Below are 57,106 nucleotides of genomic sequence, written 5' to 3'. Positions count from 1 at the left end.
CGAGATCGGCGGTGACGATGTCATGCCCCGCTTCACGCAGCGCCGCGATCAGGCTGCCGACGCGGCCGAACGCGGCTTCCAGCGGGGCGAGGTCGGTCAACTGGCTGCCGATATGGACGGCGACGCCGCGCACCTGCAGCCCCGGCATCGCCCGCGCGCGATCATAGGCGGCGAGCGCGGTGTCATAGGGGATGCCGAACTTGTTCTCGGACTTGCCGGTGGAGATCTTGGCGTGGGTGCCGGCGTCGACATCCGGGTTGATCCGGTAGGCGACATGCGCGGTCTGCCCGCGCGCCGCGGCGACCGCGGACAGCATCTCGGCTTCCTGCTCGGATTCGAGGTTGAACTGGCCGATCCCCGCGTCAAGCGCGCGCGCCATCTCCACCGCGGTCTTGCCGACGCCCGAGAACACGATCTTCTCCGGCGCCACGCCGGCATGGAGCGCGCGCAGCAGCTCACCCTCGGACACGACGTCCGCACCCAGCCCGGCCTTCGCCAGGGTCGCGAGCACCGCGCCATTGGGATTGGCCTTCACCGCGAAGGCAACCAGCGGCGTGCCGTTGCCGCACCCGGCCACCGCCTCGCAGAACACGCGGGCATGCCGTTCGATCGTCGCGGTCGAATAGACATAGACCGGCGTCTGCACCGCCTCGGCGATGGCGGGGAGCGGAACCTGTTCGGCGTGCATCACGCCATCGATGAGGGTGAAATGATCCATGACGTTCGCGCCTTAGCGGATTGCTGCGGAATCGGGAGGAAAAACGCGTTGTCGTCGGGCAATGTCAGGTTGTGGTACCGTCGCGACTGGCGCGTGCTGCCATGCTGATGGCGAGCCAGTTACGGGAGGGTGGAAGGTGGTAAAGTCCTTCGACGCAAACGGTGAGCGTTTAGGTCACGCTACAACGGCAGCTGCGCGGCGTGTGAGGGTTGATAGCGCGGAACTGCGCTCTTTGACCAATTCCGTGCCGCTGCAAAGCCAGAGCGCTGCAGATTTTGTGCGGTCGATGCGGGACAGTGATCGCTACTGACGCGGTGATCGCCCCCGCCGTCACGCCTCAGCCTGGCGGGGGCAGGTCGAAGCGGTCGTCCTTGCGCTGTTCGGAACGGCGTAGGAGTTCGTCGCTGCGGGCGGGGCGGGACTGGGTGTCGGGGGTGACCAGTTCCTCGGCGGTCGCCGGGGTCGGGTCACCCGCGGCGGCCGGTGGCATCGATGCGCCGGGCGGCGGGGTCAGCGCTTCGCGGCTGCCGCAGGCGGCCAGCGCCAGCAGCACCACCGCTCCAAGGATCGCACGCTTCACCCGCTTACTCCCTCAATCCAGCGCGGCCTTCGCCTCGGCGATGCGCGCACGCACCTGATCCGGCGCGGTGCCGCCGAAGCTCGCCCGGCTGGCGACCGACGCATCCACCGTCAGTAGCGCATAGAGCCGCTCGTCGATACGCTCGTCGACCGCCTTCAGTTCGTCGAGCGAGAGGTCGGCGAGGCCGACGCCCTTCTCCTCAGCAAGCTTGACGATACGGCCGGTCACATGATGCGCCTCGCGGAAGGGCAGACCGGCATCGCGCACCAGCCAGTCGGCAAGGTCGGTCGCGGTCGAGAAGCCGGCCATTGCCGCGGTACGCATGCGATCGGTGTCGAAGTGCAACGTCTCGACCATGCCGGTCATCGCCGCGATCGAGAGACCGAGCAGGTCATGTGCCTCGAACACCGGCGGCTTGTCGTCCTGCATGTCCTTCGAATAGGCGAGCGGCAGGCCCTTCATCGTCACCGACAGCGCGGTCATGCAGCCCATGATCCGCCCGGCATGGCCGCGGACCAGCTCCGCCGCGTCGGGGTTGCGCTTCTGCGGCATGATCGAGGAACCGGTCGACCAGGCGTCGGACAGCTTGACGAAGCCGAAGGGCTGGCTCGCCCAGATGATCACTTCCTCGGCCAGCCGCGAGAGGTGGAGCGCGCACTGCGTCGCCGCCATCAGATAGTCGAGCGCGAAATCGCGGTCGCTGACCGAATCGAGCGAGTTGCGCGTCGGCCCGTCGAAGCCCAGCGCCGCCGCGGTCGCGTGACGGTCGATCGGATAGCCGGTGCCGGCGAGCGCGGCGCTGCCGAGCGGGCACAGGTTCATCCGCGCGCGGGCATCGGCGAAGCGGCTCCGATCGCGCGCGATCATCTCGAAATAGGCCATCAGATGATGGCCCAACGTCACCGGCTGCGCGACCTGAAGGTGGGTGAAGCCTGGCATCACGCTGGCGGCATGTTCCTCGGCGCGTGCGAGCAGCGCGGCCTGGAGGCCCTTCAGCCCGGCATCGACCATGTCGACGGCGTCGCGCACCCACAGGCGGAAATCGGTGGCGACCTGGTCGTTGCGGCTGCGCGCGGTGTGCAGGCGGCCGGCGGTCGGCCCGATCAGGTCGGCAAGGCGCGCTTCGGTCGCCATGTGGATGTCCTCGAGCGCGAGATCCACCGGCACGCCATTGGCGGCATAATCCTCGGCGATGCGGTCGAGACCGGCGCTGATCGCCTGCGCGTCCTCGGCGGCGACGATGGCCTGCGCACCCAGCATCGCGACATGCGCCTTCGATCCGGCGATGTCCTGCTGCCACATCCGCTTGTCGAAGGGGATAGAGGCGTTTATCTCGCGCATGACCGATGCCGGGCCTTCGGCAAAGCGCCCGCCCCACATGCTGTTGGAGCTTTCCTTGCGGCCGCTGATCGCCTTTCTCCCTCTGATGCTGCTGCCCGTGATCGCCGCGTGCGATAGGCAATCGAACGATGCGCCGCAAGCAGCGGCGAACAGTTCCAACGCCAGCGCTGAAGCGCCGGCGGGCGGCGGCCGCGAACTGGCGGGCACGCTCGACATCTCCAAGCGCGGGACGCCCGCCCCCACCGACGCCTTCACCGCGCCCGACGGCAAGACGGTGACGCTCGCCGACTTCAAGGGCAAGCCGGTGCTGGTCAACCTGTGGGCGACATGGTGCGGCCCCTGCGTCGCCGAGATGCCGACGCTCGACACGCTGGCGGAGCGCGCCGGGGACCGGATGACGGTGCTGACCGTCAGCCAGGACAGCAAGGGGCCCGAACTGATCGCGGACTTCTTCGCGCAGCGGAAGTTCAAGCACCTCCAGCCTTATCTCGATCAGAAAAGCGGGCTGGGCTTTGCCTTCGCCACGGGCATGCTGCCGACCACGGTGCTGTTCGATGCCGAGGGCAAGGAAGTGTGGCGCGTCGTCGGCGGGATGAACTGGGACGGTCCGCGCGCCAACACCCTGCTGGTCGACGTGCTGGACAAAAAGGCCGGCTAGGCGGCGTCCCCGCAGTGGGCGAGTGCGCGCATCATTGTTGAAATTCGCTATTGCTCCAAGGCTGTCACAAAAACGTAAATTGCGCTGCCTAGGTCGCCATCCCGACGGCGCCCGACCGTGGACGTCGCGACGAAGCCTGCTGCCCGGCGAACCTGCAGGAACTCGAAGACAATCAGGCGGGGTTGGGCGTGCACCTCATGCGGGCGCGCGGTGCTTCGCTATCCCCGACAAGGAGACAATGCATGAAGACGTTCGGGAACGGGAAAAAGCGATCGATCCTCGTCCACCTGATGATCGGTGTGCTTCTCGTCGGTGGCAGCGCATCCGCCGAGGCGAAGCCTGCAAAGGAAGCGAAACCCGCGCAACCGCCTTCGCCAGCCAAGAAGGCGCGCAACATCATCCTCTTCCTCGGCGACGCCGGCGGCCTGCCGACGATCAACGCCGCGGGCATTCTCACCAACAACCGCCCGCAGTCGCTGTTCCTCCACACCATGCCCTATATCGGCCTTTCCGACACCTCGTCGCTCAACCGCTGGGTAACGGACTCGGGCGCCGGGATGACCGCGATCATGACCGGCAGGAAGACCAACAATTCGATGGTTTCCGCCGTGCCGACGGGCACTGGCGACGAGGTGGCTCCGGTCAAGACCCTGCTCGAATATGCGGAGCAGCGCGGGCTTTCGACGGGCGTCGTCACCAACATGCCGATCTGGGACGCGACGCCGGCCGCCTGCTATGCGCATGTCGGTGCGCGCAAGGCCAAGGATGAGATCTTCCGCCAAATGCTCGCGCCGCGCTTCGGCAACGGTGTCGACATCCTGATCGGCAAGGGCCGCGCGGACGCGACGGCCGCCTTCGCCGGCCAGCAGACCACCGCCGAAAAGGCGTTCGCGGCTGCCGGCTATCGCTATGGCGAGGATCCCGCGCTGGTGCGCAAAGCCGGCCGCGCGGCGGTGCTGCGTGACGGCGATTATGAGCCGATCCCCGCGGTAGAGGCGACGATCGCCCAGCTCGCGCGCAATCCAAAAGGCTATTTCCTGATGGTCGAGTGGGACATGCACACCGACAATCCGGACGCGGGCCTGCGCCACGTCAAGGAAATGGACGACATGATCCGCCGCGTCCACGAGGTCGCCGGCGAGGATACGTTGATCCTGTTCACCGCCGATCACAGCTTCGGGCTGCGCATGGGCGGTGGCAAACGCGATACGCCGCTGGCGGATCAGTTCGCGGCCGAGGCGGCCAAGCCCGGCGTGACCGCGGCGGCCAACGCGGTGATCAGCGTCCAGGATGGCCATACCGGCGAGGAAGTGATCGTGGCGGCATCCGGCCCGGGCGCCGAGCAGGTGCACGGCTTCTTCGCCAATACGCATCTCTTCGACATCATGCTCCAGGCCTTCGGCTGGAAGCGCGAGGACTAACAGGGGGATGGGGTGGCAGGACCATCGCCTGCCATCCCATTTTTGTCGATATTGCCAGTACGGTTTGACGAAATCGTACTGAACTGTCTCTGTCATCGGAGCGGCAATGGCGCCATCCGACGGCTCGGTTGATGGAGGCAATGATGATCGACAGGCGCTACGGACTGCTGGACGTGTTCCATGACGGCCCTCTTTCGGGCAATCCGCTGGCTGTGGTCCACGCCGCCGAAGGCCTCGATACCCAGACGATGCAGCGCATGGCGCGCTGGTTCAACCTGTCCGAAACGACCTTCCTGCTGCCGCCGACCGAGGCAGGCGCCGATTATCGCGTGCGGATCTTCACGCTGGAACGGGAACTGCCCTTCGCGGGCCACCCGACGCTGGGCACCTGCCATGCTTGGCTGGAAGCGGGCGGGGTGCCGCGCGAGGCGGGGCGGATCGTCCAGCAGTGCGACGCCGGGCTGATCCCGATCCGGCAGGATGACGACCGCCTCGCCTTCGCCGCGCCGCCACTGCTGCGTGCGGGCGCGGTCGATGCCGCGGCGTTCGCCCAGGTGGTCGAGGTGCTGCGCATCGATCCGGCCGAGATCGTGGAGTGCCGCTGGGCGGACAACGGGCCGGGCTGGATCGGCGTGATGCTGAAATCGGCCGAGGCGGTGCTCGCGGTCGAGCCGTTGCGCTATCATGACGACCATATCGATATCGGATTGGTCGGTCCGCACGCCACCGGATCGGACATCGCCTGGGAGATCCGCACGATCTTCAGCGATGCGAACCACACGCTCATCGAGGATCCGGTAACCGGCAGCTTCAATGCCGCCGTCGCGATGTGGCTGCGCGAAACCGGGCGGACGGATGGCGCCTATGTTGCCGCGCAGGGTACGCGGCTCGGGCGCCGTGGCCGCGTGTTCGTCGACTATGAGGGCGATACCGCGTGGATCGGCGGCCGTGTGCGGACGATGGTGGCGGGCACGATCGACGCCGGCTGACCTCTGGCATTCCGTGCCCGCCTCCCCATCTCGGTTCCGAACGCTAGGAGTCGATCATGGTGAAGGCAGTGTGGAACGGCGCGACGATCGCCGAGTCGAACGAAACCATCGTCGTCGAGGGCAATCATTATTTCCCGCGAGAGGCGGTGAACGCTGCGCTGCTGGTGCCCAGCGGCACGACCAGCGTCTGTCCGTGGAAGGGCACGGCGAGCTATTACAGCCTGGTCGTCGACGGCGCCGAGAACCGCGATGCGGCCTGGTATTATCCGGAAACCAAGCCGGCCGCCGACGAGATTCGGGACCGGATCGCGTTCTGGAAGGGCGTCGAGGTAGGCTGAGGCCGGAATTCCCTTCCCCGAGCGTTGCTCGGGGAAGGGAATTTATCGTCAATCCCGCAGCAGCTCGTTGATGCCGGTCTTCGCGCGGGTCTGCGCGTCGACGCGCTTCACGATCACCGCGCAGGACAGCGCCGGGCCTGGCGTCCCGTCCGGCAGCGGCTTGCCGGGCAAGGTGCCGGGGACGACCACCGAATAGGCCGGCACCCGGCCGACGAAGATCTCGCCGGTGGTGCGGTCGATGATCTTGCTGGTGGACGAGATAAAAACGCCCATCGACAGCACAGCACCACGCTCGACGATCACGCCCTCGACCACTTCGGAACGGGCGCCGATGAAGCAGTCATCCTCGATCACCACCGGATTGGCCTGCAGCGGCTCGAGCACGCCGCCGATGCCGACGCCACCCGAAAGATGGACGTTGCGGCCGATCTGCGCGCAGCTTCCCACGGTCGCCCAGGTGTCGACCATCGATCCCTCGCCGACATAGGCGCCGATGTTGACGAAGCTCGGCATCAGCACGACGCCCTTCGCGATGTGCGCGCCGCGGCGGACGAAGCTGCCGGGCACCGCGCGGAAGCCGGCGTCGCGGAACCGGTTCTCGTCCCAGCCGTCGAACTTCAGCGGCACCTTGTCCCACCAGTTCGCGCCACCCGGGCCGGGCATTACCGCATTGTCGTTGAGGCGGAAGCTCAGCAGCACCGCCTTCTTCAGCCACTGGTTGACCACCCAGCCATCGGCACCGGGCTCGGCCACTCGCTTCTCACCCGAATCGAGCAGCGCCAGCGCGTCCTCGACCGCCTCGCGCACCGCGCCGGTGGTGGTGAAGCCCAGCGTATCGCGGGCTTCCCACGCGGCTTCGATCGTCGATTGCAGGTCGGTCGTCATCGTCATTCGTCCCCCAGGATCTCATCCAGCCAGGCGCCGATATCGGCGGTTTCGAAATCGATAAAATCATGCGCATGGTCGACGTCCCCCATTTCGGAGCCGTTGTTGACCCATACGGTGGTCATCCCCAGCGCCTTGGCGGGGCGCAGGTTGCGCGCCATGTCTTCCGCGAACAGAGCGGTCGTCGGATCGACGTTCAGCGCCGCCACCATCGTCCGGTAGCTCTCCGGATTGGGCTTCGGCTGGTAGGCGCAGGCGTGGATGTCGTGGATCGCTTCGAACGATTCGCCCAGACCCAGGCGTTGCAGCACGCGCTGGGCATAGGACACGTCGCCATTGGTGAAGACGAGCTTGCGGCCGGGCAGCCGCGCCACCGCGCGCACCAGCCTGCGATCTTCGGCCAGCGCGTCCATCTCGATGTCATGGACATAGTCGAGGAATTCGTACGGATCGACATGATGCGCGGACATCAGCCCGGATAATGTGGTGCCGTGGTTGCGGAAATACTCCTTCTGCACCCGCCGCGCCTCGACCGGATCGAGATCGAGCAGCCGCGCGACGAATGCGGTCATGCGCAGGTCGATCAACCCGAACAGGTCCGCGGACGCCGGATAGAGCGTGTTGTCCAGATCGAAGATCCAGGTGCGGATATGGGCAAGTTCGGGCGGCATGATGGGGGTGCGCTTAGCGCCGGAGGGCCGCTACGTCCATTGTGGCGCAAAGCGCTTTCGCCGCCGGTGCGGCAGGTCTAGGCTTCGTCGGGGCCAAATGGTGGAGCGTACGGCCTCGTACCCGGGGGGTATCGTCATGTCCGGTCCAGCCTTGCGTCGCCTCGTCCTTCTTTCGCTTGCGGCCGTGCTGGTCGATGGCTGCGGTGGCGGAGGTGGTGGCGTGGGCAGCACGCCGGCCCCGGTGCCGACGCCTACACCGACCCCGACACCCACGCCGACCCCCGCTCCCACCCCCACGCCGACCCCGGCCAACCCCTTCAACACCGCGGAATATCGCGCCTCGCGCGGGCTGGTCCTCGCCAACGCAATTCCCGCCTACCAGGCGGGCGCGACCGGGCGCGGTGTCCTCGCCGGCGTGATCGACAGCGGCATCGACATCGACAGCCCCGAATTCGCCGGCCGGATCAGCCCGCTGTCGCGCGACACCGCGGGCAACGCCTCGATCCAGGATGTCGGCGGCCATGGCACGGCGGTGTCGACGGTGCTGGCAGCCGCGAAGAATGACAGCCAGGTCCATGGCGTGGCGTTCGATGCGACCCTGCTCGTGCTGCGCACCGATGAGCCGGGAAGCTGCGCCGCCGACGATCCCAGCAATCCCGACGATGGCTGCATGCACCCCGACCCCGCCATCGCGCGCGCGCTCGACGTGGCGACAGGCGCAGGCGCGCGTGTCGTCAACATCTCCTTGGGCGGGGGCGCTGCCGCGCCGGTGCTGCAACAGGCGATCGCGCGGGCGACCGCGGCGGGGGTGGTCATCGTGTTTTCGGCGGGGAATGACAGCGCCGACCAGGTCGATCCGCTGGCGCGCGTCGCGCTCGATCCGGCGCTGGCGCGCGGGCTGATCATCGTCGCGGGGTCGACCAACGCGGCCGGCACCATCTCCGACTTCAGCAACCGCGCTGGCAGCGCGCAGAACGTCTACGTCACCGCCCTGGGCGAGCGCGTGCAGGCGAATGACGAAAGCGGCCAGACCTTCCTTTGGAACGGCACCTCCTTCTCCGCACCGCACGTCGCCGGGGCGATCGCGCTGCTCGCCCAGGCCTTCCCCACGATGACGGGCCAGCAACTCGTCGAACTGCTGCTCAGCACCGCACGCGATGCCGGCGCGGCGGGAGTCGATCCTGTTTATGGCCGCGGCCTGCTCGACATTGGCCGTGCCTTCCAGCCGCAGGGCCAGACCGCGCTCGCCGGTAGCGCGGTGCCGGTGTCGCTCGATCCGAGCGTGACCTTGTCCAGCGCGATGGGCGATGCCGGGCAGGGCGGCGAGAGCCTGCAGGCGGTCGTCCTCGACAAATATGCGCGCGCGTTCGGGATGCGATTTTCGCCGACGATCCGCGGTGCAACCCCACGCACTGCGCTCGTCTCCGCACTGCAGGCGACGGGGCGCAGTGCAGCCATAGGCGCCGGCGGCACCACGCTGGCGCTGACCATCGCGCCGGGGCGCGACGGCGTGGCGGTCGAGCGGCTGCTGCTGAGCGGGGACGAGGCACGGCAGGCGCGCGCCATGGCCGGCAGCGTCGCGACCCGGCTCGGAGCCTCCACCGAAATGCGCTTCGCGATCGCGCAGGGTGCCAATGCGCTGGTCGTGGCGATGGCCGGGCGCGGCAGCCCGCCCTTCCTCGTCGCCCGCGACGCAACGGGCGATGCCGGGTTCGAGCAGCGCAGCGACAGCGCCTTCGCGCTCCGCCACCGGATCGGCCGCTTCGGCCTGACCGTCGCGGCCGAACGCGGCGATGCGCTGGTCTACAGCCGCGAAGGGATCGACGCACTGCGCAACCGTTTTCGCCGCTATGGCTATAGCTCGACCTCGGTCACGCTCGACCGGCGGCTGGGGGGGCTTGCGCTCAGCCTCGGCGCGACGCGGATGATCGAGGCGGAGACGGTGATCGGCGCGCGCTTCGATGCGCTGTTCGGTGCGCGGGCAGGGCGGAGCTGGTTCGTCGATGGCGGCGCCCGCTGGCAGGGCGGTGACGGCTGGAGCTTGGGCGCCTCCTATCGGCGCGGCTGGACGCAGGTGCCGCGCGCCGGCGCGCTGGTGGATGGCGCGGTGCTCCGAACCACCGCCTTTTCCGTCGATGCAGCCAAGCGCGGGCTGTTCGGCGGCGGCGACGCGATCGCCTTCCGCTTCGCGCAGCCGCTGCGGGTCTCCGATGGCGGACTGATGCTCAGCCTGCCGTCGGGTTATGATTATGCGACGGGCGTCACCGGCTATGCCGTGCAGCGCGTCAACCTGGCGCCAAACGGCCGCGAGTTCGACTATGAGCTGCGATACGATCGGCCGCTGGGGCGGGGCCGGATCGGCGCCAACCTGTTCCTGCGCAGCGATCCCGGCAATTATGCGGTGCTGGCCGACGACATCGGCGCAGCGTTGCGCTTCACATTAGGCTTCTGACAGGGTCGGCGCGATCGTATTGAGCGCCATCACGACCGGCGCGGGGGTGACGAGCGCCGGCTGCGGATCGGTCGTCGGCACGGGGTCAGGCATCGGCAGCTGCGGCGGGCCACCATAGCTGGCGATCAGCAGCAAGGCTTCGGGATTCACGCTTCCCTGTTCGGCAGGTGCCGCTTTGACGGGCGTTTCGACCGACGACGCGGGCTCCGTCAGCACCGCGGGAACGATCGTGGCAGGCGCCACCGGTTCCGCCATCGCGAGTTGTACCGCCGGCTTCGGCTCGGCAACGACTGCCGGCACCTTGGGCGGGTCGAGCGCGACCAATTCGGTCGCGCCGCGCCGCGCGGGATCGACCACGCCTTCTTCCCACATTAGCGCGGTGGCGCGCGCGCCCGTCCACAGCGCCATCACGGCGACGAGGAAGCGGACGGGCGGGGCGGCGAAGGCGCTCATAGCGGCGCGCTGATATCCGGAAAGGCGTGCGCCGTCTTGTCCCATCGTGGCGATGTGCCGCGTTTGATCGCGAGATAGCGGCCGAGCGCGCGCCACGCCGAGAGAATGGCGATCAGATTGGCGACCGCGGCGCGCGGGATCGAGATCAGCCCCTCTCGCCAGCCATGCGCATGGCCCACGAACAGCCCGCGCATCAGCATCCGCCAGATCAGCAGCGCGGCGTTGATGTTGATCAACAGCGCCAGCCCCGGGCCGATCTCGCCATAAGGCTTTCCGGCGGCGGTTCCGGCGAGCACGGTGCCGGTCGCGAGGAAGGCGGCGGCATAGCCGACCGCGATGGTGATGGCGGCAAGCAGCGCGCGCCGGTCCCGCATGCGCATCCAGCTTTCGGCGAGACTGTCCGTCCAGCCCAGCCGCTCCCACCCGAGCAGCGCGATCCCCGTCACCCAGCGTGCTTTCTGGCGTACCGCGGCCTCCAGCGTCGCTGGGAAATAGGCGCGGGTGGCGATGAGGCTGCCGTCGGCGCCGCGCAGCCGTGCGAAAGTGCCGCGACCGCCCAGTGCGCTGATGCGCAGGCCAAGCTCATAATCCTCGGTCAGGCTGTCGGCATCGAAAGGCCCTTCATGACGGCCATCGGCGATCCGCTCCAGCATGCCGCGTTCGAACGCGCAGCCGACACCGGCGGCTGGCACCGCCGCGCCTAGCTGTTCGCGCACGACAAGCTGCTTGCCATGCGCTTCGGCAAACTCGTCGAGATAATGGCCGGAGACCCAGCGCGATCCCGGCACCGCTAGCGGCAGCACCGGGATCTGCACCATCGCATGGGTCTCGATCAGCCGGTCGAACAGCCGCAACTCCTGGGGATGGACGACGTCCTCGGCGTCATGGAGGATGATCGCTTTGGCCCGCTCGCCCCGGGCGGCCTCGTCGGCGAGGAGCGCCGCCCATACGCCGTTGAGGCAGTCCGCCTTGGTCGTTGGCCCCTCGCGGCGGTGGACGACGGGGCAGACCCGCGGGTCGCGCGCGGCGACGGCCTCAACCGCCTCCAGCGTTTCGGGGTCGTTGGGATAGCAGCCGACATAGATACGATAATCGGGATGCTCGAAGCGGGCGAGTGCCGCGCGCAGCATCTGGCCGATCACCGCCGCCTCGTCCCACGCGGGGACGAACACCGCAAGCCAGCCGGTCCGGTCCGGGGCGGTGAGTGTCGGTACGGCGGGAGCACCGCCCAGACGCCGCCAGCCGGCGCGGCCGAGCCACAGCAGGTCCACGGCGAGGTCGTCGAGGCCGCCGATCAGGAAGGCGATGGCCGCGAACAGCGCCAATTCGTGCGCAATTACGCCCGCCAGTTCCAGCGCCGCATCCAATCGACGATTCCCCCCGTACCTCTCTGCAGTTTTCATCCAAAATGGATCAACCGCAAGTCACATTAGCCTGGGTTAATTCGGACTGGACTTAAGTGGCGGGGAAGGTTCAGTTACCGTCCCAGAGGCGGCGAGGGGAGTTGCATGCGCAAGGGGTTTGTTGCGCTGGCTGCGGCGGTGTTGTTCGGCGCAGTTTTGGGGCCAATCGTTGCGGTAGGCGACAGTGCGCCGCAGGTGGTGCTCGCCACCCCCGGCATGGGCGGCGGCGCCGTCGAACGCTACACCGTCCGCTTCTCCGAACCGATGGTGCCGCTGGGCGATCCGCGCGCGCAAACCCCCTGGAAGGTCGATTGCCCCGTCGGCGGCACCGGCCGCTGGGTCGATACGACCACGTATGTCCATGAATTCGAAAAGCCGCTGCCCGGCGGGCTGACCTGCAAGTTCGAACTGCGCCAGGGTTTGATGAGCGCCAAGGGCATCGAAGTTGCCGGCGCGCGCAGCTTCTCCGTCGACACCGGCGGCCCCTCCGCGCGCGCGATCCTGCCTGGCCGCTATGACGGGCGGATCGAAGAGGATGGCCAGATCTTCCTCGTCGCAGCAAATGTGCCGGCCGATCGCGCCTCGGTAGCCGGCGATGCCTATTGCTCGGTCGACGGCATCGGCGAGAAGATCGCGGTGGATGTGCTCGACCCGTCCGCGGCGGACAAGATCCTGACCGGCCTCGGCAAGAACAATTACACGCTCGACAATTTCCTGAGCACCGCCGGTCTCCCCCAGCCGGTGCCAACCGATGCGAAGGTGCGTGCCGACGCGTTGAAGACCATCACCGCGCTCAAATGCCGCCGGCCGTTGCCGCCGGGGCGTGACATGGCTTTGGTCTGGGGCGCCGGCATCAGCAGCGCCGACGGCCGTACCGCAGGCGCCGACCAGCGCTTCGATTTTACCGTCCGCAAGGCGTTCGAGGCGAGCTTCAGTTGCTCGCGGGTCAACCCGCAGGCGGGCTGCAACCCCGTGCTCAAGGCCAGTGTGCAATTTACTGCACCGATCCCGATCGCGCAGGCGAAGGCGATCCGCATCGAGGCGGGCGGCAAGACATTGGCCGCCAGGATCGACGATGACGACAAGAATCGCGCGCACATCACCAGCGTCAGCTTCGCGGCGCCGCTGCCGGCCGGCACCACCGGCAAGCTGATCCTGCCCGACGGCGTGAAGGACGAAAGCGGCCGCCCGCTCTCCAACGCGCAGCGCTTCCCGCTCGACGTGCGCTTCGATGTCGCGCCGCCGCTGGTGAAGTTCGCGGCGCCCTTCGGCATCATCGAGGCGAAGGAAGGCGGCACGCTGCCCGTCACCGTCCGCAACGTCGAGCCCGAGCTGCAGGGCCGCAGCCAGCCGATCGCCGGCAAGATGCTGGAGGCGGATTCGACCTCCGATGCGGCGATCGCCAAATGGTTGCGCGAGATCGAGACTGCCGGCGCCAATGATTTCCGCGAGGAGAAGCGCGGCGGCGAGGATGTGACGGTCAATTATACCGGCACCCGCTCGATCCTCAGCGGAACCGCCGCTGGCAAGCCGATGTCGGTGCCGCTGCCCGGCAAGGGCAAGGATTTCGAGGTCGTCGGCATCCCGCTGAAAGCTCCCGGCTTCTACGTGGTCGAACTCGCCAGCCCGACGCTCGGCGAATCGCTGCTGGGTCGCAAGGCGACGCGCTATGTGGCGGCGGGCGCGCTCGTCACCAACATGAGCGTCCATTTCAAATGGGGCCGCGGTGCCTCGCTCGCCTGGGTGACCGCGCTCGATAGCGGCAAGCCGGTGGCGGGCGCCGATGTGCGCGTGTCCGACAGCTGCACCGGCCGGCTGATCGCGCGCGGCGCCAGCGATGCGCTGGGGCGCGTGCTGATCAAGGGCGGCCTGCCCGAGCCCGAAACCTATGGCGATTGCAAATCGACGTCGCCCGACGCTCCCCACCCGCTGATGGTCTCTGCCCGCAAGGCGGGCGACTTCAGCTTCACATTGACCGAATGGGGCGAGGGCATCCGGCCCTATGATTTCGACCTGCCCTATGGCTGGTCCAAGCCCGACGACATCGTCCACACCATCTTCGACCGCACCTTGCTGCGCGCCGGCGAGACGGTGAACATGAAGCATATCCTGCGTCGGCCGATCGCGACCGGCTTCGGCTATGCCGAGCCGATCGATGGCACCTTGCGGCTGGTCCATCGCGGCTCGGACACCCAGTTCGAAATGCCGCTGAAGATCGCCGCGGACGGCATCGGCGAATCGCGCTGGTCCGCGCCCGAGGGCGCGCCGATGGGCGATTACGACCTGCAGATCATCGTCGGCGAACGCACGATCTACACCGACCAGTCGATCAAGCTGGACGAGTTCCGCCTGCCGACGATGCGCGCGACCGTCACCGGCCCCAAGGATCCGCAGGTCCGCCCCAAGCGCGTGCCGCTGGACCTGTTCGTCGGCTATCTGTCGGGCGGCGGGGCCGCATCCCTGCCGGTGCGCATCCGCACGGCCTTCACCGCTGACGATCTGGCACCCTCCGGCTATGAGGGCTGGAGTTTCGGTGGCCGGCTGCTGGAGGAAGGCACCAAGCCGCTCGACGGCGAGGGCGAGGAGATTGCCCCGCCGCTGCCGCCCGCGCAGACATTGCCGGTCACACTCGACGCGCAGGGCACCGCGCGCACCGCGATCGACATCCCCACCACGATCACCGGCGGCGCCCGGATGGTGGTCGAGATGGATTATGAGGATGCCAATGGCGAGGTGCTGACCGCATCGCGAAGCGTGCCGATCCATGCCAGCGGCGTGCAACTCGGCATGAAGGGCGATGGCTGGCTGATGAAGCAGGACGATATGCGCCTGCGCTTCGTCGCCCTCGGGCTGGACGGCAAGCCGATCCGCGGCCAACGCATCCGCGTCGACCTCTACAGCCGCGAGATATTGACCGCGCGGCGCCGGCTGATCGGCGGCTTCTACGCTTATGACAATCAGGCGAAGGTCACCAAGCTCGGCGTCGAATGCACCGCGATCACCGACAGCCAGGGGCTTGCGACCTGCGCGGTCGACCCCGGCGTGTCGGGCGAGGTCTATGCCGTAGCCACCACCGAGGATGCGGACGGCAATGTCGCTCATGCCACCCGCTCGCTGTGGCTGGCCGGTGACGATGACTGGTGGTTCGGCGGCGACAATGGCGACCGCATGGATCTCGTCGCCGAACAGCCCGAATACAAGGCGGGCGAGACCGCGAAATTCCAGGTCCGCATGCCCTTCCGTGAGGCGACCGCGCTGGTGACGGTGGAGCGGGAGGGCGTGCTTTCCAGCTTCGTCACCCGCCTGTCCGGCAAGGATCCGGTGGTCGAGGTGGAGATGCCGGGCGCCTATGCGCCTGAGGTCTATGTCTCGGTGATGGCGGTGCGCGGCCGGGTCGGCGGGTTTCGCCTGTGGCTGTCCGATCTCGCGCGGCGCTGGGGGCTGCCCTTCGTCTCGCGCGACGTCGCCAACCCGACTGCGCTCGTCGACCTTGCCAAGCCGAGCTACCGGCTGGGCATGGCCAAGGTGAAGGTGGGCTGGGAAGGCCATCGCCTCGCCGTGGCGGTAAAGGCCGACAAGAAGAGCTATGCGGTGCGCGAGACCGCGCATGTCGCGGTCGAGGTGAAGGGGCCCGACGGCAAGGCGCCTAAATCCGCCGAGATCGCCTTCGCCGCGGTCGACGAGGCGCTGCTCCAGCTTCAGCCTAACGAAAGCTGGAAGCTGATCGAGGCGATGATGGTCCAGCGGCCGGTGGCCGTGCTGACCTCGACCGGACAGACGCAGGTCGTCGGCAAACGGCATTATGGCAAGAAAGCGGTCGAGGCCGGCGGCGGCGGTGGCGGTGATCTTTCCGCGCTCAATCGCGAGGATTTCCGCCCGGTTCTGCTATGGCGCGGGCGCGTACCGCTGGATGCGGCGGGCCGCGCCCAGGTCGATGTGCCGCTGTCCGACGCGCTGAGTTCGTTCAAGCTGGTGGCTATCGCCAATAGCGGCGCCGGGCTGTTCGGCACCGGCGAACTGGCGGTGCGGACGACACAGGATCTCCAGATCCTCTCGGGCATCCCGCCGCTGGTGCGCACCGGCGACCAGTTCGGTGCCACCTTCACGCTGCGCAACACCACCGACAAGCCGATGACGGTGACCGCGACGGTCGGGGTCAATCCGTCGGTCGCCAAGGGACGTCCGCTGACGGTGACGATCCCTGCCGGCAAGGCCGAACCGGTGACCTGGCACCTGACTGCGCCCGCAAATATCGATCGCCTTAACTGGACGGTCGAGGCGAAGGCGGAGAGCGGCGCAGCGGACCGGATCACCGTGGCGCAGGATGTGATCCCGGCGGTGCCGGTGGAAACCTGGGCGGGCACATTGGTGCGCGTCGGCGCTGCGAACTTCCCGGTGGCGCCACCGGCCGGTGCTTTGCCGGGCACCGGCGTGGTCGACATCAAGCTCAGCGCCACATTGGCGCCGCCGCTTGAAGGCGTGCGCGCCTATATGGCCGCCTATCCCTACGGCTGCTTCGAACAGCAATTGTCGCGCGCGGTGGCGCTCGACGATCCGGGGGCATGGACGCGGCTGTCGGGCGAGATCCCGGCCTATCTCGATGAGGAAGGGCTGCTGCGCTACTGGCCGTCGCCGAGCATCCAGGGATCGGAGGCGCTGACCGCCTATGTCCTGTCGATCACCGCCGAATCGGGCTGGTCCATCCCGGACGGCGCCCGCGGCAAGATGATCGAGGCGATGAAGGCGGTGGTCGAGGGTCGGCTGCGGCGCGACACCGCCTATGCCGGTGACCAGCGCCTGCTGCGCGTCGCGGCGCTCGCCGCACTCGCGCGCAACGGTGCGGCCGATCCGGCAATGTTCGGCCAGCTCGGCCTTGCGGCCGCCGACATGCCGACCGCGTTGCTCGCCGACTGGATGGTCGCGATCGACAAGACGCCGGGCCTCGCCAATGCGCAGGCGCTGCGCCTGCAGGCCGAGAAGGTGCTGCGCACGCGGCTGGTCTACGAAGGATCGCGGGTCGATCTGGTCGATGCTGGCAACGCGCCGTGGTGGATGATGGTCACCGGCGACGAATCGGTGCTGCGCGCGCTGCTCGCGGTGCTCGGCCGGCCGGGCTGGGAGGATGATGTGCCCAAGCTGATGGTCGGCGCGGCACTGCGCCAGAGCCGCGGCCATTGGGATACCACGCCGGCCAACGCCTGGGGTTCGGTCACCGCGCGCCGCTTCGGCAGCATCTACCCGGCGAGCGCGATCACCGGCGTGACGATGGCGCGCTTCGGCAGCGAGACGCGCCAGCGCGAATGGCCGCAGGCCGCGGATGCCGCTCCGCTGCGCTTCCCGCTGCCGGCGGCGAAGGTGCCGCTGGTGCTGACCCAGCAGGGTGGTGCCGGGCCTTGGGCGATGGTGCAGGTGAAGGCGGCGGTGCCGCTGCTCCAGCCGCTCTATGCGGGCTATCGGATGACCAAGCAGGTCAGCGTGCTCGAACAGAAGGTGCCGGGCAGGCTGACCCGCGGCGACGTGCTCAAGGTGCGCATCACCGTCGAATCGACCGCCGACCGGCAATGGGTCGTGGTCAATGATCCGATCCCAGGCGGCGCCACCATCGTTGGTACGCTCGGTGGCCAGTCGCAATTGCTGGCCGAGGCGGCATCGGGCGGGGAGGGCGTGCAGCCCAGCTATGTCGAGCGCGGGCGCGATTCGTGGCGCGGCTATTTCGAATGGGTGCCGCGCGGCACGTTCACCGTCGAATATACCGTGCGGCTGAACGGCGTCGGCCGCTTCAACCTGCCGCCGACGCGGGTGGAGGCGATGTATTCGCCCGACATCCGCGCGCAGGTGCCCAACGGCCAGATCGCGGTGGCGCTGCGGTGAGTGAAAACAAATCTCCTCCCCGAGCTCCGCTCGGGGAGGAGAACCGTCGAACGCAGGTTGATGGTGGAGGGGCCGGCGCTGAGTCGGTCGATCCCAATGCGGTAGGCGCGAATGTTTCGGCACCGCCCCCTCCACCACCGGCTTTGCCGGTGGTTCCCCTCCCCGAGCGGAGCGCGGGGAGGAAAATCAGGCTCCGCACCCACCTCCTCTGGGCGTTGACGATCACCGTCGCGCTCTCAGCCGCGATCCTCCACTGGTTCACCATGCCACCGCCCTTGCCGGCCTACCGTGACGTCAAAGCGGCGTGGCGCCCCAGTGAATCTTGGCTCTATGACCGCAACGGCCGGCTGATCGACGCCGAGCGCGTGGACTTCGCTGCGCGGCGCCTTGCGTGGACGCCGCTCGACAAGATCGCGCCCGTCGTCTCCGACACCCTGATCGCTTCGGAGGATCGCCGCTTCCGCAGCCATGGTGGCGTCGACTGGCTGGCCTTTGCGGGCTCGGTCCGTGATCGGCTCCGCGGCCAGCGCGCCCGCGGCGCCTCGACCCTCTCGATGCAGCTTGCCGCCTGGCTCTCGCCCGATATCGGCGCGCCGGGCGCACGCGACTGGCGGGACAAGCTGCGCCAGATGCGCACGGCGCAGGCGCTGGAAGATCGGTGGAGCAAGGATGAGATCCTCGAAGCCTATCTCAACCTCGCCGGGTTTCGCGGCGAGGCGCAGGGCATCGGCGCCGCTGCGCTGACCTTGTTCGGCAAGACCCCCGACGCGCTCAGCCGCTCGGATGCGGCGCTGCTGACGGCGCTGCTGCCCGATCCACGCGCTGACCAGGCGACGGTCACCCGCCGCGCCTGCGCGATTGCGCCAGAGCTGGGTTGCGAGGGGCTGCGCATCGCCGCAGGTTCGATGCTGTCTCCAGCGCGGCGGCTGGCGCTCGACCCGGGACTGGCGCCGCATCTCGCCGTGCGCCTGCTCGACAAGCCGGGCCTCAAGGTCACGACCACGCTCGACGCCGCGGTCCAGCGAGTCGCAGCCACGGCGCTGCGCCGGCAGCTGCAGGGGCTCGGCAGCGCGCGGGTGCGGGACGGCGCGGTGGTGGTGGTCGACAATGCAACCGGCGACGTGCTGGCCTATGTCGGCGGGGTGGGGGGCGAATCGACCGCCGCGTCGGTGGACGGTGCCAATGCCTATCGCCAGGCCGGCTCGACATTGAAGCCGTTCCTCTACGCGCAGGCGATCGAGAAGGGCTATCTCACGCCCGCATCGATTCTCGACGATTCGCCGGTCCAGCTCGACACCGCCTCGGGCCTCTACGTGCCGCAGAACTATGATCGTGCCTTCAAGGGCCCAGTCTCGGTGCGCAGCGCGCTTGCGGGGTCGCTCAACGTGCCCGCGGTGCGGACATTGGTGCTGACCGGGGTCGAATCGTTCCGCGACCGGTTGTGGGATTCGGGCTATCGCGGGCTCACCGAGGACGGCAAATATTATGGCTTTTCGCTGGCGCTGGGCTCGGCGGAGGTCACATTGCTCGAACAGGCGGCGGCCTATCGCATGCTGGCGCTGGGCGGCCGCTATGCGCCGCTGCGCATTCGCAGCGAGGATCCCGAGGGCAGCGCGCGGCCGGTGACGACCCCGCAGGCGGCATGGATCGTCGCGGACATGCTCGCCGATCCAAATGCGCGTGCGCAGACCTTCGGGCTGGACAGCGCGCTGCGCCTGCCCTTCTGGGCGGCGGTGAAGACGGGCACGTCGAAGGCGATGCGTGACAATTGGTGCGTGGGCTTCTCGGATCGCTACACCGTCGCGGTCTGGATCGGCAATCTGGAGGGCGATCCGATGCGCGCGGTCTCGGGCACGAGCGGCGCCGCGCCGGTGTGGCGCGATGTGATGCGCGCGCTCCACGCCGACCGTCCCTCGCGTGCACCGACGATGCCCGATGGCGTCGAGATGCGCGCGGTGCGCTTCGCCGATGGCATCGAGCCGCCGCGCCGCGACTATTTTCTCGCCGGCACTGGGCAGAGCCTGCAGGCGGTGGCGCCTCCGGAGGCGCGGCGCCCGCGCATCGCCAACCCCGCCGCCGGCGCGGTCTATGCCCTCGATCCCGATATCCCCGTCGGCCGCCAGCGCATCGCGATCCGTGTCACCGGGATGGCGACGGGCCATCGGCTGATGCTCGACAATCAAGATGTCGGCCCCGCCAGCGCAGCACCGCAGATCCTGGCAGGGCCCGGGGTGCATCGGGTGAGGCTGGTCGATCTCGACGGCAAGGTCGTGGATCAGGTGCTCTTCACGATGCGGTGATCGCGGGCTTCGCGCCGCGACGGCCGAACCATGTCGGCCACCGCCGCCGCGGTGGCGCTTCCGCCGAAGCCTCCGCCGCGGCTTCCGCATCCGCCTGTGCCGCCGCGTCGCGCTCGGTCGCCTTGCGCGCATTTTCTTCCGAGCTGCGCTCCAGCGCGACCTTGATCATCGCCACGATCGGGTCGGCAAGCGCCAGCCCCAATATGCCGAACAGCGCGCCGAAAAGGAGCTGTGCGCCCAGCACCAGCGCGGGGGCGAGGTCCACCGTGCGCTTCGCGACCATCGGCACGATCAGATAGGCGTCCACCGACTGGACGAAGATGTAGACGAACAACGCCCACAGCCCGGTTTCCCAGCCCGCCGAGAAGCCGACCAGAACCATCAGCACGCCGGACATGATCGCGCCGATATTGGGCAGGAACACCAGCAACCCGGTTAGGATGCCGAGCAACGCCGCCATGGGCACGCCCCACCAGGCGAGCAGCGCCCAGGTTGCGGTGCCTTCCACGAACATGCCGATCAGCCGGCCGAACATCAGCCGGCGCATCGTGTGGCCCATCCGCGCCGAGGTGATGTAGAATTGCTTGCGCTGCGAGATAGGCAGCATCCAGGCGACGCCGCGCTCGTAGAGCCGTGGCTCGGTCGCCACGAAGATGCCAATGACGATGATCATCGCGATCGACGAGATCGCGCCCAGCGCGCTGCCGACGGCCGAGGTCAGCCGCCCGAGCGAGCCGAGCAACTGCCGCCCGATCTCGTCGATGCCGCCCTGGCCGCGGCTGATGAGGCCGCTGGCCGCCGCCCAGTCGGTGATCCGGTCGAACTGGTGCGCGACCACCACACGCAGCGTCTCCGCCTGCGCGGCGAGCTGGGTGCCGGCGAAATAGAAGGTCCAGAGGATGAAGGCGAGGCCGGAGAGCGTGACCAGCGCCAGTCGCCAGGGGCGGGCGATCGGCAGCACGCGGCCCAGCAGGCGGGTACCGCCATCGAGCAATGCGGCGAAGACGAGACCGCCGACGATCAGCAGGAGCGGCTGGGCGAGGAAGGCGATCAGCACGATCGCCAAGGCAAGGCCCAGCCAGACGGAGGCGCGCTTGAGTTCCCGGCGGACGACCGGATCGTGGAGTTCCGCTGGTCCCGGCGCCTCGTGATGCTCGGCGTCGGGACCGTCGGTCATTTCTTCGGGGCCTCGTCCGGATGCAGCCCTGTTCCGGCACGGCCGGAACGGAAGGCGGTGAACCAGCTCAACGGGTTCCACCACTCCGACGTTCCATCGAGCGAGAAGGTGATGAATTCGGCGCGGCCGCCGATATTCTCGATCGGCAGCGGACCGCCGAGCCCGCGCTGCTCGATGGGCACGCGGCTGTCGGCGGACATGTCGCGATTGTCGCCCATCAGGAAGACATGGCCGGCCGGTACGGTCAGCGGCGCCATCTCGTCGGTCGGGCGCCAGCCAAGGTCGATCGTGTCGTAGCTGCGGCCGTTGGGCAGCGTCTCGCGGACGATCGGCAGCTCGCAATAGGCCTTGCCGTCGGCGCCGGTGACCTGCAGCCCGGGCCAATAGTCGGGCTCGCACGGCACGTTGGAATCGACGGGGAGCATCAGCGGCTTCTTCTGCTCGCGCTTCACCGGCACGCCGTTGAGGATCACCGTGCCGCCGCGCATCTCGATGCGGTCGCCGGGCAGGCCGATGACGCGCTTGATATAATCCTCGTTCTGGTCGGTCGGCTTGACGATCACGATATCGCCGCGCTCGGGCACGCTGCCGAACAGCCTGCCCTTGATGAAGGGCAGGACGTGGAAGGTCGGCGAGACATAGGACCAGCCATAGGGATATTTGCTCACCACCAGCCGGTCACCCTGGATGAGGATCGGCATCATCGACGGCGAAGGGATGTAGAACGGCTTGGCGACCAGGCTGTGGAAGGCGAGGACGGCCAGGATCAGCAGCACGATGCCGCGCAGTTCGGCGCCCCAATCGGTCTTCTGCTTGGCCTTTTTCGCCGACGGCTCGGCAGCGGGGGGAGTGGCGGACGCATCCGCGGCATGATTGGCGTCGGCGTCGCTCACGCCTGGAACTCCTGCGAAGAGACGGGGATCGCCTCGATGATGACGAAGGCCTGCGCCCAGGGATGGTCGTCGGTCATCGTCAGATGCACATGGGCGGCGTGGCCCGCCGGGGTCAGCGCGTCAAGCCTCGCCTGCGCGCCGCCGGTCAGCTTCAGCGTCGGCGCGCCGGACGGCAGGTTGACCACGCCGATGTCGCGCAAGAATACGCCCTGCGAAAAGCCGGTGCCGACCGCCTTCGAAAACGCCTCCTTGGCGGCGAAGCGCTTGGCATAGGTGCCAGCACGGGTCAGCGGCCGCCGAGCGGCCTTGGCGCGCTCGAGATCGGTGAACACGCGGTTCTCGAATCGCTCGCCGAACCGGTCGAGCGAGTTCTGGATCCGCTCGATGTTGCACAGGTCCGAACCGAGACCGATGATCATCGCGCCGCGTCCATCGCGTCGCGCATCCGTGCGATGCTGGCGTGGAGGCCGTCGAAGATCGCCTCGCCGATCAGAAAGTGGCCGATGTTGAGCTCGGCGATCTGGGGGATCGCGGCGATCGGCCCGACATTGTCATAGGTGAGGCCGTGGCCGGCATGTGGCTCGATGCCGTTCTTCACGGCAAGCGCGGCGCCATCGGCGATGCGGCGCAGCTCGGCGACCGCGGCCTCGCCCGTCGCATGGGCATAGGCGCCGGTGTGGAATTCGACGACGGGGGCGCCGAGGCGCAGCGCCGCGTCGATCTGGCGATTGCTCGCTTCGATGAACAGGCTGACGCGGATGCCGGCGGCGGTCAGCGCGTCGACGATCGGGCACAGATGATCGAACTGCCCGGCAGCGTCGAGGCCGCCCTCCGTGGTGCGTTCCTCGCGTCGTTCGGGCACGATGCAGGCTGCGTGCGGCCGATGGCGCAGCGCGATCTCCAGCATCTCGGGTGTCGCCGCCATCTCCAGGTTCAGCGGCAGACTGATCCCATCCATCAGGCGATGGATATCATCGTCGGTGATGTGGCGGCGGTCCTCGCGCAGATGCGCGGTGATGCCGTCGGCGCCCGCCTCGGCGGCGAGCAGTGCGGCCTTCACCGGATCGGGATGGCCGCCGCCGCGCGCGTTGCGGATGGTCGCGACATGGTCGATATTGACGCCAAGCCGCAGTTTTCCGGTCATGCGGCGCGGCTCCCCGGCTTCATCGCGGGGATTTCCGCCAGCTCGGGCGGCAGCTCGGCGGGATCGTAGGTCGGGATCGACAGCGTCAGCAGCGGGAAGAAGGGCACGCCGAGATCTGCCTTGCCTGCCGAGCGGTCGACCAGCGCGCCGGCTGCGATCGTCTCGCCACCAGCCGCCTCGATCGACTTGATCGCCTCGCGCGAGCTGAGGCCGGTCGTTACGACGTCTTCCATCATGAACACCTTCTGGCCTGGCTTCAGCCGGAAGCCGCGGCGCAGTTCGAACACGCCTTCGGGCCGTTCGAGGAAGATCGCCTCGACGCCCAGCGCGCGGCCCATCTCGTGCCCGCAGATCACTCCGCCCATCGCCGGCGAGACGACGATATCGATCGCCGTCCTGATATCGCGCGGGATCCGCGCGACCAGCGCGGAGGCGAGGCGGCTGGCGCGCATCGGTTCCATCAGCACGCGCGCGCATTGCAGATAACGGGCGCTGCGCAGGCCCGACGAAAGGATGAAATGGCCCTCGAGCAGCGCATCCGCCGCCCTGAACTCAGCCATGATCTCTTCGTCGGTCATTCCATCGCCCTTCACTTTTGCCCGCGTCGCCAGATAGGGCGCGCGGGCGCATGCGGCAACTCCGAGAAAATCTGCGGCGAACCGCTTGAGACGGTTGGGGATGCTGCCTATAAGCACCGGCAAAATAAAATGCCGGACCGGGATGCCCTCACGCGGGGAGTGACCAGTGCGGGGTGGGAAACACAACAGGTCGGGATGCCTATGAAACTGGTGAAGTCGCTCTTCCTCGCGTTCAGCCTGGTGGGTGCAGCGGTGAGTGCCCAAGCGGCACCCGCGGCGCCGGCCGCAGCGCCCAGCGTCGCCACCGCGCCGGCGCCGGTGATCGAGCCGGGGACGGCCCCGGCCCCGGCGTCGAGCCCGGCCGCCCCGGCCTTTGTCTCCACCGCCAAGCCCGATCCGCACGTCGGCCAACCGTCCCCGGGCGGCTATACGCTCCCGGTGCAGGTGACGCCGAACGGCAAGCGCGCGCTGTGGATGCACAATTATGTGCTGATGCCGGTGATCGTCTTCACCTCGTTGCTGGTGCTTGGGCTGCTCGCCTGGGTCGCCCTCCGCTACCGCGCCAGCGCCAACCCCACGCCGGGCAAGACGACGCACAACACGCTGATCGAAGTGATCTGGACGCTGGTGCCGGTGCTGATCCTGGTCGCGATCGCGATCCCGTCGATCGGCCTGCTGGCGGCGCAATTCAAGACGCCGCCCAAGGATGCGGTGACGCTGAAGGTGATCGGCAACCAGTGGTATTGGAACTACCAATATCCTGATCATGGCGATTTCGAGCTCACCTCGAACATGCTGCCCGATGCCGAGGCGCTCAAGCGTGGTGAGCCCCGCCTGCTCGCGGTCGACGAGCGGGTGGTGCTGCCGGTCGGCGTGCCGATCCGCGTGCTGGTCACCTCCAATGACGTGATCCACAGCTGGGCGGTCCCCGCCTTCTGGGCGAAGATGGATGCGGTGCCGGGCCGCATCAACGAGCTGAGCTTCACGATCGATCGGCCGGGTCTCTATTATGGCCAGTGTTCCGAACTGTGCGGCGCCCGCCATGCCTATATGCCGATCGCGGTCGAGGCGGTGAGCCCCGAGCAGTTCGCGCGCTGGGTCGCCTCCAAGGGCGGCACGATGCCGAGCGCGGCGCCGGCTCCTGCGGCGGCGGCCGAAGTTGCCCCAGCGGTCGAGGGCGGCGCGCCCGAAACTGCTAATGCCACCGAAGCGGCCGAAGAGCCCGCAGCCAACGCCACCGACGCGCCCGCCGCGGCCAACACGACCGAGGGCTGATAAGAATGACCGAAGCCACGTTGCCAGCCAGCCATTTCGAAGCGCATGACGATCATGCGCACCATGATGCCGATCACAAGCCGGGCTTCTTCGCCCGCTGGTTCATGTCGACGAACCATAAGGATATCGGCACGCTCTACCTGATCTTCGCGATCCTCGCCGGCCTGATCGGCGGCGCGATCTCGGGCCTGATGCGCGCCGAGCTGGCGTCGCCCGGCATCCAGTATCTGCCGACCTGGGCGTCCATGATGATGGGCACCGAGGCAACGATGGATCAGGCGCTCCACATGTGGAACGTGCTGATCACCGCGCACGGCCTGATCATGGTGTTCTTCATGGTCATGCCCGCGATCATCGGCGGCTTCGGCAACTGGTTCGTGCCGATCATGATCGGTGCGCCGGACATGGCGTTCCCGCGGATGAACAATATCAGCTTCTGGCTGCTCATCCCGGCCTTCCTGCTGCTGCTCGGTTCCTCCTTCGTCCCGGGCGGCACCGGCCTCGGCGCCGGCACCGGCTGGACGGTCTATGCGCCGCTTTCCACCAGCGGCTCGGTCGGCCCCGCGGTCGACATGGCGATTCTCTCGCTCCACATCGCGGGCGCGAGTTCGATCCTGGGCGCGATCAATTTCATCACCACCATCTTCAACATGCGCGCGCCGGGGATGACCCTGCACAAGATGCCGCTGTTCGTGTGGTCGGTGCTGGTCACCGCCTTCCTGCTGCTGCTCGCGCTTCCGGTGCTCGCCGCCGCGATCACCATGCTGCTGACCGACCGCAATTTCGGCACGACCTTCTACGATCCCGCCGGTGGCGGTGATCCCGAACTCTACCAGCACCTGTTCTGGTTCTTCGGCCACCCCGAAGTCTACATCATGATCCTGCCGGGCTTCGGCATCGTCAGCCAGATCATCGCGACGTTCAGCCGCAAGCCGGTGTTCGGCTATCTCGGCATGGCCTATGCCATGGTCGCGATCGGCGTGGTCGGTTTCATCGTGTGGGCGCACCACATGTTCACAACCGGCATGAGCGTGAACACCAAGATGTATTTCACCGCCGCCACGATGGTGATCGCGGTGCCCACCGGCATCAAGATCTTCTCGTGGATCGCGACGATGTGGGGCGGCTCGCTGAGCTTCAAGACCCCGATGGTCTGGTCGATCGGCTTCATCTTCATGTTCACCGTAGGCGGCGTGACCGGCGTCGTCCTCGCCAACGGCGGTATTGATGACATTATGCACGACACCTATTATGTCGTTGCCCACTTCCACTATGTGCTCTCGCTGGGCGCGGTGTTCTCGCTGTTCGCCGGTTTCTATTACTGGTTCCCGAAGATGTCGGGCCGGATGTACAGCGAGTTCCTGGGCCAGCTCCATTTCTGGGTTTTCTTCATCGGCGTGAACATCCTGTTCTTCCCGATGCACTTCCTGGGCGTTGAGAATATGCCGCGGCGCTATCCGGACTATACCGACGCGCAGGCCTATTGGAACGGCATCGCCAGCCATTATGGCTACTCCATCATGGCGTTCGGCGTGCTGATTTTCCTCGTCAACGTGTTCTGGTCGCTGTTCGCCGGCCGCAAGGCAGAGGGCAATCCGTGGGGTGAGGGCGCCACCACGCTCGAATGGACGCTGCCAAGCCCGCCGCCGTTCCACCAGTTCGAGACGCTGCCGCGGATCGATTGAGTTCGGGCTCCCGGACGCCTAAAGGGCGCCGGGAGCCCGTTAACGAGAATTTGCATGGCGACCAGCCCCCTTTCAGCCCTTCCCGTCACCGCCGACTGGCGGGACTTTCTTGCCCTCACCAAGCCAAGGGTGATGACGCTCGTCGTCTTCACAGCCTTGTGCGCGCTGCTTGCAGCGCCGGGGCATATCCATCCGGTGCTCGGATTCACCGCCATCCTGTGCGTGGCGCTGGGCAGCGGCGCCTCCGGTGCGCTCAACCAGTGGTATGAGGCGGATATCGACGCGCGGATGAAGCGCACCGCCGGCCGGCCGCTGCCCGCCGGACGGATGGACCGTGGCAGCGCGCTGCATTTTGGCGTTGGGCTCGGCGCATTCTCGGTGCTGACGATGGGGCTGGCGGTCAATTGGGTCGCCGCCGCGATCCTGCTCGCCGCGATCCTGTTCTACGTGGTGATCTATACCGTGTGGCTGAAGCGCGCGACGCCGCAGAACATCGTTATCGGCGGTGCCGCCGGCGCTTTCCCGCCGCTGATCGGCTGGGCGGCGGTGACGGGCGAGGTCTCGACCTTGCCGGTGCTGCTGTTCGTGCTCGTCTTTCTGTGGACGCCCCCGCATTTCTGGTCGCTCGCGCTGTTCGTCCGCCCCGATTATGCCTCGGCGGGTGTGCCGATGCTGCCGGTGGTCGCAGGCGAGCGGACGACGCGCACCCAGATCCTTCTCTACACATTGCCTATGGTGGCGGCGGCGGTCGCGCCCTGGCCGCTCGGCCTCGTCGGCGCGATCTATGGCGTCGCCGCGGTGGCGCTGAACGCGGTCTTCCTGTTCTACGCGGTCCGCGTGGCGATGAGCCGTGAGACCGATCCCGCGCTGATGAAGCCCGAACGTCGGCTGTTCGCCTTCTCGATCCTCTATTTGTTCGCGCTGTTCGGTGCGCTCGTCGCTGATCGTCTGCTGCTCGCATGACGCCCGAGGAACTTGCCGCGATCCGCGCGCGCCAGAAATCGCGCGCGATGGTGACGGGGCTGCTGCTCGGCGCGCTCGTCGTGCTGTTCTTCCTCATTACGATCGCCAAGCTGAGCGGTTGACGCGCACATCATGACGCCCAACGAGCGCCGCAACCTTCGGACCCTGATCGCCGGCGTGGCGCTGGTCTGCGGCATGGCCGGGCTCGGCTTCGCGTCGGTGCCGCTCTATCGCATGTTCTGCCAGGCGACCGGGTGGGGCGGCACCACCCAGCGCGCGGTCGCGGCCCCCGGTGCGGTTGCGGGGCATGAGGTGGTGGTGCGCTTCGACGCCAATGTCGCGCCCTCGCTCGGCTGGTCGTTCAAGCCCGAACAGAAGCGCGAGACGGTGAAGATCGGCGAGCGCTCGATCGCCTTCTTTACCGCGACCAACCTCACCAACCATCCGATCACCGGCACCGCGACCTTCAACGTCGCGCCGACCAAGACCGGCGCCTATTTCGCCAAGATCCAGTGTTTCTGCTTCACCCAGCAGACGCTGAAGCCCGGCGAGACCGTGCGCATGCCAGTGATTTATTATGTCGACCCCGCGATGCTCAAGGATGAGGATGCGCGCGACGTCGAGGAAATCACCTTGAGTTACACCTTCTTCCCCGCGGAGAAGGCCGATCCCAGCTGAGTTCCGGGTGGACCGGAAACGGCGCAGAAGCTAAACAATCACAATAGACATAACGGGGACGATGCATGGCTGGCCACAAGAACCACGACTATCACATCCTGCCACCCTCGATCACGCCGCTGATGGGTTCGATGTCTGCGCTGATCATGGCGGTCGGCGCGATCATGTGGATGCATGGTGGCCATATCTCCCCCGATAAGGCCAATGGCGGCGGCTGGATCTTCTTCGCCGGCCTCGCGGGCGTGCTGTTCACGATGTACACATGGTGGTCGGATGTAATCCGCGAGGCGCATGCCGGCGATCATACCCCCGTCGTGCAGCTTCACCTGCGCTATGGCATGATCCTGTTCATCGCTTCCGAAGTGATGTTCTTTGTGGGCTGGTTCTGGGCCTGGTTCGATTTCTCGCTGTTCCCTGCGGCGCTGGAATTCGCCGACGGATCGACGACCAACCTCGTGGGCCAGGCCGGCGCGGCCACCGCGGAAACCTGGCCGCCCAAGGGCATTGAGGTGATCGATCCCTTCGGCTTCCCGCTGCTCAACACGCTGATTTTGCTTTGTTCGGGTACCACCGTCACCTGGGCGCATCACGCGCTGCTCCATGGCGATCGTGAGGGCCTGAAGAAGGGGCTGTGGCTCACGATCATCCTCGGCGTGATCTTCAGCTGCATCCAGGCCTATGAATATGCCCATGCGCCTTTCCCCTTCGCGGGGATCAACTATAGCGCGGCCTTCTTCATGGCGACCGGCTTCCACGGCTTCCACGTGCTGATCGGCACGATCTTCCTGATCGTCTGTCTGATCCGTGCCTATAAGGGCCACTTCACGCCGCGGCAGCATTTCGGCTTCGAGGCGGCTGCCTGGTACTGGCACTTCGTCGACGTCGTCTGGCTGTTCCTGTTCGTCTCGGTCTATGTCTGGGGCGGCTGGGGCGCGCCGGTCCACGCGGGCTGACCCAGTCACTCCGAAACGGATGAAAGCCTTCCGCGCGGCGGCACCGATCCGCCTTGCAACCGGCTGCGATTGGGCCGACATCATCGGCATGACGGTGACATCATGCCGGTGAAGGGTCCGCCCACCATCGCCCAGGCCGCGCTCCACGGGCTGTGCCCGCAATGCGGGGCGAAGACGCTGTTCGACGGCATCGTCCGCTTCGCGGTCAAGTGCCGTGCCTGCGGGCAGGATTTCCGCCGGTTCAACGTGGGGGACGGGCCCGCGGCCTTCCTGACCTTCGGCATCGGCGCGTTGATCGTGGCGCTGGCGATTGCGCTGGAACTCACCGTCCATCCGCCGGTCTGGATCCATATCGTGCTGTGGCTGCCGCTGACTCTGGTGGCGACGCTCTATTCGCTCAGGATCGCCAAGGCGGCGATGCTCGCGCTCGAATATCGCAACAAGGCGCGCGAAGGCCGCATCGGCCGCGGCAGGGACGACGACGACGAGGAATGACGCGTCGCGTGCCGATCCTGGCGACCCTGGTCGTGGTCGCGGCTGTTGCGACGATGATCTGGCTCGGCGTCTGGCAACTTCAGCGCCGCGCCGAAAAGGATGCGCTGCTCGCGCTCTACCGCGCCAATCTCGGCAAGCCCGCGGTCAGCTTTCCGGTGCTGCCGCCGGCCGCCGATGAAATGCTGTTCCGCCGCTCCTCGCTGATTTGCCTGCAAGTCGGCGGCTGGCAGGTGGAGGGCGGCCGCGCCGCCGACGGTAGCACCGGCTACCGCCACATTGCTCGCTGCCGCACCGGTGTCGAAGGCCCCGGCGCCCTGGTCGACATGGGGCTGGCTGCCGACCCCAAGGTGAAGCCGGTATGGAAGGGCGGCCCGGTCAGCGGCACGATCACCACCGCACCCTCGCACGAATCGGCGCTGGCGCGCCTGCTCGGCGGGGGAGGGGAGCCACGCGTTGCGATGCTGGTATCCTCCGTGCCGGCGCCGGGCCTCAAGGCCTCCGCGCCGCCAAGCACAGACAATGTGCCGAACAACCATCTGGCCTACGCCTTCCAATGGTTCTTCTTCGCCGCGGTCGCGCTGGTGATCTATGCGCTCGCGCTGCGACGGCGGCGTAGTCCGAGCGAGCGCCTTTAGGGGGCTGCAGCATTCACGCATCTTGTTTGCGGACACTTTTTGCCCCTCACCCCTATGGGAAGAGGGAAAGGTCCGCGTAGCGGACCAGGGAGAGGGGCAATAGCGCCAAGCGTAAGGGGCTGATCGATTTGCTTTCAACAGGCCCGGATGGCGGCAGCGCTGAGCCCTACGCGGAGAGCGATTCGCCCTCTTCCTGCCCCTCTCCCCGTAGGGGCGAGGGGGACGCGGCGGCAGCCGCGCTCATCCATCCACGATGGCGTGAACATTGTAGTGTTGGGAAGAGGAGGAGTTGCTCTGTGAACCCCCGCAGATTCGCTATGCTTGCCGTGATTGCCGGGCGTCGCTAAGCCCGCCCGCAACATGCGCTATATCAGCACCAGGGGGAGCGCGCCGGCGCTCGATTTCGAGGCGGTGACGCTGGCGGGGCTCGCGTCGGACGGCGGGCTCTATATTCCGGAAGCGTGGCCGCGCTTTACCGAGGAAGAGATCGCGGCGCTCGCCGGGCTCTCCTATGTCGAGACCGCGGTGCGCGTGATGGCGCCGTTCGTCGGCGACGCGCTCAACGAGGATGAGCTGCGGGATCTGTGCACGCAGGCCTATGGCCGTTTCTCGCACGATGCGGTGACGCCGCTCGTCCAGCTCGATCATCGCCACTGGCTGCTCGAACTGTTCCATGGCCCCACATTGGCGTTCAAGGATGTCGCGCTGCAGCTTCTCGGGCTGCTGTTCGAGCGGTTCCTCAGCCAGCGCGACAAGCATCTGACGATCGTCGGCGCGACCAGCGGGGATACCGGCTCGGCCGCGATCGACGCGGTTGCGGGGCGCGCGAAGATCGACATCTTCATGCTGCATCCGGCGGGCCGCGTCTCCGACGTTCAGCGCCGCCAGATGACGACGATGCTGGCGCCCAACGTCCACAACATCGCGATCGAGGGCAGTTTCGACGATGCCCAGGCGATGGTGAAGGCGCTGTTCGCCGACAAGGATTTCACCGGCCGCTTCGCGCTGAGCGCGGTCAATTCGATCAACTGGGCCCGGCTGATGGCGCAGGTGGTCTATTATTTCTACGCGGGCGTCCGCCTCGGTGCGCCGGGCAAGCCGATCGCCTTCGCGGTGCCGACCGGCAATTTCGGCGACGTGTTCGCCGGCTATGTCGCGGCGCAGATGGGGCTGCCGGTGGAGCGGCTGATCGTCGCCACCAACGTCAACGACATCCTTCACCGCGCGCTGTCCGCGGGCGATTATTCGACCGGGCAGGTGGTGCCGACCGCGACCCCCTCGATGGACATCCAGGTCAGCTCCAATTTCGAGCGGCTGCTGTTCGATCTTTGCGCACGCGATGGCGGCGCGATGGCGGCGCAGATGCAGGGGTTCGAGGCGAGCCGCGCGATGAAGCTCACCAACGCGCAGCGCGAGGGTGCGGCGAAGCTGTTCACCAGCGCGCGAATCGATGCCGATGCGATGTCGCTGGCGATGCGCTGGGCGAATGAGCGGGCGGGGCAGATCCTCGATCCGCACACCGCGGTCGGCCTCGCCGCCGCGATGCAATTCGCCGGTGAGATCGATCCGGCGGTGCCGATCGTCACCCTCGCCACCGCGCATGCCGGCAAGTTCCGCGATGCCGTCGAGCGCGCCACCGGCACCCGTCCCGGCCTGCCCGCGCGCGTCGGCGGCCTGTTCACCCGCGAGGAGCGTTTCGTGACGCTTCCCGCCGAACTCGATGTGGTCAAGGCATGGATCGCGGAGCGGGCCACCCCCTCGGCATGAGCCTCGTCACGCTCGTCGGCGAGCCCTGGGCCGATTACGGGCTGGTCGATTGCGGCCATGGCCGCAAGCTCGAACGCTATGGCCCCTATCGGTTCATCCGGCCGGAGCCGCAGGCGATGTGGGCACCCGCCGATCCCGACTGGCAGGCGCATGGCGAATTCGTGCCCGGCGCCGACGAGGATGGCGGCGGCCGCTGGCGCTTCGACAAGCCGGTGCCGCGCGAAGGCTGGAAACTGGGGTGGGAGGATGTGTCCTTCACCGCCCAATGCACGCCGTTCCGTCATCTCGGCTTCTTTCCGGATATGGCGCCGGTGTGGGCATGGATGCGCGAGCAACTCGCCGGCAAGCCCCATCCGGCGATGATGAACCTGTTCGGCTATACCGGCGTCGGCAGCCTGGCGATGGCCGCGGCGGGCGCGCAGGTCACCCATGTCGATGCGTCGAAGAAGTCGGTCGAGGCCGCGAAGGGCAATGCCAAGCTCGCGGGGCTTGCCGACAAGCCGGTGCGCTGGATCGTCGACGATGCCGCCAAGTTCGTCGCGCGCGAGGGGCGTCGGGGCAAGCGCTATGACGGCATCCTGCTCGACCCGCCCAAATATGGCCGCGGCCCCGAGGGCGAGGTGTGGAAGCTGGAGGAAGGGCTGCCCGGCCTGATCGCCGACTGCCGCAAGCTGATCGATGCCGACTCGCGCTTCCTGTTCCTGACGGTCTATGCGGTCAGGATGTCGGCGCTGGCGATCGGCGAACTGCTCTCGCAGGCCTTTGCCGACCTGCCCGGCACCGTCGAATGCGGCGAACTGGCGACGCGCGAGGAAGCGCGGGGGCTGCTGTTGCCGACCGCGATCTTCGCGCGCTGGCGCCGGAACTGAGGCCGGCGCCGGGCGGCGGTCAGCTCGGCAGCTTTTCCCTCGACCGCGCTCCGCTCAACCGCATTGTGCGCGGTTGAGCAGCTTCTGGTCGGCCAGCACCAGCGCCATCATCGCTTCCACCACCGGCACGCCGCGAATGCCGACGCAGGGGTCGTGACGGCCCTTGGTCATGATCTCGCTGGCCTCGCCCTCGCGGGTGATGGTTTCCACCGGCGTCAGGATCGAACTGGTCGGCTTGAACGCCACCCGCAGCCGCACTGGCTGGCCGGTCGAGATACCGCCGGCGATGCCGCCGGCATGGTTGGCGAGGAAGATTGGTTTGCCGTCAGGCCCCGGGCGCATCGGATCGGCATTGGCCTCTCCGGTCAGCCGCGCAGTTTCGAAGCCGTCACCGATCTCGACGCCCTTGACCGCGTTGATGCTCATGCAGGCGGCGGCGAGTTCACTGTCGAGCTTGGCGTAGAGCGGCGCGCCCCAGCCGGCGGGCACGCCGGTTGCCTCGCACTCGATCACCGCGCCGAGCGAGGAGCCGGATTTGCGCGCGCCATCGACGAGCGCCTCCCAGCGCAGCGCTGCGGCCGCATCGGGACAGAAGAAGGGGTTGGCGTCGATCTGGGCGTCGTCGAATGCGGCCGGATCGATCGCATCGCCGCCGATCGCTGAGACCCAGGCGCGGATCCGCACCTCGGGGATCACCAGCCGCGCCACCGCGCCCGCCGCGACCCGCGCCGCGGTCTCGCGCGCCGAGCTGCGCCCGCCGCCGCGATAGTCGCGGAAGCCATATTTGGCGTCATAGGCATAGTCGGCATGGCCGGGGCGATAGGCCTTGGCGACCTCCGAATAATCCTTCGAGCGCTGGTCGACATTGTCGATGTGCAGCGCGATCGGCGTGCCGGTAGTTCGCCCCTCGAACGTGCCGGAGAGGATGCGGACCTGATCCGGCTCCTGCCGCTGCGTGGTGAAGCGCGAGGTGCCCGGCCGGCGCTTGTCGAGCCAGGGCTGGATATCCGCCTCGCTGATCGCCAGCCCCGGCGGACAGCCATCGACGACGGCACCGAGCGCAGGCCCATGCGATTCGCCCCAACTGGTGAAGCGGAAGACGCGGCCGAAGGTATTGAAGCTCATGAGGATAGCCCTCTCCCCTCCGGGGAGAGGGTTGGGAGAGGGGGAGTCGCGCCTTGCAGACACGCTTTTGGGGGCGCCCCGAGTGCCCCTCTCCCCGGCCCTCTCCCCGGGGGGAGAGGGAGTATCGATTCAACTCAGCGCGATATCCGGCGCGTCCTCGGCCTTCATCCCGATGACATGATAGCCCGCGTCAACATGATGGGTTTCACCCGTCACGCCGCTGGCGAGGTCGCTCAGCAGGTAGAGGCCGGCGCCGCCGACATCCTCGATCGTCACGTTCCGGCGGAGCGGCGAGTTCAGCTCGTTCCACTTCATGATGTAGCGGAAGTCGCCGATGCCGCTGGCCGCCAGCGTCTTGATCGGTCCGGCCGAGATTGCGTTGACGCGGATATTCTCCGGCCCGAGATCCATCGCCAGATATTTGACGCTGGCCTCAAGTGCTGCCTTCGCCACGCCCATCACATTATAGTGCGGCACGACCTTTTCGGCACCGTAGTAGGTCAAGGTCAACAGGCTGCCACCCTCCGGCATCATCGCCCGCGCGCGCTTGGCGACGGCGACGAACGAATAGGCCGAAATGTTCATCGTCATCAGGAAATTGTCGAGGCTGGTGTCGACATACAGCCCGCGCAGCTCATTCTTGTCCGAAAAGCCGATCGCGTGGACGACGAAGTCGATCGTCGGCCAGCGCTCCGCCAGCTTTTCGAACGCGGTGTCGAGCGCTGCCATGTCGGACACGTCGCAATCGATCAGCAGATCGGATCCGAGCTGCTCGGCGAGCGGGCGCACGCGCTTTTCCAGCGCTTCGCCTTGATAGCTGAAGGCCAGTTCCGCCCCCGCTTCCCTCAGCTTGCGCGCGATCCCCCAGGCCAGCGAACGATCGTTCGCCAGTCCCATGATCAATCCACGCTTGCCCTGCATCAACGCCGTCACTTGGCCGTAGCTCCCTGCTCGTCGGGTTTGGTTTCGCCGTCCTTTAGACCGACTACCGGTATTTCCGCCAGTGCGGCGTTGAGTTCAGCGCCGATGACGACGCCCAAGCCGACGAGGAAGAAGAAAACCAGCGCGATCATCACGCCGGCAAGGCTTCCATAGGTCAGGTCATAGGATCCGATGTTGGAAAGGACGATGGGCATCGCCGCGGTAACGCCGAGCCACCACAAGGTGGTCATCATAGCGCCCGGCCATTTCGGATAGGCCCGGCTGCGATACGCCCGCGGGGTCAGCCAGTAATAGAGCATGTACATCGCACCGAACAAGGCGATGCCGGGCGCGGTGCGGCCGGCGGCGATCAGCGCGGCTGTATCGCCTGCAAAGGGCAGGACGCGGCGGATGAACTGCTCGACGCCGACCAGCACGACCTGGAAACTGAACGCAACCATCAGGAGGATCACCGCGCCGATGATCATGCCGATCGAACCCAGCCGATATTCCCAGAACGGCCGGTTGTTGCGCACGCCATAGGCGCGGCGCAGGATGTCGCGGATCGTCTCGATGAAGCTTGCGGTCGTCCACAGCCCGATCAGCGCGCCGAACCACAGCAGATTGCCCGTCCGCGCGTTGAGCACATCGTTGATCGGCTGCTTGAGCACCGTTGCGACACCGGGCGGCACGGTACGCAGGAAGGCGTCCACCGCCAAGATGCCGTCGCGCGTCCGCCCCGCCAGCCGGCCGATAGCGGCGGCGACGATGAAGAAGGGAAATAGCGTCAACAGCGCGAGATAGGCAAGGTTGCCGGCGTGGATCAGCCCATCCGAATAGACGCCCACCGCCACGCGCTTGAGGATTTCGAGCGTCCGTTTGCCCGGTTTGATCCGGGCGTAATGTTTGTCGAGCTGACCGCCGACCGCGGCACGCGCCGCCTCCAGCCGCGTGCGCCTTTCTTCCGGCGACTGCGGGGAGATTTCCGGCATGCGCCGATCAGCCGCCCATCGCCGCGCGCGGGTTGCGTCGATCCTTGTCGCCCCAGCTTTCCGCGAAGGCGGCGAGCGCCTCATCCTCCTTCGGCAGATCGATCTGCAAGGTGACGAGCTGGTCGCCGCGGCCGCCCTCTTTGGTATGGAAGCCCTTGCCCTTGAGGCGCAGCACCTTGCCGGAGCTGGAGCCTCTGGGGATGTTGAGCATCACCGCGCCGTCCACGGTCGGCACTTTCACCGGGCCGCCCAGCACCGCCTCGTCCAGCGTTACCGGCAGGTCCAGCCGCACATCGTCGCCGTCGCGGGTGAAGAAGCGGTGCGGCTCGACCTCGATCGTCACGATCGCGTCGCCGGCGCCGGCGGGCCCGGGCTGGCCCTTGCCGGCCAGCCTCATCTGAGTGCCCGTCTCGACACCGTTCGGCAGCTTGAGGTCGATCGTCTTGCCGTCCTGCAGCGTGATTCGCTGTGGCTTGAGTGCGGCGGCATCGGCAAAGGGCACGCGCAGGCGGTAAGGCACGTTGGCGCCCTTCGCCGGCGGTGCGGCACGGCCGCCACGGCCGAACCCGCCAAAGCCGCCGCCCGAGCCACCCGCACCACGCTGGCGCCCGCCCCCACCGAACAGCCCATCGAAGATGTCGCCGAGATCGTCTGTGGAGAATTCGAATCCGCCTGCACCCTGCTGGCCGCGGAAGCCGCCGCCGCCCGGGCCGCCGCCATAGCCGAAAGGCATCGTCGGGTTGCCATCCGCATCGATCTCGCCGCGGTCGAAGCGGGCGCGCTTGTCCTTGTCGGTCAGCAGGTCATAGGCAGCGGTCACCCGGCCGAAACGTTCGGTCGCGGTCGGATTATCCTTGTTGCGGTCGGGGTGAAGCTCTTTCGCAAGTTTCCGATAGGCCTTCTTGATCTCGGCCTCGTCGGCGCCGCGCGCCACCCCAAGCGTTGCGTAAGGATCAGCCATTACATCCCATCGTAGAAAAGGTTCGTCTGGCGGGAGATAGTGATCCTATCGCGAGACCGCCACCATCTGCTTCGGTGCCACGTCCACCGAGACATCCATGTGTTGCGCGCCCGAGCCCAGGAAGATGCCGTCGACCGGCGCAATCTCCGCATAGTCGCGGCCGATGGCGGTGACGATATGGTCGTTCGCCATCCAGTTGCCGTTGGTCGGGTCCACGCCGACCCAGCCGATCTCCGGCCCGCACCACACAAGCACCCAGGCATGGGTGGCATCCGCGCCGATCAGCCGTTCCTTGCCCGGGGGCGGGATGGTGCGGATGAAGCCGCTGACATAGGCAGCCGGCAGCCCCAGCCCGCGCATGCCGGTGATCATGATTTGCGCGAAATCCTGGCAAACGCCGCCGCGCTTGGCGAAGGCCTCGGCCGGGCGCGTCTCGACCATCGTCGCCTTGGGGTCGAACTTGAAGCTCTTCCGGATCCGCATGGCAAGCGCGAAAGCTGCCTCCCGAATCGGGCGGTCGGGGCGCAGCGTCTCCGCGCACCAGTCGGTGATCGCGCGATCATGCGGGATCAGCGGGGTCGGGAACAGATAATTTGCCGGACCTTCCGGCCCCAGTTCGGGGTGGATTCGCGCGGCGCGGGCGACCTCGGCGACGGTCGGGTCTTCCGGATCGGGCACCTGCGCCGGCCGGTCCACCTCCATCAGCGCTCGGCTGACGATCTCGATCCGGTCCACCGCTTGCGGAACCACCATCCTTGTAACGTTGGCGAGCACCGCGCCGGCGCGTGCGGTGTTGAGCTCGCCGCAGGGTTCCACGCTCAGGTCGTAGTCCAGCAGCCGCTGGCCCGCCCACGCGATCGGCTTCAGCCGCAGATTGCAGCGCGCGAACACCACCGGAACCTCATAATCGAAACGGGTGATGTGGGTGATGTCGTAGAGCATCCGGCGGCCGGCTCAGGCGAGCGTCAGGCCGTGGGCGCGAAGCGGTTCGCTGCCCTGCAGGAAGAAGCGCCGCGAGATCGCATCCGATATTCCCATCAGCCTCTCTTCGATACCCGTGAGCGCAGCGGCGTCGAACGCCTCGACGGGCGTGATCACCACAGTCGCCTGCAGCGCCGCCGCTCGCGCCTCCTGATCCTCGGGCACGCCATCATCGTCGAGCTTGGGCAATTCGCGCAAGGTGCGGCAGATGCGCTCCACCTGGAAGGGCAGGCCGCGCGGGTTGGAGGTGTCGAGCAGCACCAGGTCGCGCACCGGCAGCAGCGCCACGCCGGTCTGGTAGCGCTGGCGATAGCCGATCTGGCTGTTGGTGAGTTCGAGCAAGGTCGAAAGATCGTCGACCGTGGCCTTGGATCCGCCGGCGAAGGTGCGCGCCAGCCGCGCGACCGACAATGCCCGTTCCACCCGGCGCCCCATGTCGTGGAAGTTCCAGGCGGCGGTGCGGCCCATATGTTCGGCAGCGAGCCCCATCAAGGCGGCGAAGCGCTGCTGGAGGACGCTCGCGCGCGCATTCATGCTGCTGTCGCCGGGATGGCCGGCGTCGAGCAGGCGCCAGAAATCGATCGCCAACCGGTCGCGCGAGACTTCGCCGATCGCGCGGGCGCGGCTCATCAGGCTGCGCACGCTGTCTTCCTCGGCCAGATCGTCGAGCGCGGCATGGGCGAGGCTGACGATGTCGGCGGAACCCGATTCGGCGCGGCGCGCCGCGGCGCTGCCCTTGATCAGCAGCTTGCCCAGCTTGTCGATCGTGCCGGCAGCCAGCGCCGCGCCGCCATCGGCGTCGATGCTGCCGCCGATCGCGGCCCGGACGAGCCCGAGGATCGCCTCGCCCCGCTCCAGATAGCGGCCGAGCCAGAACAGATTGTCCGCCACGCGGCTGGGCAAGGTGCCGGGGTTGCGCCGGATGCGCACCTGGTCGCCCGATTGCAGCAATGTCACCGGCTCTACGGGGCGGGTGGCGACGATGCTGACATCGGCGGACCAGGTGCCCTCGCCGATCACCACCGCGCGGCTGTCTTCATGCCGGCCGATCCGCGCGAAGCCGCCGGGCATCACCTGCCACTGGCCGCTGGCGTCGCAGGCGGCGAATACGCGCACGGTGAAGGGGCGCGGCACGAGCCCGCCCTCGGCATCCACGGTGGGCATGGTCGAAACGCGAACGACCTCCTGGCCGACATAGTCCATCGGCCGCCGCGCCATATCCTCCAGCAGCCGTTTGCGCGCGTGCGGATCGAGTTCGGCGGCGGCGCGCGGGCCGACGCCTTCGAGCCCCGGCGGCAAGGTTTCGAACGCCGGCGCGATCACCATCGTGTCGAGCGCGGCGCGGACATGGTCGAACTCGGGCTGCTGGCCGCACCACCAGGTGGCGATATTGGGGAGCTTGAGCGGTTCACCGAGCAAAGCCGAGGCGAGCCGCGGCAGGAAGGCGCTGACCGCGTTGGATTCGAGCACGCCCGATCCCGGGCTGTTGGCGACGACGACGTCGCCGGCCGCCATCGCATCGATCACCCCCGGCACGCCGATCTGCGAGCGCGGATCGAAGGCGAGCGGATCGAGCAGCCGCGGGTTGAGTTGGCGCCACAACGCATCGACGCGCTTCAGCCCCTCGATGGTGCGGACATAGAGCCGGTCCTCATGGACCGCGAGATCGTCCCCCTCCACCAGCAGCAGGCCGAGATAGCGCGCGAGATGCGCCTGTTCGGCATAGCTCGGGTTATAGCGGCCCGGCGTCAGCAGGCCGATACGCGGATCGGCGCGGTGGCACATCGCGCCCAGCCCGCTGCGGACGGCGGAAAAGAAGGCGGCGAGGCGCTGGATGTTGAGCCGGGTCTGCAGGCCGCCGAGCACGCGCGACACCGCCAGCCGGTTCTCCAGCGCATAGCCGGCGCCCACCGGCGCGCGCAAATGGTCGGCGAGCACGCGCCACTCGCCGTCGGGGCCGCGCGCGATATCGACCGCATAGAAGGTCAGGTGGCGGCCGCCCGGCGGGGTCAGCCCCACCATCGGCCGCATGAAATACGGATTGCCGGTGATCAAGGCCGCAGGGATATGGCCCTCGCGCGCCAGCTTCTGCGCGCCATAGATGTCGGCGAGCAGCATATCCATCAGCCGCGCGCGCTGCGCCACGCCCTCGGCGATGCCGCTCCAGTCCGCCTCGGGGATCAGCAGCGGCACCGGCGAGACCGGCCAGGCACGCTCCTCGCTCTCGCCGGGCATGCGATAGCCGGTGCCGATCTCATCCGCCTGTCGCTGCACACGATCACGGATCGCGGCCAGATTGCCACCGGCAACGCCGGCGATCTCGTCGAACAAGGTCGTCCAGGCGTCTGCTGCTGCGCCCTGCGATTCGGTCAGCACGTCCCCGTCGCCGGTGGCCGCGCGATAGTCGGCAACCCAGCGCTCGGAAATGCTTTCCTCCTGCTCGCGAACCAGGGTCATCGCCTCAGCCATGCGTCGGGCCGCGGCGATCATGCCGCACGATCCGATTCGCTTGCTGATACTGCTTCAAGTCTCGCTCCCACACCCCAACTCGATCCACATTGACGGCTGGGCCGATAGGACGCAACACGTGAATAATCACCTAATAGATGCATCGGCGTCAACGCCGGTGGAGCAGTTCGTCTATCGCTTCGACGGACTTGAGATTACGCGCGGTAACGGCCGATCCGGCGCATTTGTCGATAAATGCCGGGGATAGTTGGGTGTTTGCCACCCCGCCGCTGCCATAGTCGATCCACAGCGCCCCGCCGGTCACGCGAATCCGTTCGCCGGGCTGCGCGCGTTCGATGATCGCATCGCAGGCACCCTGCTCCAGCGCGTGGCGAGGGAGGGCAAGGTGGAGCATCTTCGGCAGCGCATCGGCATCGCCGGCAAAGGGATTGGATTTCAGATGCGCGCGCCATTCGGCGGCGCTGCGGACGATAACGTCGCAGGCGAAGCCGAAGCGCCCGGGCAGAGCCGCTTCCAGCGCGGTCGCGATCGTCTCGGCATCCTCGGCTGAGCCGAACACCGCGTTGCCGCTCGCGATGTAGGTCTCGGTACCCTCGAAGCCGAGTTCGCCGCAGAGCGCGCGCAGTTCGGCCATCGGCACCTTGCGATGGCCGCCGACATTGATCCCGCGCAGCAGCGCCACCCACCGCTTCATGCCGGGATCCGACCGAGTCGGCGTTGACGAACCGGCTTCCCCGCGTCACTAGCGGCCATGCACGAGCCCTCTGCTTCGCTTCGCGACCCGTTCAGGCGTCGCGGCGTCCTCTTCGTCCTTTCATCGCCTTCCGGCGCCGGCAAGTCCACCATCGCGCGCAAGCTGCTCGCGGCAGAACCAGGGCTGGAAATGTCGGTCTCCGCGACCACCCGCGGCATGCGGCCGGGCGAAGTCGACGGGAAGGACTATCATTTCGTCGACCTCGAACGCTTCCGCCAGATGGCGAACGATGGCGCGTTCCTCGAATGGGCGCACGTCTTCGGTCATCGCTACGGCACGCCGCACGAGCCGGTCGACCGCGCGCTGGAGCAGGGCCGTGACGTGCTGTTCGACATCGACTGGCAGGGCGCGCAGCAGCTGTTCCAGCAGGCCGGCGGGGATGTCGTCCGCATCTTCATATTGCCGCCGGGGCTCGATGAACTCCGCCGCCGCCTGATCGCGCGCGGAACGGACACGATGGACGTCATCAACGCGCGCATGGAGCGGGCCGCGGCCGAGATCGGTCACTGGGACGGCTACGACTATGTGCTGGTCAACGACGATGTCGAGCATTGCTTCAACTGCGTGCAGACCATCCTGCACGCCGAACGGCTGAAGCGCAGCCGCCAGCAGGGGCTGATCGGCTTCATCCGCTCGATGGTGAAGGAACGCTGATCGCAGCGCGTGCGGAACATGTTTCGGCCTCCCATGGTTCGGGTGTAGCATCGGGCGCACCACAGGGGAGATCGACATGGTCAGGACAATGTTGGCGGGGCTGGTCGGCGGCTTCGCCCTCTACATGGTGGGATTCATCTTCTGGGGAACGCCGCTTTCGGCGCTTGCTTTCTCGAAGATCGACGCGCAGCGCAGCGCGGCCGTGCAGCTTTCGCTGTCGCAGAACCTCACCGAGGCGGGCACCGGTACCTATCTGATCCCCGATCCATCCAGCCCGCAGGGTACGACCGCGTTCGGGCAGGGGCCGATCGCGACGGTGCATTTCAACACCGGCGGCTTTCCCGTGGTCGATGCCGGTGCGCTCACCGCCGGGCTGGTGCTGGCGCTGGTGGTCGGCCTGCTGATCGCCTTCGCGCTCGCGGTGGTGGCGCCGCGGCTGCCGGCCTTTGCCGATCGTGCCAAGCTGGTCATCGTCGTGACCACTGCCATCCTCGCTTGGACGCATTTGGGTCAGCCGTTGTTCAATCACGCGCCCTGGGGGCATTTCATCTATCTGTTCGTAGCGGACCTGCTCGGTTTCATCGCCTGCGGGCTGATCGTGGCAAAGATGCTGCCCGTGCGGGTGCTGGCTGCCGAGGTGCGTTGAAAACGTCGGGAAGGGCGTCTTAGTTCTCAGCACATGCCATCATCCCGGCTCAAGACCGGGATGACGGGGGGACGGCAACGCCGCCTCCTCAACCCGTCCGGCGTTCTCCGATCAGCGTTCCCTTGGTGCCGGACGTATCGAGATAGAAATCGAAGTCCGGCCAACGCTTGCGCCAACGCTGCGCGACGATGCGTTCGCCGGGGCGGGCGCCGTCATCGAGCATCACCAATCCGCCCGGGGCGATGCGGTCGAACAGCGCCTCGGCCGCGCCGCGAATATAGGGGTGGATGCTCCAGGGCGGGCCATCGATGATCAGCAGGTCGATGCGCTCTGGGATATGATCCAGCTTGTACCACAGCCCGTGCCAGTCGCGCGGGGCGGGGGTCAACGGGGCGTGGCGCATGTCTGCATCGAGGCCATGTTCCAGCAGCCACTCGCGCGTCGCGGCGACGAAATCGGCATGCTGGTCGAAGCTGGTCAGCCGGCCGCCGCCATGAAGCTGCAGCGCCCGCGCGGTGACGAGGCTGGAGGCGCCGGCGCCAAGCTCGACCACCTGCGCCGGCCGGCGCGACTCGACGGCATCCACGATGTGATGGAGAAGCGCGGTATCCGCCTTCCAGCTCCCCAGATTGGGCAGCGCGTCCTCCGGCAGATCGAGCCGCGCGAGCAGCCGCTGCTTCTCGGCGCGCGTGCCGCCGGAAAGGCTGTGCAGCAGCCACGGCCAGCCGACTGCGCCGAAGAACAGGATATGCGCCCAATCGAGCGCGGAGGTCGCATAGCCGGCGATCGCATCGGCCTGGGCGCGGGGGAGTAGGCCGGTGGCCTCGCGGGTCGTCATCGCGACACTGGGTGCGCGCTCATAGTGACGAACACAAGGCCGTCACAATATTTCCGTCGCAGCTACGCACCCGTTGGCCAACCTCGATCACGATGCGGCCTGTCAGGACCGCGTCGTCAACGGGATCAGTCGGTGAAGGGATCGCGGACGAGGATGGTGTCCTCGCGCTCCGGCGACGTGGAAACCAGCGCGACCGGGCACTGGATCAGCTCCTCGATGCGGCGAATATATTTGATCGCCTGCGCCGGAAGCTGCGCCCAGCTGCGTGCGCCTGCGGTCGATTCGGACCAGCCTTCCATCGTCTCGTAGATCGGCTCGACCGCGGCCTGATCGGCTGCATGCGCGGGGAAATGGTCCAGCGCCTCGCCGTTCAGGCTATAGCCGGTGCAGATCTTCACCGTCTCGAACCCGTCGAGCACGTCCAGCTTGGTGAGCGCGATGCCGGTGATGCCGGAGACGGCGGCGGACTGACGGACCAGCACCGCATCGAACCAGCCGCAGCGGCGCTTGCGCCCGGTGACGGTGCCGAACTCGCGACCGCGCTCGCCCAGCTGCTGGCCGGTCTGATCCTCCAGCTCGGTGGGAAAGGGGCCGGAACCGACGCGGGTGGTGTAGGCCTTGACGATGCCGAGCACGAAGCCGACCGCCGAGGGCCCGAGCCCCGATCCGCCCGCCGCGGTGCCCGCGATCGTGTTGGACGAGGTGACGAACGGATAGGTGCCGTGATCGATGTCGAGCAGCACGCCCTGCGCGCCCTCGAACAAGATGCGGTCGCCACGACGACGCGCCTCGTTGAGACTCAGCCAAACCGGCCGCGCATAGGGCAGCACCACCGAGGCGATCTCGCGCAACTCGGCCAGCAGCGCGTCGCGGTCGATCGGCGGCTCGCCAAAACCGGCGCGCAGCGCGTCATGATGCGCGGTCAGGCGATCGAGCTGCGGCCCCAGCGTATCGAGATGCGCGAGGTCGCACACGCGGATCGCGCGGCGGCCCACCTTGTCCTCATAGGCCGGGCCGATGCCGCGGCGGGTGGTGCCGATCTTGCCGGCGCCAGACACGTCCTCGCGCAGCCCGTCGAGGTCGCGGTGGAAGGGCAGGATCAGCGGGCAATTTTCGGCGATGTGGAGGTTGTCCGGCGTGATCGTCACGCCCTGCGCGCTGAGCTTCGCGATCTCGTCGCGCAGATGCCAGGGATCGAGCACCACGCCGTTGCCGATGATCGAGAGCGTACCGCGGACGATACCCGACGGCAGAAGGGAAAGCTTGTAGACCTGCTCGCCGACGACCAGCGTATGCCCGGCGTTGTGACCGCCCTGGAAGCGCACGACGCACTGCGCGCGCTCGGCGAGCCAGTCGACGATCTTTCCCTTGCCCTCGTCGCCCCACTGGGCGCCGATCACGGTCACATTGGCCAAACTGCATCTCCTCGGCCCGAACGGCCGACGCGCGTTTAGTCAGTGTGGCGGCGAGCGTCCAGCAGTGTCGCAAAACTGTCAATCAGTGTCAGAGCCGGCGATGATGGTCAGGCGCCGGGTTTCGGGGATGTGGATGCTGAACAGGAAGACGCCCCACCATTCCATGCCGGCCTCGAAATAATCCCAGACTTCGGGCAGGCGTGGGCTCGACCAGTCGAGAATGGTCGCCTCGCTGTGCGCTGGCAGGATGGCGGGGCGCAGATCGTCGAATAGCGACTGGATCTCCCCCGGGGACGCACGCAATCCATATGGCGTGATCGCGAAGGCGTAGGCCAGTTCACCGCCCGAACCCGCTTCAGGAATATCATATGAGCCGCCGCTGACATCCAGCCCGTCAAGCGCACCGAGGGAAGCGTTTTCCAGCTTTCGTCCATCGGCCAGCGTCCGGCTGCCGCGCGCCACCAGCCTTCCGGTTGCGGGATCGAACCAACTCCCGAACAACGTCGCCTCGTCGATCCGCCGCCCGCCGATCGCCCGCAGCACCTCGCGCCGATAATCGGGCGCGTCGAGGGTCAGGCCGATGGCATCGAGGATCTCGTCCTCATTCCCCTCGGCCTCCTCGAACAACATGATATCGAGCACGCCGCCGATGGCTTGATAGCGTTCGATGCTGGCAGGGCGTTTGAACACGGGTTTCATCCCCCATGATAACGCCCCAAAAAGGAAGGGGCAGCATCGCTGCGGCCCCTCCAGGTCGCTATGGTCCGTTGCTCAGAGCACCCAGGTCCCGGTCAACGCCGTCACGTCACCGGTGAACAGGATCGAGAAATCCGCCACGCCGTTGCCGTCGGTATCGCCGCGCAAGGTCGTGGTGTTGGTGCCGGCGTCGAAGGCGAGCGTGAGCTGGGCCGCGGTGCCGGTGAAAGCGGCCACCTGGGTAAAACCCTGGTCACCGACCGTGACGCTGTCGGCATCGACCGCCGACAGGTCGAGGATGTCGCCGAGCGTGAAATCGGTGATGCGGTCGGCATTGGCGCTGGCCGGGCTCTGGACGATCGACTGGTAGACGAAGCTGTCATTGCCGGCACCACCGGTCAGCGTGTCGCGGCCGGCGCCGCCGATAAGGATATCGTCCCCGTTCGCACCGATGAGGATGTCATTGCCATTGCCGCCGTCGAGCGTGTCATTGCCGCTGCCGCCATCGATCACGTCTTCGCCGCTGCCACCGCTGATGCTGTTGCCCGTCGCGTTGCCGGTCAGCGTGTCGGCGTGGTTGGACCCGATCAGATTCTCGATCGACGACAAGGTGTCGATGCCGGCACCGCCGGTGTTCTGCGCCGCAGCGTCCAGCAGGCTCACCGTCACGCCCGTCGTCGCGGTCGCATAGCTGGCCGTATCGACGCCGGCGCCGCCCAGCAGCGTGTCGTTGCCGAGGCCGCCTTGCAGCAGATCATTGCCGGCATTGCCCGTCAGCAAATTGTCGCCCACATCGCCGGTCAATTGGTCGTCATGCGCCGAGCCGATGACATTTTCGATCCCGATCAATGTGTCGGTGCCCGCGCCCACCGTACTCTGCGCGGTGGCGAACGTCAGGTTGACGCGCACGCCAGTGGCGGCCGCGGCATAGCTCGCCGTGTCGATGCCGTCGCCGCCGTCGAGCGTGTCATTGCCGGCATTGCCGGTCAGCGCGTCGTTGCCCGCGCCGCCGCGCAGGATGTTCCCAAATTCATTGCCGTTGAGCACATCGTTGAACGCCGTGCCGGTCAGGTTCTCGATGTTGCGGATCCGGTCCAGCCCGGCACCCAGCGTGTTCTGCACCGACTGGCTGATGAGGTTCACCGTCACCGCCGAACCGACCAGCGAATAATCGAGCGTGTCGTTGCCGAAGCCGCCGTCGATCGTGTCATTGCCCAGATCACCGCGGATCACGTCGTTGCCGGCGCCGCCCGCAAGGCTGTTGTCGCCGGCATTGCCGATCAGCAGATCGTCGAACGCCGATCCGACCAGGCCCTCGATGCCGGTCAGCGTGTCGATTCCGCCGCCACCGGTGTTCTGCGCGGATGTCGTCAGCAGGCTGACGGTCACGCCTGCGGCCGCCTCGGCATAGCTGGCGATGTCGATGCCCGCGCCCCCGTCGAGGCCGTCATTGCCCACTCCGCCCGACAGCGCGTCATTGCCGTCGCCGCCGATCAGCACGTCGTTGCCGGCCAGGCCGTTGATGATATCGTTGCCGAGGCCACCTTCGATGCGGTTGGCGTCGGCGCCGCCGGTCAGCGTGTCGTTGAAGGCGCTGCCGATAACGTTCTCGAACCCGGTCAGCGTATCGATGCCTTGGCTGATCGTGCTCTGTGCGCTCGTCAGGTTCAGATTGACCGTGACCCGCGCCGCGGCGCCGGCATAGCTTGCCGTGTCGATGCCGGTGCCGCCGTCGAGACTGTCGTTGCCCGCGCCGCCTTCGATGATGTCGTTGCCGCCCAGGCCCCGGATCCTGTCGTTGCCGGCAAGACCGTAGATCGCGTCACTGCCAAGCGTGCCTTCGAGCACGTCGTGGGTTGCGGTGCCGGTGATCGTGATGCCGTCGTACAGCCCATCGAGCAGATAGACTGTGCCCGACGTGTTCACGACATAGACCTGCCCGGTGCCCGGCACGACCGCAATGCCTGAAAGCCCGCCGACGGAGGGCAGTGGGATCTGCTCGATCTCGACACCGTCTGGCGAGATGCGCAGCACGCTGGTCTCATCGCTGCTCACCAGCAGCAGGTCGCCGGTCACAGGGTCAACGTCCAGATCGCCATAGTTGATGGTGAAGCCGTTGCCATCGACCGTGAAGGTGTTGAGCACCGCGCCTGTCGCCGGATCGATCTCGGCGACGGTGCTCCGCTCGGTGGACGGTACGCGATCCTGCACCAGGAAGAAGGTGCCGCGCTCCGGATGATAGGATCCGCCGACGACATGGCTGTCGCCAAACTGCGTGACCAGTGTCGCGATCACCGCGCCTGTCTGCGGGTTGACGGCGTAGATCTCCGCCACGCCGCTTTCGCCGTTGATCTGGATCGCTGTGCCCGCGGGCACGTCGACGCCGCCCAGGGTGAACGGGGTGGAGGCGAAGTCCAGGTCATAGTCGTTGGCGCTTTCGCCGGCATTGGCGAAGCTGCCCAGATTGACGCCCGTGCTTGAAAAGCGCGTGACGAGGCCACTGCCATTATAGACCAGGATCTCCCCGGTCAGATCGTCATAGCCGATGCCCACCGCGCCGCCGGGGGTCGTGAATTGTGATGTAATCGTCAGCATGCCCGCTTCTCCTCTCGCGAGAGCCTCTGCCCTCTCCCCGCCTAGCGGCGTGGCGCGGCAAAGCGGGTCAGCGCTTCCGCCCATTTTTTTGTGGCTTCACGGAAATCTCCGGTTCAGCCGCGCTGCCATAGCCAGCCGCGGTGAATCGACGGTGCAGGGAGTAAGGCGTGCTGATACCGCTCAGAATCCTCGCGGCGGGCGCGATGCTGATCGCGGCGCTGGGCGGCGCCGTTCCGTCATGGGCATCGGCGCCGGTGGAGCGAGCCTATGGCGCTGATCAGCGGCAGCGGCTCGATTTCTATCCGGCGGAGCAGCGCGATGCACCGCTGATCGTCTTCGTTCATGGCGGTGGCTGGTCGGCCGGGGACAAGCGCATGGCGGCGGGCGACAAGCCCGATCATTTCGTCGCGCGCGGCTTCGCCTTCGCCTCGGTCAATTATCGGCTCGTGCCCGATGTAAGCGTCGCCGATCAGGCGGCGGACATCGCCCATGCGATCGCATGGCTGGAACGCGAAGCCCCGCGACTGGGCGTCGATGCGAGGCGCATCGTGCTGATGGGGCATAGCGCGGGGGCGCATCTGGCGGCACTGCTCGCGACTGATCCTGCCTATCTGCGCGATGCCGGCGCACGGCTCGAAAATGTGCGCGGCGCGATCCTGCTCGACGGTGCCGGCTATGATATCGCCGAGCGTATGCGCGATGCGGGTCCGTTCGAACGGCGGCTGTATGAGCGCGCCTTCGGCACCGACCCCGCGCAATGGCACAAGCTCTCGCCCTCGACGCATGCGGCGGCGCCCAATGCCGCCGGCTGGCTGCTGCTCCACGTCCGCGACCGTGCCGACTCGCAGCGGCAGGCGGATGCACTGGCGGAGATGCTGCGCGAGGCTGGCAACACGGCGATCGTCGACGGCTTCGACACCACCCACGGCCGCCTCAACCGCGAACTCGGCACTGCGGGCGACCGCGCAACGGCGGTTGTCGATGCCTTCCTCGATAGCTGCTTCGGCGAGAATCCCGAAGAAATCATGGGCGTTTGCACGCCGCGGCGGTAGCGGGCAGGGCGGGCGGCCTAGACCGCTACGATCTCTCCGCCCTCGAACCGGTGCGTACAGCCCAGCGCCGCGGCATCGTCATCCGCATCCAAGGCCGCGACCGTGGCCCAGCCATCCGCGCGCAGCCCTTCGACCGCGCCCGCATCGGCATCGAGCGGCACGAAGATGCGGCGGCGCGGCTTGCCGCCGAGGCCGGCGTCGATCAGCGGGTCGGGATAGAGCGAGAAGCCCACCGCAGGCTCCTCGCGACCATCCGGATGGAGCACGGTGTAGCTGCCGCCGCGGCCGATTTCGCCCGAGACGCCCTCGGCGAACAGCGAAAAGCCGAACCAGCTCTGATATTCGAAGCCGTGACGCTCGGTGGGGTCGAGCGTCAGCGCCGCCTTGCCCTCCACCGCCGTCGTGATCGCCTCGATCCCGGCGATGCGTGAGGCAAGCACGCCGCCCGCATCGACCGCGCGCAGCCGGTCAAGCGCCTGCGGGAAAGGGCCGGCGGCGTCGATCAGCGGCAGATAGCGCTCGAACCCTGCTGCGGCGAGGCCGCCGGCGTCCTTGGCGTCGAGCAGTGCGCGAGCCTGGTCGATCCTGCCCGCCGCGATCGGGAAAGGTCCGGCGGCGAGCGTGTCAACGAGATCGGGCAGGGTGATGTCGAGGGTGACGCCGGCAACCCCGGCGCGCTCGAGCGCGGTCAGCGCGAGGCTGACGATCTCGCGCGCGGCGGCGATGTTGTCGGTGCCGACGATCTCGGCGCCGACTTGCATCATCTCACGCTCGGGGCGGAGCTGCGTCGCCTTGAGCTTGAGCACCGGGCCGCCATAGGCCAGCCGCAATGGTCGCGCGCGGTGCGCCATGCGGGTGGCGGCGATGCGCCCGACCTGCGCGGTAATGTCCGGCCGCAGCGCCAATGTGCGCTGGGAGACCGGATCGATCACGCGCAGCAGATCCTGCGGGCGCGACGATTTGAGGCGGCCGATCAGCGTGTCCTCGAACTCCGCCAGCGGCGGCGAGACGCGCTCATACCCCCACGCCTGCGCGACATCGAGCGCGCGCCAGACGAGCCGGGCAAGCGCGTCTGCGTGCGGAGGCAGGCGGTCGCGGAGGCCTTCGGGGAGTAGGCCGGGGGCGGTGATAATGCTCATTCCTGCTCCCTCTCCCCATAGGGGAGAGGGAATCAAGAGATTAAAACCGCAGCGCCTTGGCGCGCTTCACGCCGGGGAGGTTGCAGACGCTCCACAGCAGCGGTTCCGGGACCGGCGTGTCGACCGACAGCAGCAGCGCCGCTTCGCCGCCGGTCGAGCGACGGCCGAGGTGGAAGGTGCCGATGTTGACGTCGGCCTCGCCCAGCGCGCTGCCGATGCGGCCGATGAAGCCCGGCGCGTCCTCGTTGACGATGAACAGCATATAGCCGTCGAGATCGGCCTCCATGCGGATGCCATGCAGTTCGACGAGGCGGGGCGCCGCATCGCCGAACAAGGTGCCGGCCACCGAACGCTCGCCATCGGCGGTCGTCACCGTCACGCGCACCAGCGTGTGATAGTCGCCCTCGCGGTCATGGCGCACTTCGCGCACGTCCAGACCGCGCTCCTTGGCGAGGTAGGGCGCGTTCACCATGTTCACCGTGTCCGAATAGACGCGCATCAGCCCCGCAAGCACTGCGCCGGTGATCGGCTTGGCATTGAGGGCGGCGGCGGCGCCTTCCAGTTCCACCGCGATGCCTTGAATCGCATCGCTTTCGAGCTGGCCGACCAGCGCACCCAGCTTCTCGGCGAGGCCGAGATAGGGCTTGATCTTCGGTGCCTCCTCGGCGCTCAGCGAAGGGATGTTGAGCGCGTTGGTGACGCCGCCATTGACCAGATAATCGGCCATCTGCTCGGCGACCTGCAACGCGACATTGACCTGCGCTTCGTTGGTCGAGGCGCCAAGGTGCGGCGTCGAGATGAAGTTCGGGGTGCCGAACAGCGGGCTCGCCTTGGCCGGCTCCTCGACGAACACGTCGAGCGCGGCGCCGGCGACGTGGCCGCTGTCGAGCGCCGCCTTCAGCGCCGTCTCGTCGATCAGCCCGCCGCGCGCGCAATTGATGATGCGCACGCCCGGCTTGCACTTGGCAATGTTCTCGGCCGACAGGATGTTGCGCGTGCTGTCGGTCAGCGGCGTGTGCAAGGTGATGAAGTCCGCCTTGGCGAGCAGCTCGTCGAGCGTCGCCTTCTCGACGCCCAGTTCCACCGCGCGCTCGGGCGTGAGGAACGGATCGAAGGCGACGACCTTCATCTTCAGGCCAAGCGCGCGGTCGGCGACGATCGAGCCGATATTGCCCGCACCGATCAGGCCGAGCGTCTTGTTGGTCAGCTCCACGCCCATGAAGCGGTTCTTTTCCCACTTGCCGGCCTGGGTGGAGGCATCGGCCTCCGGGAGCTGGCGAGCCAGCGCGAACATCAGCGCGATGGCATGTTCGGCGGTGGTGATCGAGTTGCCGAACGGCGTGTTCATCACCACCACGCCCTTCGCCGAGGCGGCGGGAATGTCGACATTGTCGACGCCGATGCCGGCGCGGCCGACGACCTTGAGGTTCGGCGCGGCGGCCAGCACGTCGGCGGTCACCTTGGTGGCCGAGCGGATCGCGAGGCCGTCATACTGGCCGATGATCTCGATCAGGCCGGCCTTGTCGAGGCCGGTGATCTCGTCGACTTCGCAGCCGCGCTCACGGAAGATGCGGGCCGCCTGGGGATCCATCTTGTCGGAAATCAGTACCTTGGGCATGGATTTCTACCTTCTTCTCCCTCTCCCCTTGGGGGAGAGGGTCGGGGAGAGGGGGAGTCCGGGCTATGTGCCGGAAATCGGGGAGTGGGCTCATACTGCCCCTCACCGTACCCTCTCCCCCGAGGGGAGAGGGCTATGGAGCGGGCTCAGCCGGCCTTGGCCGTCTCGTAGGCCCAGTCGAGCCACGGCCCGAGCGCCTCGATGTCGGCGGTGTCGACGGTGGCGCCGCACCAGATGCGCAGGCCCGCCGGGGCGTCGCGATAGCCGGCGACGTCATAGGCCGCATGCTCGGCTTCGAGCAGCGAGGCGATCTTCTTGATCAACGCCTCGTCGGCCCCCGCCACGGTCAGGCAGACGCTCGTGGTCGAGCGCGAAGCCGGATCGGCGGCAAGATGACCGAGCCAGTCGCGCTCCTCGACGATCTTGTTCAGCGCTGCGGCATTGGCATCGCTGCGCGCGATCAGCCCGTCCGCGCCGCCCACCGACTTCGCCCATTCGAGCGCGGCGATCGCGTCCTCGACGGCGAGCATCGACGGGGTGTTGATCGTCTCGCCCTTGAACACGCCCTCGGCGAGCTTGCCCTTGGAAACGAGGCGGAACACCTTCGGCAGCGGCCACGCGGGGGTGTAGGTTTCGAGGCGCTCGACCGCGCGGGGGCCGAGGATCAGCACGCCGTGGCCGCCCTCGCCGCCCAGCACCTTCTGCCAGGAGAAGGTGGCGACATCGATCTTGTCCCACGGCAGGTCGTAGGCGAACACCGCGCTGGTCGCGTCGGCGAAGGCCAGGCCCTCGCGGCCGTCAGGGATCCAGTCCCCGTTCGGCACGCGCACGCCGCTGGTGGTGCCGTTCCAGGTGAACAGCACGTCGTTCGACCAGTCGACCTGGGTCAGATCGGGAATCTGGCCATAATCGGCGCGCAGGATCGTGGGATCGAGCTTGAGCTGCTTGGCGGCGTCGGTGACCCAACCTTCACCGAAGCTCTCCCACGCCAGCGTGGTCACCGGGCGGGCGCCCAGCATCGTCCACATCGCCATTTCGAACGCGCCGGTATCCGAACCGGGGACGATGCCGATGCGATGGGTGTCGGGCAGGCGCAGCAGCTCACGCATCAGGTCGATGCAATATTGGAGGCGCGCCTTGCCGATCTTCGACCGATGCGAGCGGCCAAGCGATTCGGGGTTCAGCTTTTCAGCGGACCAGCCCGGCGGCTTTGCGCAGGGGCCGGAGGAAAAATAGGGGCGCGCGGGCTTGGTGCCCGGGCGGGTAATCGTCGTCATGCAGTCTCTCCTTGCAGAGAGCACGCGCCGCGTTGGGACGGCGTGGCCCGCCGGCGCTTCTAGTGGCGCTGGCGGGGGTGTCAATTGGAATGGGGTGAGTCGAGCCCGATTTCACCCAAGCTATTGATGGGAACGCGCATTTTCTCCCTTCATTCCGAGCGAAGTCGAGGGATGAGTCGGGTGACAGATGCTTGGGTCCACTCCCCAATGTCCCCCGACGTCGCTCGGGACGAACGGGTGGGGGTGACGGTTCGGTATCTCCGAGAACCGTACCTGGGCTCCCTGAGAAAACGGTGGGTAAACCTAAAGCGCCAGCCGCTCCGGCCCCGGATAGGAAAACAGGATGTCCGCGCCGGGTGCCACACTGATCGCGGCGCCGCCATCCACCGCCCAGCATTCGCCAGCTTCCCACGCGGCGCCATCGATCGTTCCCGACCCGACGACTGGCACGAACAGCCCCGGCCGGTCTGCGGGCAAGGCGATGGTGCGGTCACCATCCCACGACCAGCGTTCGAGTACGAACTTGCCGCCCTCGCACAATATCGTCCTTCCCGGCGTGACGACGACGCTCTTGTCCTCGACCTCGAACGGCACGGCATCCGACACCGCGACACCGTCGGTCAGGTGCAATTCGCGCGGACGGCCATAGTCGTAGAGGCGATAGGTGAGATCGACATTCTGCTGGACCTCGACGAGCGTCAGCCCGGCGCCGAGGGCATGCACGGTGCGAGCGGGCGAATAGATCACGTCGCCGGCCTTGGCGGGTTTCCAGTCGACAAGCTGTTCGATGGAGCCGTCGAGCGCGGCGGCGCGCAGTTCATCGCCGGTCAGCGGCTTCACTGTGCCAAGCGCGATGGTCGAATCGGGTTCGGCGGCCAGGATCACCCAGGCTTCGTCCTTGCCGCGTGGAAAGCCGGAAGCACGTGCCGATTCATCGTCGGGATGAACCTGGATCGACAGCTTCTCGCTTGTGAACAGATATTTGACGAGCAAGTCGGGTTCGGACCCGTCCAGCGTCTGGAACCACACTTCGCCCACCGGTTCGCCCTCGGGCGCGGGGTCGGGGAAACCGGGCCACAGACTGTGACGCCCCCAGGGTTTTTCCACTCGATGGGTTTTGAGACGGGTCGCAGACATGGGGCCTCCTCGCAGATGCAGCATAAGCCCAAGCCGCGAGGAGGGAAAGGGATCCGCGGCGCCTTTGTGACGCCGCTAACCCATTTACTTGCCGCGCTTCTTGCGGTGCGTCTCGAGGTCGAGAACCGCGGTGTCAGCGCCTTCCGGCAGCAGGCCCAGTCGGCGTGCGACCTCCTGATAGGCCTCCACCTCGCCGCCGAGGTCGCGACGGAAGCGGTCCTTGTCCAGCTTCTCGCTGGTTTCCATGTCCCACAGGCGGCAGCCATCGGGGCTGATCTCGTCCGCGAGAATGATGCGCGAGTAATCGTTGTCGAAGATGCGACCGAATTCGAGCTTGAAGTCGACCAGGCGGATGCCGATGCCGGCGAACAGGCCGCTCATGAAGTCGTTCACGCGAATCGCCATGTCGGAGATATCGTGCATCTCTTCCTGGCTGGCCCAACCGAAGCAGGCGATATGCTCCTCGCTGATCAGCGGGTCGCCCAGCGCATCGTCCTTGTAATAATATTCGATGATCGTGCGGGGCAGCTGCGTGCCTTCCTCGATCCCGAGCCGCTTGCTGATCGAACCGGCGGCGACGTTGCGGATCACCACCTCGATCGGCACGATCTCGACCTGGCGGATGAGCTGTTCGCGCATGTTGAGCCGGCGGATGAAGTGGGTCGGCACGCCGATATTGCCGAGCAAGGTGAAGATATGCTCGGAAATACGGTTGTTGAGCACGCCCTTGCCGTTGATCGTGCCCTTCTTCTGGGCATTGAACGCGGTGGCATCGTCCTTGAAGTACTGAATCAGCGTGCCCGGCTCAGGGCCTTCGTACAGGATCTTGGCCTTGCCTTCGTAAATTTGGCGGCGGCGGGACATCGGCATGCTCCAAAAGGCAGTTCGCCCCGGGCACGCAATGGACTCGCGCGCGACCGGGGCGGTTTGGCGGGGCGTATAACGGATGTGTCCGTGAGGCGCAATCAGGCTGCCGGAGGCGTCTCCACCACCACCGCCGCCCGCCGCTTCGCACGGCTGCGGCGGATCGCCCAGATGATGAGGCCGATCACCACCGCCCAGGGCAGGCCGCCGACCACCAGCACCATCAACCCGGCGATGCTGACGCCCAGCACCGCCGCCAGATTGCCGCCCGCCTCGCGGATCGGACGTGAGAAGCCCGAACCGCCGGCGGCGTTATAGTCGACGTCGATCTCGGACATGCTGACGCGCCCACGCATCTCGGCGAGCCAGCTCTGCGCGGCATCGATCTCCTCCTGAACCTCGGCCACCTTGCGTTCCGCCTCAACCAGTTCGGCGACGGTACCGTTGCGGCTCTGGAGCAACTGCATCAGCCGCGCCGACAGCGCCTGCTTGGAACGCAGCCGCGCCTCGGTATCGACGATCTTCTTGGAAAGATCCTCGGAGGTGGTGCTGCTCTCGTCGAGCGCGCCACCGGCGCCGTTGACTGCCTTGGAGAGTTCCCCACCGAAGCCACGCGCGATCCGCGCGTCGACCTGAAGCTTGAGCGAGCCGGAGGCGCCGCCGCCATCGGCCGAACTGCGCTGCATCTCGACCACCCGGCAGCGCGCCGGACCGAGCTTGTCGCAGGCGCTGACATGCGCCTGCTGTACATCTGCGATCTTGGCCGCCGGCACGTTGAACCCGTAGCGATAAGAATAGGCGATCTGCGGCAGCACGACCTTGACCGCCTGGCCCTCCTTCGCGGCGTCAGCGGAAACGGGCGCCGGCGCGGCGGCCTCCATCGCCTGGGAGGGCCCCCCGCCCTCGGGCGCCTGCCCGCAGGCGGCAAGGGATGCGAGGATGGCGAGGGGCATGAACCGTGCAAAATTCATCGCGGGCTCCCGATCGTTGGACGGTCAGTGTCCGGCCGCCGCCGCGGCCGGTCAACCGCGGCGGTGTGCGACCTTTTCTAGGGATACGGGATAGCCCTGCTCATGGATGCCGGCGGTGACCGGCGTCACTCCGACGCAATTGGATGCTCCTCCATCAAGCCAAGTCTTGCATCGATCGTGCGCGCCTTTGGTTTGGACCCTCGCGGGCGCCGTCCGTATCTGTCGGGGGCAGCGGCAAGGCGGGGACACGCTTGGCCCCAAGAGGAGAATTCCAGCATGAGTCAGTTCGGCCCTTCGGAAATGGCGCGCCTTCTCGGCCAAGGGCTGCTGTCCTTCCCCGTCACCCATTTCGACGCGGACGGCGCCTTTCTCGAAGCGCCCTATCGCGAACATTGCGGCTGGATGCTCGAACATGAGCTGACCGGTCTGTTCGCCGCTGGCGGCACCGGCGAATTCTTCTCGCTCGCCCCGCAGGAAGTCGCGACCGTCGTCGCCGCGGCGGTGGCCGAGACCGCGGGGCGCATCCCGGTGATCTCGGGCTGCGGCTATGGCACCGCGATCGCCACCGGCATCGCCCGCGATGCCGAGAAGGCGGGTGCTGACGGCCTGCTGCTGCTGCCGCCCTATCTCGTCGGCGCCAAGCAGGAAGGGCTCGCCGCGCATATCGAGACGGTGTGCCGCGCGACTGGACTGGGCGTGATCGTCTACAACCGCGACAATGCGGTGGTCGATGACGAGACGCTCGCCCGCCTCTGCGAACGCAACCCCAATCTCGTCGGCTTCAAGGACGGCGTCGGCGACATCGAACT

General features: G+C 67.3%; 50 protein-coding genes (2 of these 50 cut by a window edge). 21 read left to right on the top strand and 29 right to left on the bottom strand.

The features are described from left to right. The 3 genes from lysA to argH form a co-directional block, all read right to left on the bottom strand. Positions 1-718: the 5' portion of a diaminopimelate decarboxylase gene (gene lysA / locus FHS96_RS20815; RefSeq protein WP_429596241.1), read on the bottom strand. The gene continues 548 nt to the left of window position 1, outside the view; only the first 718 of its 1,266 coding nucleotides appear in the window; its start codon is at positions 716-718; its stop codon lies beyond the left edge, outside the window. 337 nt (positions 719-1,055) lie between these two features. Continuing rightward, positions 1,056-1,298: a hypothetical protein gene (locus tag FHS96_RS20810; protein ID WP_429596238.1), complete on the bottom strand. Its 243-nt coding sequence runs from the start codon at positions 1,296-1,298 to the stop codon at positions 1,056-1,058. Positions 1,299-1,310: 12 nt separating this feature from the next. After that, a complete protein-coding gene (gene argH, locus FHS96_RS20805) occupies positions 1,311-2,678 on the bottom strand; it encodes an argininosuccinate lyase (protein ID WP_429596235.1) in 1,368 nt (455 codons plus the stop codon). Between argH and FHS96_RS20800 the strand changes: the two genes are divergently transcribed. The 4 genes from FHS96_RS20800 (at position 2,677) to FHS96_RS20785 (ending at position 6,045) form a co-directional block, all read left to right on the top strand. Beyond that, positions 2,677-3,297, top strand: coding sequence for a TlpA family protein disulfide reductase (locus tag FHS96_RS20800; protein WP_429596232.1), 621 nt, complete (start codon positions 2,677-2,679; stop codon positions 3,295-3,297). The two genes, argH and FHS96_RS20800, sit on opposite strands and share 2 nt — an antisense overlap. Before the next feature lie 242 nt (positions 3,298-3,539). Next, positions 3,540-4,718 carry an alkaline phosphatase gene (locus FHS96_RS20795; protein WP_429596229.1) on the top strand — a complete coding sequence of 393 codons (1,179 nt, stop codon included), beginning with the start codon at positions 3,540-3,542 and terminating at the stop codon, positions 4,716-4,718. A gap of 143 nt (positions 4,719-4,861) precedes the next feature. Beyond that, positions 4,862-5,707, top strand: coding sequence for a PhzF family phenazine biosynthesis protein (locus FHS96_RS20790; RefSeq protein WP_429596226.1), 846 nt, complete (start codon positions 4,862-4,864; stop codon positions 5,705-5,707). Between the two features lie 56 nt (positions 5,708-5,763). Beyond that, on the top strand, positions 5,764-6,045 hold the full coding sequence (locus FHS96_RS20785) for a DUF427 domain-containing protein (RefSeq protein ID WP_429596223.1): 282 nt from the start codon (positions 5,764-5,766) through the stop codon (positions 6,043-6,045). Between the two features lie 48 nt (positions 6,046-6,093). Here FHS96_RS20785 and dapD read toward each other — a convergent pair whose 3' ends face one another. Both dapD and FHS96_RS20775 read right to left on the bottom strand, forming a co-directional pair. Continuing rightward, positions 6,094-6,930, bottom strand: coding sequence for a 2,3,4,5-tetrahydropyridine-2,6-dicarboxylate N-succinyltransferase (gene dapD, locus FHS96_RS20780; protein ID WP_429596888.1), 837 nt, complete (start codon positions 6,928-6,930; stop codon positions 6,094-6,096). Positions 6,931-6,932: 2 nt separating this feature from the next. Then, the gene (locus tag FHS96_RS20775; RefSeq protein WP_429596220.1) at positions 6,933-7,601 is read right to left on the bottom strand and encodes a pyrimidine 5'-nucleotidase; all 669 of its coding nucleotides are present in this window, start codon (positions 7,599-7,601) and stop codon (positions 6,933-6,935) included. Positions 7,602-7,737: 136 nt separating this feature from the next. Between FHS96_RS20775 and FHS96_RS20770 the strand changes: the two genes are divergently transcribed. Then, a complete protein-coding gene (locus FHS96_RS20770) occupies positions 7,738-10,053 on the top strand; it encodes a S8 family peptidase (protein WP_429596217.1) in 2,316 nt (771 codons plus the stop codon). Here FHS96_RS20770 and FHS96_RS20765 read toward each other — a convergent pair. Both FHS96_RS20765 and FHS96_RS20760 read right to left on the bottom strand, forming a co-directional pair. Next, positions 10,042-10,506, bottom strand: coding sequence for a hypothetical protein (locus tag FHS96_RS20765; protein ID WP_429596214.1), 465 nt, complete (start codon positions 10,504-10,506; stop codon positions 10,042-10,044). The genes FHS96_RS20770 and FHS96_RS20765 overlap by 12 nt on opposite strands. Beyond that, entirely contained in the window at positions 10,503-11,873 is a 1,371-nt protein-coding gene (locus FHS96_RS20760) for a glycosyl transferase family protein (RefSeq protein ID WP_429596212.1), read from the bottom strand. Before FHS96_RS20760 ends, FHS96_RS20765 begins: the two co-directional genes overlap by 4 nt. A 141-nt stretch (positions 11,874-12,014) precedes the next feature. Between FHS96_RS20760 and FHS96_RS20755 the strand changes: the two genes are divergently transcribed. After that, the gene (locus FHS96_RS20755) at positions 12,015-17,780 is read left to right on the top strand and encodes an alpha-2-macroglobulin family protein (protein ID WP_429596209.1); all 5,766 of its coding nucleotides are present in this window, start codon (positions 12,015-12,017) and stop codon (positions 17,778-17,780) included. A 263-nt stretch (positions 17,781-18,043) separates the two neighbouring features. Beyond that, positions 18,044-20,080 (top strand): penicillin-binding protein 1C, encoded by a 2,037-nt coding sequence (pbpC, locus tag FHS96_RS20750; protein ID WP_429596885.1) that lies wholly within the window; start codon positions 18,044-18,046, stop codon positions 20,078-20,080. On the opposite strand, the gene FHS96_RS20745 is transcribed toward pbpC, so the two are convergent. Genes FHS96_RS20745 through pyrE form a run of 5 tightly spaced genes read right to left on the bottom strand, consistent with a single transcriptional unit; the run spans position 20,067 to position 23,872 of the window. Next, on the bottom strand, positions 20,067-21,257 hold the full coding sequence (locus FHS96_RS20745) for an AI-2E family transporter (protein WP_429596207.1): 1,191 nt from the start codon (positions 21,255-21,257) through the stop codon (positions 20,067-20,069). The two genes, pbpC and FHS96_RS20745, sit on opposite strands and share 14 nt — an antisense overlap. Further along, the gene (gene lepB / locus FHS96_RS20740; protein ID WP_429596204.1) at positions 21,254-22,150 is read right to left on the bottom strand and encodes a signal peptidase I; all 897 of its coding nucleotides are present in this window, start codon (positions 22,148-22,150) and stop codon (positions 21,254-21,256) included. Before lepB ends, FHS96_RS20745 begins: the two co-directional genes overlap by 4 nt. Further along, entirely contained in the window at positions 22,147-22,569 is a 423-nt protein-coding gene (gene acpS, locus FHS96_RS20735; protein WP_429596201.1) for a holo-ACP synthase, read from the bottom strand. Before acpS ends, lepB begins: the two co-directional genes overlap by 4 nt. Next, positions 22,566-23,294 carry a pyridoxine 5'-phosphate synthase gene (locus FHS96_RS20730; protein WP_429596199.1) on the bottom strand — a complete coding sequence of 243 codons (729 nt, stop codon included), beginning with the start codon at positions 23,292-23,294 and terminating at the stop codon, positions 22,566-22,568. The genes acpS and FHS96_RS20730 overlap by 4 nt, the downstream gene beginning before the upstream one ends. Then, entirely contained in the window at positions 23,291-23,872 is a 582-nt protein-coding gene (gene pyrE, locus FHS96_RS20725; protein ID WP_429596196.1) for an orotate phosphoribosyltransferase, read from the bottom strand. Before pyrE ends, FHS96_RS20730 begins: the two co-directional genes overlap by 4 nt. 201 nt (positions 23,873-24,073) lie before the next feature. Between pyrE and coxB the strand changes: the two genes are divergently transcribed. The 10 genes from coxB (at position 24,074) to FHS96_RS20675 (ending at position 33,192) form a co-directional block, all read left to right on the top strand. After that, positions 24,074-25,147 (top strand): cytochrome c oxidase subunit II, encoded by a 1,074-nt coding sequence (coxB, locus tag FHS96_RS20720; RefSeq protein ID WP_429596193.1) that lies wholly within the window; start codon positions 24,074-24,076, stop codon positions 25,145-25,147. A 5-nt stretch (positions 25,148-25,152) separates the two neighbouring features. Further along, on the top strand, positions 25,153-26,832 hold the full coding sequence (gene ctaD, locus FHS96_RS20715) for a cytochrome c oxidase subunit I (RefSeq protein WP_429596190.1): 1,680 nt from the start codon (positions 25,153-25,155) through the stop codon (positions 26,830-26,832). Positions 26,833-26,886: 54 nt separating this feature from the next. Next, positions 26,887-27,795 (top strand): heme o synthase, encoded by a 909-nt coding sequence (locus FHS96_RS20710; RefSeq protein WP_429596187.1) that lies wholly within the window; start codon positions 26,887-26,889, stop codon positions 27,793-27,795. Beyond that, positions 27,792-27,917, top strand: a complete 126-nt coding sequence (locus FHS96_RS20705; RefSeq protein ID WP_429596184.1) for a hypothetical protein — start codon at positions 27,792-27,794, stop codon at positions 27,915-27,917. The genes FHS96_RS20710 and FHS96_RS20705 overlap by 4 nt, the downstream gene beginning before the upstream one ends. A gap of 10 nt (positions 27,918-27,927) precedes the next feature. Then, positions 27,928-28,473 carry a cytochrome c oxidase assembly protein gene (locus tag FHS96_RS20700; RefSeq protein WP_429596181.1) on the top strand — a complete coding sequence of 182 codons (546 nt, stop codon included), beginning with the start codon at positions 27,928-27,930 and terminating at the stop codon, positions 28,471-28,473. A 65-nt stretch (positions 28,474-28,538) separates the two neighbouring features. Next, positions 28,539-29,426, top strand: coding sequence for a cytochrome c oxidase subunit 3 (locus FHS96_RS20695; protein ID WP_429596179.1), 888 nt, complete (start codon positions 28,539-28,541; stop codon positions 29,424-29,426). Between the two features lie 102 nt (positions 29,427-29,528). Further along, on the top strand, positions 29,529-29,921 hold the full coding sequence (locus tag FHS96_RS20690) for a DUF983 domain-containing protein (RefSeq protein ID WP_429596177.1): 393 nt from the start codon (positions 29,529-29,531) through the stop codon (positions 29,919-29,921). Further along, the gene (locus FHS96_RS20685) at positions 29,918-30,556 is read left to right on the top strand and encodes an SURF1 family protein (protein WP_429596174.1); all 639 of its coding nucleotides are present in this window, start codon (positions 29,918-29,920) and stop codon (positions 30,554-30,556) included. Before FHS96_RS20690 ends, FHS96_RS20685 begins: the two co-directional genes overlap by 4 nt. A 360-nt stretch (positions 30,557-30,916) precedes the next feature. Beyond that, entirely contained in the window at positions 30,917-32,323 is a 1,407-nt protein-coding gene (gene thrC, locus FHS96_RS20680) for a threonine synthase (protein WP_429596171.1), read from the top strand. After that, positions 32,320-33,192: a class I SAM-dependent methyltransferase gene (locus FHS96_RS20675; protein WP_429596882.1), complete on the top strand. Its 873-nt coding sequence runs from the start codon at positions 32,320-32,322 to the stop codon at positions 33,190-33,192. The genes thrC and FHS96_RS20675 overlap by 4 nt, the downstream gene beginning before the upstream one ends. Positions 33,193-33,246: 54 nt before the next feature. On the opposite strand, the gene aroC is transcribed toward FHS96_RS20675, so the two are convergent. The 7 genes from aroC to FHS96_RS20640 all read right to left on the bottom strand — a co-directional run bounded on the left by aroC (position 33,247) and on the right by FHS96_RS20640 (position 41,335). Next, positions 33,247-34,317 carry a chorismate synthase gene (gene aroC / locus FHS96_RS20670; RefSeq protein ID WP_429596168.1) on the bottom strand — a complete coding sequence of 357 codons (1,071 nt, stop codon included), beginning with the start codon at positions 34,315-34,317 and terminating at the stop codon, positions 33,247-33,249. A gap of 129 nt (positions 34,318-34,446) precedes the next feature. Then, complete coding sequence (gene fabI, locus FHS96_RS20665; protein ID WP_429596165.1) at positions 34,447-35,250, bottom strand: enoyl-ACP reductase FabI; 804 nt, start codon at positions 35,248-35,250, stop codon at positions 34,447-34,449. After that, positions 35,247-36,230: a YihY/virulence factor BrkB family protein gene (locus FHS96_RS20660; protein ID WP_429596162.1), complete on the bottom strand. Its 984-nt coding sequence runs from the start codon at positions 36,228-36,230 to the stop codon at positions 35,247-35,249. The genes fabI and FHS96_RS20660 overlap by 4 nt, the downstream gene beginning before the upstream one ends. A gap of 7 nt (positions 36,231-36,237) precedes the next feature. Further along, a complete protein-coding gene (locus tag FHS96_RS20655; protein WP_429596159.1) occupies positions 36,238-37,191 on the bottom strand; it encodes a DnaJ C-terminal domain-containing protein in 954 nt (317 codons plus the stop codon). A gap of 45 nt (positions 37,192-37,236) precedes the next feature. Beyond that, entirely contained in the window at positions 37,237-38,133 is an 897-nt protein-coding gene (locus FHS96_RS20650; protein WP_429596157.1) for a transglutaminase family protein, read from the bottom strand. Between the two features lie 12 nt (positions 38,134-38,145). Further along, positions 38,146-40,629: a circularly permuted type 2 ATP-grasp protein gene (locus FHS96_RS20645; protein ID WP_429596154.1), complete on the bottom strand. Its 2,484-nt coding sequence runs from the start codon at positions 40,627-40,629 to the stop codon at positions 38,146-38,148. Between the two features lie 160 nt (positions 40,630-40,789). After that, on the bottom strand, positions 40,790-41,335 hold the full coding sequence (locus FHS96_RS20640; RefSeq protein WP_429596151.1) for a DUF1697 domain-containing protein: 546 nt from the start codon (positions 41,333-41,335) through the stop codon (positions 40,790-40,792). Positions 41,336-41,392: 57 nt separating this feature from the next. On the opposite strand from FHS96_RS20640, the gene gmk reads away from it, so the two are divergent. Further along, positions 41,393-42,049: a guanylate kinase gene (gmk, locus tag FHS96_RS20635; protein ID WP_429596148.1), complete on the top strand. Its 657-nt coding sequence runs from the start codon at positions 41,393-41,395 to the stop codon at positions 42,047-42,049. 76 nt (positions 42,050-42,125) lie between these two features. After that, the gene (locus FHS96_RS20630) at positions 42,126-42,695 is read left to right on the top strand and encodes a hypothetical protein (RefSeq protein WP_429596145.1); all 570 of its coding nucleotides are present in this window, start codon (positions 42,126-42,128) and stop codon (positions 42,693-42,695) included. 88 nt (positions 42,696-42,783) lie between these two features. Here FHS96_RS20630 and FHS96_RS20625 read toward each other — a convergent pair whose 3' ends face one another. The 4 genes from FHS96_RS20625 to FHS96_RS20610 form a co-directional block, all read right to left on the bottom strand. Continuing rightward, a complete protein-coding gene (locus FHS96_RS20625) occupies positions 42,784-43,533 on the bottom strand; it encodes a class I SAM-dependent methyltransferase (RefSeq protein WP_429596142.1) in 750 nt (249 codons plus the stop codon). A 125-nt stretch (positions 43,534-43,658) separates the two neighbouring features. Further along, the gene (locus tag FHS96_RS20620) at positions 43,659-44,948 is read right to left on the bottom strand and encodes an adenylosuccinate synthase (protein WP_429596139.1); all 1,290 of its coding nucleotides are present in this window, start codon (positions 44,946-44,948) and stop codon (positions 43,659-43,661) included. Positions 44,949-45,026: 78 nt separating this feature from the next. Beyond that, positions 45,027-45,638: a hypothetical protein gene (locus FHS96_RS20615; RefSeq protein WP_429596136.1), complete on the bottom strand. Its 612-nt coding sequence runs from the start codon at positions 45,636-45,638 to the stop codon at positions 45,027-45,029. A gap of 81 nt (positions 45,639-45,719) precedes the next feature. Next, the gene (locus FHS96_RS20610) at positions 45,720-48,239 is read right to left on the bottom strand and encodes a beta strand repeat-containing protein (protein ID WP_429596134.1); all 2,520 of its coding nucleotides are present in this window, start codon (positions 48,237-48,239) and stop codon (positions 45,720-45,722) included. 167 nt (positions 48,240-48,406) lie between these two features. Between FHS96_RS20610 and FHS96_RS20605 the strand changes: the two genes are divergently transcribed. Beyond that, positions 48,407-49,291: an alpha/beta fold hydrolase gene (locus FHS96_RS20605; RefSeq protein WP_429596131.1), complete on the top strand. Its 885-nt coding sequence runs from the start codon at positions 48,407-48,409 to the stop codon at positions 49,289-49,291. A gap of 17 nt (positions 49,292-49,308) precedes the next feature. Here the strand turns inward: FHS96_RS20605 and FHS96_RS20600 are convergent, their stop codons facing one another. From FHS96_RS20600 to FHS96_RS20575, 6 genes are all read right to left on the bottom strand, one after another. After that, positions 49,309-50,430, bottom strand: coding sequence for an ATP phosphoribosyltransferase regulatory subunit (locus tag FHS96_RS20600; RefSeq protein ID WP_429596128.1), 1,122 nt, complete (start codon positions 50,428-50,430; stop codon positions 49,309-49,311). Between the two features lie 40 nt (positions 50,431-50,470). Continuing rightward, on the bottom strand, positions 50,471-52,048 hold the full coding sequence (serA, locus tag FHS96_RS20595; protein WP_429596125.1) for a phosphoglycerate dehydrogenase: 1,578 nt from the start codon (positions 52,046-52,048) through the stop codon (positions 50,471-50,473). Between the two features lie 146 nt (positions 52,049-52,194). Continuing rightward, positions 52,195-53,325, bottom strand: coding sequence for a phosphoserine transaminase (locus FHS96_RS20590; RefSeq protein WP_429596122.1), 1,131 nt, complete (start codon positions 53,323-53,325; stop codon positions 52,195-52,197). A 303-nt stretch (positions 53,326-53,628) separates the two neighbouring features. Then, the gene (locus tag FHS96_RS20585; protein WP_429596119.1) at positions 53,629-54,462 is read right to left on the bottom strand and encodes a class I mannose-6-phosphate isomerase; all 834 of its coding nucleotides are present in this window, start codon (positions 54,460-54,462) and stop codon (positions 53,629-53,631) included. An 84-nt stretch (positions 54,463-54,546) separates the two neighbouring features. Continuing rightward, positions 54,547-55,326 (bottom strand): phosphoribosylaminoimidazolesuccinocarboxamide synthase, encoded by a 780-nt coding sequence (gene purC / locus FHS96_RS20580; RefSeq protein WP_429596116.1) that lies wholly within the window; start codon positions 55,324-55,326, stop codon positions 54,547-54,549. Positions 55,327-55,427: 101 nt separating this feature from the next. Then, the gene (locus FHS96_RS20575) at positions 55,428-56,297 is read right to left on the bottom strand and encodes a DUF4349 domain-containing protein (protein WP_429596113.1); all 870 of its coding nucleotides are present in this window, start codon (positions 56,295-56,297) and stop codon (positions 55,428-55,430) included. Positions 56,298-56,573: 276 nt separating this feature from the next. Between FHS96_RS20575 and kdgD the strand changes: the two genes are divergently transcribed. Continuing rightward, positions 56,574-57,106, top strand: the 5' portion of a protein-coding gene (gene kdgD, locus FHS96_RS20570; protein WP_429596110.1) for a 5-dehydro-4-deoxyglucarate dehydratase. 406 nt of this gene lie beyond the right edge of the window; the window shows 533 of its 939 coding nt (coding positions 1-533); its start codon is at positions 56,574-56,576; the stop codon falls past the right edge of the window.

This window comes from Sphingomonas zeicaulis (genome assembly GCF_050433225.1).
GTDB classification, from domain to species: Bacteria; Pseudomonadota; Alphaproteobacteria; order Sphingomonadales; family Sphingomonadaceae; genus Sphingomonas_D; species Sphingomonas_D zeicaulis.
Note: the sequence above shows the minus strand (reverse complement) of the source record. Positions and strands in the feature narration are given on the sequence as shown.

Excerpts from the sequence above, each read along its gene's own strand:
- FHS96_RS20660 (WP_429596162.1), bottom strand. The coding sequence starts at position 36,230 with ATGCCGGAAATCTCCCCGCAGTCGCCGGAAGAAAGGCGCACGCGGCTG.
- FHS96_RS20695 (WP_429596179.1), top strand. The coding sequence starts at position 28,539 with ATGGCTGGCCACAAGAACCACGACTATCACATCCTGCCACCCTCGATC.
- FHS96_RS20610 (WP_429596134.1), bottom strand. The coding sequence starts at position 48,239 with ATGCTGACGATTACATCACAATTCACGACCCCCGGCGGCGCGGTGGGC.
- FHS96_RS20645 (WP_429596154.1), bottom strand. The coding sequence starts at position 40,629 with ATGACCCTGGTTCGCGAGCAGGAGGAAAGCATTTCCGAGCGCTGGGTT.
- FHS96_RS20710 (WP_429596187.1), top strand. The coding sequence starts at position 26,887 with ATGGCGACCAGCCCCCTTTCAGCCCTTCCCGTCACCGCCGACTGGCGG.
- FHS96_RS20800 (WP_429596232.1), top strand. The coding sequence starts at position 2,677 with ATGCTGTTGGAGCTTTCCTTGCGGCCGCTGATCGCCTTTCTCCCTCTG.
- FHS96_RS20770 (WP_429596217.1), top strand. The coding sequence starts at position 7,738 with ATGTCCGGTCCAGCCTTGCGTCGCCTCGTCCTTCTTTCGCTTGCGGCC.
- FHS96_RS20585 (WP_429596119.1), bottom strand. The coding sequence starts at position 54,462 with ATGTCTGCGACCCGTCTCAAAACCCATCGAGTGGAAAAACCCTGGGGG.
- dapD (WP_429596888.1), bottom strand. The coding sequence starts at position 6,930 with ATGACGACCGACCTGCAATCGACGATCGAAGCCGCGTGGGAAGCCCGC.
- serA (WP_429596125.1), bottom strand. The coding sequence starts at position 52,048 with ATGCCCAAGGTACTGATTTCCGACAAGATGGATCCCCAGGCGGCCCGC.
- FHS96_RS20700 (WP_429596181.1), top strand. The coding sequence starts at position 27,928 with ATGACGCCCAACGAGCGCCGCAACCTTCGGACCCTGATCGCCGGCGTG.
- FHS96_RS20630 (WP_429596145.1), top strand. The coding sequence starts at position 42,126 with ATGGTCAGGACAATGTTGGCGGGGCTGGTCGGCGGCTTCGCCCTCTAC.
- FHS96_RS20785 (WP_429596223.1), top strand. The coding sequence starts at position 5,764 with ATGGTGAAGGCAGTGTGGAACGGCGCGACGATCGCCGAGTCGAACGAA.
- FHS96_RS20745 (WP_429596207.1), bottom strand. The coding sequence starts at position 21,257 with ATGACCGACGGTCCCGACGCCGAGCATCACGAGGCGCCGGGACCAGCG.
- FHS96_RS20625 (WP_429596142.1), bottom strand. The coding sequence starts at position 43,533 with ATGACGACCCGCGAGGCCACCGGCCTACTCCCCCGCGCCCAGGCCGAT.
- argH (WP_429596235.1), bottom strand. The coding sequence starts at position 2,678 with ATGTGGGGCGGGCGCTTTGCCGAAGGCCCGGCATCGGTCATGCGCGAG.
- FHS96_RS20640 (WP_429596151.1), bottom strand. The coding sequence starts at position 41,335 with ATGAAGCGGTGGGTGGCGCTGCTGCGCGGGATCAATGTCGGCGGCCAT.
- FHS96_RS20590 (WP_429596122.1), bottom strand. The coding sequence starts at position 53,325 with ATGACGACGATTACCCGCCCGGGCACCAAGCCCGCGCGCCCCTATTTT.
- coxB (WP_429596193.1), top strand. The coding sequence starts at position 24,074 with ATGAAACTGGTGAAGTCGCTCTTCCTCGCGTTCAGCCTGGTGGGTGCA.
- FHS96_RS20765 (WP_429596214.1), bottom strand. The coding sequence starts at position 10,506 with ATGAGCGCCTTCGCCGCCCCGCCCGTCCGCTTCCTCGTCGCCGTGATG.
- FHS96_RS20685 (WP_429596174.1), top strand. The coding sequence starts at position 29,918 with ATGACGCGTCGCGTGCCGATCCTGGCGACCCTGGTCGTGGTCGCGGCT.
- pbpC (WP_429596885.1), top strand. The coding sequence starts at position 18,044 with ATGCCACCGCCCTTGCCGGCCTACCGTGACGTCAAAGCGGCGTGGCGC.
- acpS (WP_429596201.1), bottom strand. The coding sequence starts at position 22,569 with ATGATCATCGGTCTCGGTTCGGACCTGTGCAACATCGAGCGGATCCAG.
- gmk (WP_429596148.1), top strand. The coding sequence starts at position 41,393 with ATGCACGAGCCCTCTGCTTCGCTTCGCGACCCGTTCAGGCGTCGCGGC.
- FHS96_RS20790 (WP_429596226.1), top strand. The coding sequence starts at position 4,862 with ATGATCGACAGGCGCTACGGACTGCTGGACGTGTTCCATGACGGCCCT.
- ctaD (WP_429596190.1), top strand. The coding sequence starts at position 25,153 with ATGACCGAAGCCACGTTGCCAGCCAGCCATTTCGAAGCGCATGACGAT.
- purC (WP_429596116.1), bottom strand. The coding sequence starts at position 55,326 with ATGTCCCGCCGCCGCCAAATTTACGAAGGCAAGGCCAAGATCCTGTAC.
- FHS96_RS20795 (WP_429596229.1), top strand. The coding sequence starts at position 3,540 with ATGAAGACGTTCGGGAACGGGAAAAAGCGATCGATCCTCGTCCACCTG.
- thrC (WP_429596171.1), top strand. The coding sequence starts at position 30,917 with ATGCGCTATATCAGCACCAGGGGGAGCGCGCCGGCGCTCGATTTCGAG.
- FHS96_RS20755 (WP_429596209.1), top strand. The coding sequence starts at position 12,015 with ATGCGCAAGGGGTTTGTTGCGCTGGCTGCGGCGGTGTTGTTCGGCGCA.
- FHS96_RS20650 (WP_429596157.1), bottom strand. The coding sequence starts at position 38,133 with ATGCTCTACGACATCACCCACATCACCCGTTTCGATTATGAGGTTCCG.
- FHS96_RS20730 (WP_429596199.1), bottom strand. The coding sequence starts at position 23,294 with ATGACCGGAAAACTGCGGCTTGGCGTCAATATCGACCATGTCGCGACC.
- FHS96_RS20600 (WP_429596128.1), bottom strand. The coding sequence starts at position 50,430 with ATGAGCATTATCACCGCCCCCGGCCTACTCCCCGAAGGCCTCCGCGAC.
- FHS96_RS20705 (WP_429596184.1), top strand. The coding sequence starts at position 27,792 with ATGACGCCCGAGGAACTTGCCGCGATCCGCGCGCGCCAGAAATCGCGC.
- FHS96_RS20575 (WP_429596113.1), bottom strand. The coding sequence starts at position 56,297 with ATGAATTTTGCACGGTTCATGCCCCTCGCCATCCTCGCATCCCTTGCC.
- FHS96_RS20775 (WP_429596220.1), bottom strand. The coding sequence starts at position 7,601 with ATGCCGCCCGAACTTGCCCATATCCGCACCTGGATCTTCGATCTGGAC.
- FHS96_RS20675 (WP_429596882.1), top strand. The coding sequence starts at position 32,320 with ATGAGCCTCGTCACGCTCGTCGGCGAGCCCTGGGCCGATTACGGGCTG.
- FHS96_RS20690 (WP_429596177.1), top strand. The coding sequence starts at position 29,529 with ATGCCGGTGAAGGGTCCGCCCACCATCGCCCAGGCCGCGCTCCACGGG.
- FHS96_RS20655 (WP_429596159.1), bottom strand. The coding sequence starts at position 37,191 with ATGGCTGATCCTTACGCAACGCTTGGGGTGGCGCGCGGCGCCGACGAG.
- pyrE (WP_429596196.1), bottom strand. The coding sequence starts at position 23,872 with ATGACCGACGAAGAGATCATGGCTGAGTTCAGGGCGGCGGATGCGCTG.
- aroC (WP_429596168.1), bottom strand. The coding sequence starts at position 34,317 with ATGAGCTTCAATACCTTCGGCCGCGTCTTCCGCTTCACCAGTTGGGGC.